The sequence below is a fragment of the Nocardia amikacinitolerans NBRC 108937 genome (genome assembly GCF_001612615.1).
Classification (GTDB): Bacteria; Actinomycetota; Actinomycetes; order Mycobacteriales; family Mycobacteriaceae; genus Nocardia; species Nocardia amikacinitolerans.
Genome location: NZ_BDAU01000030.1, coordinates 1 through 57671, shown reverse-complemented (window position 1 = coordinate 57671; position 57671 = coordinate 1). Strand labels below are relative to the sequence as shown.

Sequence of the window (57671 nt, the reverse complement as noted above, 5' to 3'; positions counted from 1 at the left end):
CGGGAAATGGCCTCTCGCAAAACCACGGCGATTCCGGCGCTGCTGGGGCCGGCGCTCGGCAACGTCTGCAATCTGTACATCGCGCCGCTGATCGTCGCCACGATGGTCGGCCGGGTCGCGGTGACCGGGGATACGAGTTTCGAGGCTCTCGCTCCGTACGTCCTCGCCTTCGGCGGCGCCCTGCTGCTCGCGGAAGTGCTGTGGCGCATCGGGATTCACTGCTTGAACCGAGTCGACGCCTACGGTATCGAGCACCTGTACGTGTTCGCCATGGACGAGCTGCTGGCCAAGGACGCGGCGTTCTTCCACAACAACTTCGCCGGTTCGCTGACGAAACGTTCGCTCAGCTTCGCGAGCCGGTTCGAACAGTTCGTGGACACCCTCGCCTTCGAGATTCTGGCCGCACTGGTCCCGCTGGTGTTCGCCTCGGTGGTGTTGTGGCGCTACAACCCCGTGTTGGTCGTCGTGCTGATCGGGATGATCGTGGTGACCGCGCTGATCATCATGCCCTTGATTCAGCGCCGCCAGAAGCTGGTCGACGACCGCGAGGCCGCCGTCGCGCGGGTTTCCGGACATGTCGCCGACAGCCTGGCCAATATGCAGGTGGTGCGCGCCTTCGCCGCCGAACCGCAAGAGGCGGCCGAGCATCGGCGGCGGGTCGCCTCGTCGCGGCGAAAGACGTTGCGCTCCTGGGACTACGCGAACCTGCGGATCGATACGCTGGTGGCGCCGCTCGTGGTGCTCACCAACGTGATCGGCTTGTTGATCGCGTTGGGACTCAGTGGCGGGAACAAGGGGGTGGAGGCCATCGTGGTGGCATTCACCTACTACTTCAACGCCACCGGGATCATGTTCCGGTTCAACCAGATCTATCGGCGGCTGGAGACCGTGCTCACCGAGGCGGCGCAGTTCACCGAACTGCTGCTTGACGAACCGAAGGTGCTCGACACAGAACACCCGGAACCATTGCGGCCCAAGGGCTTCGACGTGCGGTTCGAGCGAGTGAACTTCACGCACGCTGGTGCGCGGCAGCTGTTCCACGACTTGGATCTGCACGTGCCGAGCGGCGCCAAAGTGGGCCTGGTCGGACGATCCGGCGGCGGCAAGACCACCATCACCCAACTGCTGCTGCGGTTGATGGACATCCAATCCGGAACGATCCGCATCGGCGGGCAGGACATCGCGCGGCTGCGGCAGGCGGACCTGCGCAGTCTGATCGCCTACGTCCCCCAGGATCCGGCCATGTTCCACCGGACCCTGCGCGAGAACATCCGGTTCGCGCGCCCGGACGCCACGGACCGGGAGATCCTGCGGGCCGCCGAGGCCGCCCACGTCACCGAGTTCGCGGACGCGCTGCCGCAGGGTATGGAGACGCTGATCGGCGAACGCGGCGTGAAACTGTCCGGCGGCCAGCGTCAGCGGGTCGCGCTGGCTCGGGCCATCCTGCGGGACGCGCCCATCCTGCTCCTGGACGAGGCCACCAGCGCCCTCGACTCGGAAAGCGAAGTGCTTGTGCAACAAGCGCTCTGGGACTTGATGGAAGGGCGCACGGCGCTGGTCGTCGCGCACCGGCTGAGCACCGTGGCCGGAATGGACCGGCTGGTGGTGCTCGATCACGGGCGAATCGTCGAAGAGGGGACCCACAAGGAGTTGCTCTCTTCGGAAGGGACCTACGCGCAGCTGTGGCGGCATCAGTCGGGTGGATTCCTCGGCGAGGACGTGGTCGCTCGTTGATCTCGCGCGGCGGCTCGACCCCTGGTGGCACCGGCGCACCCGCGCGTACCCTTGAGATCTAGGTATGCCACCGGTTTGCCGGGAGGTGGAGATGCTGTGCACCACCGAGCCGTTCCTGGGGGAACGGGCCCCGTGCGGGAAACTGAGAGGCGGGACTCGTCACCGCGAGGACGACGAAGAGGGCCTCGTCATCGACAATCTGCACTACGACTGCGGCTGCCGCCGGATCCGGCGCGAATTCCACGACGGCAGCGTTCGGATCCGAGTCATCCGCCATGACGGCAAGGTCCTGGCGGACGAGCACAGCGGAGACCACGAGGCCTGACCGACGACGCCAGGGTGGTGCCACCATGACCGCTTTTCACGACGTTGTGATCGTTGGCGGGGGCGGCGCCGGCCTGCGCGCGGCCATCGCGATCGCGCAGCACAACCCGCAGCTGAGCATCGCGATCGTCTCCAAGGTCTATCCGATGCGCAGCCACACCGTCTCGGCCGAGGGCGGCGCCGCCGGGGTGGCCGGTAGCGGCGACAGCCTGGACGAGCACGCCTACGACACGGTCTCCGGCAGCGATTGGCTCTGTGACCAGGACGCCGTCGAGGCCTTCGTCGAGGAAGCGCCGCGGGAGCTGCTCCAGCTGGAACATTGGGGCTGCCCGTGGAGTCGCAAGCCGGACGGGCACATCGCGGTGCGGGCGTTCGGCGGCATGAAGAACAACCGCACCTGGTTCGCGGCCGACAAGACCGGCTTCCACATGCTGCACACCCTGTTCCAGACGGCGCTGTCGTATCGGGACATCGTCCGGTACGACGAGTGGTTCGCCACGACGTTGCTCGTCGACGAAGACAAGGTGGGCGGCATCGTGGCCATCGAACTGGCCACCGGGCGCGTCGACACCATCCTCGCGAGCTCGGTCATCGTGTGCACCGGTGGTTGCGGCCGGGTGTACCCGTTCACCACCAACGCCAATATCAACACCGGCGACGGCATGGCGCTGGCGTACCGGGCGGGCGCGCCGCTCAAGGACATGGAGTTCGTCCAGTACCACCCGACCGGCCTCCCGTTCACGGGCATCTTGATCACCGAGGCCGCCCGCGCCGAGGGCGGCTGGTTGCTCAACAAGGACGGATACCGCTACCTGCAGGATTACGACCTCGGCACACCCGCCCCGACACCGGTCATGCGCAGCATGGAACTCGGGCCGCGCGACCGGCTCTCGCAGGCCTTCGTGCACGAACTCGACAAGGGCCGGACCATCGACACACCGTACGGCCACGTCGTTCACCTCGACCTGCGTCACCTCGGTGCGGATCTCATCGACACGAAACTGCCGTTCGTGCGCGAGCTGTGCTCGAAGTACCAGAACATCGACCCGGTCCGGGAGCTGATCCCGGTACGTCCCGTCGTCCACTACATGATGGGCGGCATCCACACCGATATCCATGGGGCGACACCCGTGCGAGGTCTGTACGCCGTCGGCGAGACCGCCTGCGTCAGCATCAACGGCGCCAACCGGCTCGGGTCGAACTCCCTGCCCGAGTTGCTGGTCTTCGGCGCGCGCGCAGGCCGTGCCGCCGCCGAATACGCGAGCTCGGCCACCGACGGCCGGTCCTCGGCGGTCCTCGCGCTCAGCCGCGACGAACAGGATCGGCTGGAACGCGAGCTCATGCGCCACGCCGAGGGATCCGAACGCATCGCGGACATCCGCACCGAGATGCACAAGACGATGGAGACCGGCGCCGGGATCTACCGCGACGGCGACTCGCTCGCGAAGGCGGCCGACACGCTGCGCGAGCTCCGCGACCGATTCGGCAACGTCGGCCTGGACGACCACAGCCGGGCGTTCAACACCGAACTGGTGGCGGTGCTCGAGCTGTCGTGCATGCTCGATGTCGCGGAATGCATCATCGCTTGCGCGCACGCGCGGGAGGAATCCCGGGGCGCGCACCAACGGACCGATTTCCCCGCACGGAACGACCAGCGATATCTGGCCCATTCGATGATCCATCGGGAGCCGGACGGCTCGGGCCGCGTCTCGTACCTCCCGGTCACGATTACGCGCTGGCCGCCCGGCGAACGTGTTTACGGGAGGTGATGGCGATGGTGGACCGGATCACCCTGCAGGTCGCGCGCTATCGACCGGATCGAGAGAACGAACCGGTGCCGCAGTCGTACGAGGTCCCGTTGCGCAAGGAATGGACCGTGCTCGACGGCCTCAACTACATCAAGGACTATCTCGACGGAACGGTGTCCTACCGGTGGTCGTGCCGGATGGGCATCTGCGGTAGCTGCGGCATGACCGTCAACGGCGATCCGCAACTCAGCTGCGCCACCTTCCTGACCGATTACGCGCCGGGGCCGATACGGGTCGAGCCATTGCGCAACTTCCCGGTGATCCGGGATCTCGTCGTCGAGATCAGCGACTTCATGAACAAGCTGACCGCGGTCGAGCCGTGGCTGATCAGGTCGGAACAGCGGCCCGTCGAAGACGGCGAATACCTGCAGACACCACAGGAAATGGACGAGTACCAGAAGTACAGCATGTGTATCAACTGCATGCTCTGCTACTCGGCCTGCCCCGTCTACGCGCTCGACCCCGGGTTCCTCGGTCCCGCGGCGATCGCGCTTGCCCAGCGCTACAACCTCGACTCGCGCGACGAGGGCGCCGAGGATCGGCGGGACGTGCTCGCCTCCGCCGACGGAGTCTGGTCCTGCACCTTCGTCGGCGAGTGCACCACCGCCTGCCCCAAGGGCGTCGACCCGGCCGGTGCGATCCAACGCTACAAACTGACCGCGGCCACGCAATCGCTGCGCGATCTCCTCATGCCTTGGCGGGCACGATGACCACGGCACCACGGTTGTATCGCAAGCCGGTCTCCCTGATCTGGTGGGCGCAACGCCGCTCGTACCTGCTCTTCGTCCTGCGCGAACTCAGCAGCGTCTTCGTCGCCTGGTTCGTGGTGTACCTCCTGCTTCTGATCCGCGCGGTGAGTTCCGGAAACGACGAGTACCAACGGTTTCTGAACTGGAGCGCAAGCCCGTGGGTGGTCGCGCTGAACACGATCGCCCTGTTGTTCGTGCTTCTGCACGCGATCACCTGGTTCGACCTCGCGCCCAAGGCGATGGTGGTGCGGGTGCGGGGACGGCGCGTCGCACCGGTCGTCGTCCTCGGGCTGCATTACCTGCTGTGGGCGGTGCTGACGGCTCTCGTGTTGTGGGTGGTGCTGCGATGACGAACAGGAAATCTCCGGAACCGTTTGCGTGGCTGCTGTTCAGCGTCGGCGGGATGGCCGCGGCGCTGCTGATACCGGTGCTGCTGTTGCTGTTCGGACTCGCCTTTCCGCTGGGCTGGCTGACCGCGCCGGACCACGGCGATCTGCTCTCGGTGTTGCGTCATCCGATCACCCGGCTGGTCCTCTTCGGGCTCTGCGCGCTGGCTCTGTTCCATTGGGCGCACCGCTTCCGGTACACGCTCTACGACGGCTTGCGGCTGAAGCGGTTCAGCACGTTGATCACCGTGGTCTGCTACGGCGCCGCCATCGTCGGCTCGGGAATCGCCGCCTACCTCCTGCTGCGTGTCTAGCGCGCCGCCCAGATCGCTGGTAGTCGACGATTCCGGTCAGTGCGCGTGGATCGCAGGCCGGTGCTCGCGCCAGGGAAACTCTCGTTCGAGGTCGGCGGCGAGGGTCAGCAGGGTGGCCTCGTCGCCGTAGGGTGCGACGAATTGCACACCGATCGGCCAGCCTTCGGCCGAGCGAGCAAGGGGCAGCGAGATCGCCGGATTACCAGTGGCATTGAACAGCGCGGTGAAGGGCGCGAAGGCGAAGATCTTGCGGTACCACTCGTGCGCGGTCAAGGCCGGGTCGTCGGCGTCGAGGTGACCCAGCGGCAGATTCGGGCTGGCAGTGGTCGGGGTGAGGTAGAGGTCGTAGTCGGTGAGGAACCGGGCGACCTCCCGGCGCGCGATATTGAAGGTTTCCTCGACGGCGTAGACGTCGCCCGCCGTCAGGGTGGCGCCGTAGGCGACGCACACGCGAGTGGTGGCCTCCAGATGGTCGGCTCCGGGAGCGATGCCAAGCGCTTTCGCGACAGTGTCGACGGTGTGGGCGAGGAAGCTGCACCAGGCGTCGAGATTGGCCTTGTGGAAGGCCTCGGCGTCTATGCGGGGAGCGGCTTCCTCGACGTGATGGCCCCTCGAAGCCAACTGTTCGGCGACGCGGTGGACCGCGTCGGCACAGGCGCGGTCGGCCTGGTCGGCTGTGAAAGCGATGCGCAGTGTGCGTGCCGGTCGCGAGATCAGGGTGCGGTAGCTCGCCTGCTCGGCGGGAAACAGGTACTTGTCGCCGGGTTCGCTGCCGTGCACGGCGTCGAGCAACGTCGCACAGTCGCGGACGGTGCGGGTGAGGGCGAACTCCGCGCCCATGCCGAGCAGCGGATCGGCGTAGTCGGGTCCTGCGGAGACGCGGCCACGGCTCGGTTTGAGCCCGACCAGCCCGCACGCCGCGGCCGGGATGCGGATGGAGCCGCCGCCGTCGTTGGCATGGGCCATGGGCAGCGCTCCTGCGGCGACCAATGCCGCGGCGCCGCCGCTGGATCCGCCCGCGCTTCGGGTCGGATCCCAGGGGTTGCGCGTCGGTGCGCCATAGGCGACGGCTTCGGTGGTGGCGTTGAAGCCGAGCTCGGGGGAGGTGGTCACCGCCATCGTCGCCAGACCTGCTCGCCGGAAGCGGGTCATCAACGCCGTGTCGTCGGCGTGCACCACCCCGGGGCCGAACAACCGGCTGCCGTTGCGCTGCGGCACGCCTGCCGCGTGAATGATCAGATCCTTGATCGCGAAGGGCACCCCCGCGAACGGGCCGGACGCGTCGTAGTCCAGTGGTCGCTCGAACACCTCGCCCACGACCGCGCCGAGTTCCGGGTCGACGTGCGCGATCGCGGCGGCGGCCGCGCTGTGCACCTCGGCCGCGGCGACCTGGCCCTGGCGAATCAGCTCGGCGAGCTCTGTGGCGTCCCGCCCTGCGTAATCGGCGACATCCATCGGACACCTCCCGGTTCGTTGTGCTGGTGCGGGAGAACCTAGGACGGCGCAGGTGACGCGGCATCCGTCGATCGACGGACGCGGCTGGACGACGAATGTGCGTCCGTCGTCAGCGACCCGCGGATCGGGCTGTAGTGACCTGGGTCATACTGACCGAGTGGTTGCCGCATCCGATCCAGATCTGGACCCCGCTGTCGCGGTCCGAGTGCGCGACGCGATCAGGGCGGCCACACCGGACCGGTCGGGACTGGGACGGGTGCTGTTCGAGCTGTCGCGGATCGTCGCCTATCAGCACGCCGCGTTGTCGCGGTGGGACTCGGTCGCCGGGGTGCACGTCACCGCGGCCAGCGTCGGCTATCCGCAGGCCGCGCTCGAGGTCACCAACACCTGCCTGCACACCCATCCCCTGTTCACCCGGCTCCAGCACGATCATGTGCCGATGCGGCTGCGCGAGGTACCGGCCGAGGTGCGGTCCGGTCCGATCTTCGATCGGGTCATCGTTCCGCTCGGCTATCGGGAGGGCCTGACCCAACCCCTGTTCGCCGTCGACGGCCGCTATCTCGGCATGCTGAACATGAGCACCACCTCGAACACACCGTTCCCCACGGTGTCCGTGACCGCGCTCGCGCTGCTGGCCGACGTGGTCGGTGCCGCTATCGATCCTTGTCGCGGCGTCGCGGCGTCGGTCGACCGAGAGGAATCGGTGGTGATCGTCACCGCGAGCGGAACCGTGCACCCGATCATGGTGCGGGCGACGGCGCGCCCGTTCGTATCCGGCAGCGCCGGTGTCGAACTCGCGCGGGCGGTCGCCGCGTCCGGGCGACTCGGTGACCACTTGTTACTCGACGGCGATGTCGTATACCGAGCACGCATGCGGCCGGTGCGCTCCGGCGGAACCCTGGTCGCCTACCGACGCGTCGATCCGCCCCACGGCCTCACCCCTCGTGAGCTGGACGTGCTCGCGCTGCTCCCACAAGGCAGCTCCAACGCCCGCATCGCCGCCTGTCTGCGGGTCGAACCGTCCACCATCGCCACCCACATCGAGCGCATACTGCGAAAACTCCGCGTCCCGAATCGAACCGTCGCCGCCGCCACCGCCGTGCGCTGGGGACTGACCGTGAACTCCCGTCCAGCCGAAGCTACCGACGGCGTCCGGGCCTGGCCGACGATGTAGCGCGCTCGTTTCGATTCCGGAGCCGGGGCTTCCCGCGGCCGGATGGGGTGGCGATGCAACGATCGACATCTCAGGCCGGGGCCGGAGCCGCGCCGCTGACCGCGTGGGCGTCGACGCTTGTTGTAGGCGTCGAAGGCCAGGTAGGCGCGGTAGTACACGAACATCTGCAGGCCCCAGGTGGACAGCGCGAAGATGTAGAAGATCGTGACGCCTTCGCCTGGCTCCACGAGTCGGCGACCGGCCTCGAGATCGATCCCGGCACGATCGCCGTCGGCGGCGACTCCGCGGCGGAAACCTCGCGGCCGCACTGTGTCTCGTGCAGCGGGACGGCGGCGGGCCGATGCCCGTAGCGCAGGTCCTCGCCTATCCTTGGAGATGAACGTGGACAACATCCTTCGACCGGTCGCAGGGAGATGGGTCGGTGGTCACTGACCAGCTCAGCGGAGGCGGGCGGCGATGATGGTAGCGACGTCGATGGTTTTCGCGCAGACGTCCCAGTCCACGCCGGTGGAGATTCCCGAGACGGCGACGCCCAGGTAGAAGGATCCGCCGGAAGGCACGGACGCGTACAGCGAGCAGCTGCCGTTGCGTCCGTCGGGCCGCAGGGTCGGTGTCAGCGCGGCTCGGCGGCCCGCGATGGTGATGGTCCGTTCGAGCGGATCGCGAACTCTGCGCTGGTCGAGATCGCTGAGATCGCTTGTCGCCGGGGCGAATCGGAGGGTGAAGCCGCCGGACTGCCCGGTCTGGATGGACGACCAGGAGCAGCTCGGCAGCTCCCTCGGCGGCGTGGCCTGCTTGCCGCTCGGCTCGAGCACGAAGCGGGCGATCTCGTCAGGGCCGAGCACGCTGCACGGATGGTAGGTGAGATCGGTCAGGGTCCACGGCGGCGGCGCGACCGGCGACGTGGTGGGAGCGCTCGCCGACGGGCTCGGATTACCGCTGGTGTCGCATGCGGCCGCCGTCGTGGCGACTACGGCGGCACCGACCACGCCGAGAATCCACCGGCGGCCACACACAGAACTCGGCATCACGAACTCCTCCCTGACACCGATCACACCAGATCCGCGGGCGCGCTGCCATTCTCACTCCCGCCGACTGTTGCCGGGCAGGGACCATCCGGTCAGGCGGAGGTGGCGACCTTCCACAAGTAGCCGTCGGGGTCGCTGAAGTACCCCGAATACCCGCCCCACTCCGCGGCGCTCGCCTCCTGGACGACGGCGCCGCCCGCCGCCACCGCCGCGCGCATGACCTCGTCCACCGCGTCGCGGGAGTCGGTGATGAAGTGGAACGAGGAACCGCGGAATCCGGAGCCCTCCGGGGAGACGCCGGCGTCCTGGGCCGCCGCATCCCATTCGTAGAGGGTGAGCGACGAGGATCCCTCGCCCAGACTGCACTGGACGAAGCCGGGGTAGTCCTGGGTGACCGCGCAGCCCAAGCCTTCGCTGTAGAAGCGCTTGGCGCGATCCACGTCCTCGACGCCAAGCATGATGGTGCTCACCTTCAGCTCGATGTTCATGGAGGTCACCCTAGGCGGGATCGCGGTGCGAATTGCCGAGGCGTGCGGTAGTTTTCGGCGAATGTCGAAGATCGCTCTCGTCACCGGCGCCGCGTCGGTGCGTTCGACGGCGGAACGAATCGCCGCGCGGCACGGCGGCATCGATATCGTCATCTCCAATGCGGCGCGCATTTCCCCCGATCTCGACACGCCGCCGATCGGTGGGGGACGGGTCGTTGTAGCGGTTTGGCGGATATCTGCGCTGCGGCCGGTCTTTCGAGTCAGGTCCGCTTCATGCTGCCGACACTCAGTGAGCCGGTCGCGGCGGTCCGGAGCTTTTTCTCCGCCGCGCGGACGTAGCCGACGGGATCCTTGTCGACGGGCTGGACGCCGGCATAGTTTCGCGCCTCGTAGGCGGCGAAGGCGACGGCCAGCTGATGGCGGCGCGACAGCCCGGCCAGGCGACGGAAGTCGGTGAGGCCCTCGCGTTCTTCCTCGGCCATGTGATCGCTGTTGGCCAGATTGGCCGCCGCGACAGCCGCGTACCAGTCATCGGTGCCGACTCGATGACGCGCCACTTCGGCGATCGCGTCCCTGATCTCGTTGTGATCGTGGATGGCGTCGAGCGTCTCGTCCTCCACCCCGCTCGCGCGCCGGGCCGCGATACCCGCCTGGAGCAGCGCGGGGTAGAAGATCTCCTCCTCCGCCTGCGCGTGCAGTTCGAGAAAGGCCGCCAGTCTGCCCCAGATCGCGGAGAGCACCCCGGTCTCCGTGCGATCGATCTGCTCCACAATCGCGAACAGACGCCGCTGCTCACGGTGGTCGTCGAGGATCAGCTCGGTAATGTCCACAATTCCTCCCTGATGCCGAATTCAGGTCAGTACTGGACGCCAGGGCAGACCGCCTTTCGAGGCAGCTGGCATGTCCCTTCGGGGTCGACAATAACTCACCGGCACCGCCGACGACTTGGGGCCGATCCCAGAACCACCCACAAGTGCCGCCTGTGCGCGATGGCGCTGCCGGGGAGGTGCTAGAGGGCGTATTCGAAGACCTCCAGCGAGGACGCTCGGTTGTCCCAGCCCGGTGGCATCACGAGGGTGTCCCCGTAGAGGTCGATGGTGGCCCCTTGGTATTCGGGGAGTTCCCAGAGTCGTACCGCGAGACCCGCGGGGATGAGCAGTACCGACAGTGCGGACACGCCGAGGGTGGTCGTCGACAGGTCGGGATACTTTCCGACCTTCAGCTGGAGAACCGGGCGGGACCACTGGTAATCGAGTGCCACCACATAATCGATCCGGGGCGCGCCGTCCTCGGCGTGGTAGACGATGAGCGAGGAGATCCTGTCGTTCCACTCCATCGGGACCGCGGGAGTGTCGGAGGTGAAATCGATGAACGCGCCCTGGAACCACGCGTGTTCGTAGCCGCGCATCACCACCCCCTCGGGAACCCTCACGGCGCTGATCTGGTCGTTGCCGATCATGATCTGGCTCTTCGCATCGTCGTATGAGCCGATCTCGAGTTTCTGGGATCGACCGGGGATACCCTGCCAGTCCGCCGCGTAATCGGCGTGGGTGAAGATCTCGACCTTATCCGTCGAATGCTGGGTACGAACCGGCTTGGGAGTGGGAAGTGGGTCGGGGACAACGGTTTTCGGATATTGCTGCTGGGTTTCCTCGGCGAAGACCTCGGGGAAGCACGCGGATGCTGGGCTGTTCATGGCTCGGCTCGCGCATGATCTGATGAGGGCCATGTCGGACTGGACGTTCTCGACGGCGGCACGGATCTGCCCGATGTCCGCACTATTGGAGAAGTCGAACCGGCTGGGATTGTCGACGATGTACTGGAAGGTGTTGAGCTGGTCGATCAGCTTGCTACGGCGTTGCGCGCAGAAGATGATGACGTCTTGGGCGTGCTCGATGTCGACCTGGTTCGGCGGGTTCGGGCCGTCGGCGATGGACAGTGGCGCGAGGGTCACCGAATACGGCACCGCCACCTCGTTCGGTCGCTCGGCGAAGCTCTTCAGGAATTCGTTGACGTTGCGCAGAAGTTCCATCGGATTCTCGACTTCCGCGATGTGCAGATCGACCGGACCGCCTTCGTGGTACATGTCGATGGTCAGTTCGCTACGGTACTTTCGCTGAACCGCAGCGAATTTCGACTTGGCCTCCGCGGAGAACAAGCCGTAGGAGCCGGACAGTTCCGCTGAGATCGATTGGCTGAGTTCCGATGATCCGGTGTCGATACGCAGGTAGCCGGCGAACAGGCCGCCCCGGCTGATACCGCGAACGAACATGTTCCCGTAGCGTTCGCCGAACAGGGAAGGGTTGTCGGCGTGCGAGGCCGCGGTCGGTGTCAGGGCAGGCGCGTCGATCTGCTCGAAACCGAGTTTGACGCTGGCGGTGATCAACATCGTCAGGGAGGACGACTGCACTTTCGCGCTCTGGGCGAATGCGAACCGCCCCGAGACACCCGCCCCGAATGCGGCGCATCCATAATTCGCTTCGGCGGAGATGGCAAGCGACTCCTCCATCTCGCCGGTGGTGTTGACGCGCTTGACGTGAAACCGAACTGTCGCGCCCGGCGCGGGCCCGACCGGAGTCGCCTGCCCCGCCACCGCCTGATTCTTCGGTCCGCCGGAAGCGAGATTCACGCCGATTCCGAAGTCGTACCCTTCGAGATAAGGCACTTTCACCTGGTCGGGAAGTCCCACGGCATTCTCCTGTTCACCGGTTACCGCGCAGCCCAGACGAGTCCGCACGTGTTGTCGGTCAGACTGCAGCGAGCCACCAGCGCTTCGGAGTGCTCATGTGCGACAGCCTCTTTCAGCGCGGCGCCGAAGTCGTTGTACGCCGACCCCGCCCAATACCCTTCGGGAGTCGTGCCGATGGCCGGAATCGGATGATCCTCTCTGGCGCAGGTGGCGATGTAGACGACATTGGAATCGGCTTCCTGACCCGTATACAGCTCCTCGAAGTCGTCGTCGAGGGGCCGCAATGGAGTGTCGCCGGGTATTCCGAGCACCGTGATGACGACACCGGCCAGTCCGAATGCCGCGCGACGAAACAGGTGCGCGAGCCCTTCGGCGACCCCCTCGACGAACAGGTGGTGGAGCCATTCGTGGTCGTCCTGTTCCTGGAGTTCCGACCAGTGCGTCCAGGATGTCGCTGCGGGGCCGTCGGGTGGACGCCCCCAGTCGTCCTTACCCGCGTCGACCCCCTCTAAGTAGACCTCGAGGAGGTCCGGTGCGTAGGGCGGCGGATTGTCGTCCGCGGCGGGGTTGGTGAATCCCCAAAGGTAGCCCATTTCGAAGGCGGCCCCCTTGTGCGGGTCGTCTGCGTAGGGATTGTGTGTGGTCATTGGTCAACCCATCCGCGTTTTCGGCTGTGCCGTACTCGAATATTTCTGTGTTCCAACGGTTTACGATGGCCGTGTTCGGCCTACGTCCTCCGCTGCGATGGCCGACGATTCAGCCTATGGGCCGGATACCGCGATCGGAACGAGTAGCCGACTACTCGACTTCCGACAAACCGCCGGGCATGGGATCTCCTCCTCACGCGAGCACATACGGTTGTCACCATGTCGGTGTCTTCCGAGGACGTCTATCGTCGAGCGGGGCGCGTGATCGCGCAGGGACGGCGGCTCGAGGTGAATCTGTTGACCGAGGAGCTGCACGTCTCGCGTGCCACGTTGTTTCGTAAGGCGGGCAACCGCGAGCGGATCATGAGCGAAGCCATCTGGTGGTTGGCGAGTCACAGCTTGGCTGCCGCGGGCGCTCGCTGGCGGCGCGCCTACGGTCACGCGGTGCGCGACGGCACCGGAACTTTGCGTTGCGTGCGGATCCTGGCCGATCACGGTGCGGCCATCGCCGCGGATGCCGGGATTCGTCGACTGCTCGACGAGGAGCCGAAGCTGGGGATGCGGGTACTGACAGATCCGTTCGGCGCCGTACAGCCGCGGATGATCGCGGCCGTACGGCAGTTGATCGAGAACGATGTGGCGGATGCCGCGTTGGCGCCCTTGGTCGATGTCGACAATCTGTCGTATGCCGTTGTGCGACTGGGAGAATCGCTCTTGTACGCGGACCTGATCGCGGCCCGGCGGCCCGATGTCGACAATGCGAACACGTTGGTCGGTGCGTTGATCGCGGGTGTCCTGCGGCCGAAGTGAGCTGCTCACACCATGGTGGCGCGGCCCAGCACGGTTCAGGTGTATAGCTGTTCGCCGGGAATGGCGTCAGGGTCGGCTCGCACCTCGGCGGGATTGGTCTCCTTCAGTACCCAGGCGCTGAAGAGGGTGAGTATGCCCATCAGGGACAGGTACAGCGCGACGAACGCGGTGGTGTCGGTATTGGCGATCAGCGCGGTCATGATGAACGGGGTGCCGCCGCTGATGGTGATCGCGCACAGCTGATAGGCGAGCGAAGCTCCCGAATACCGCAGCCGCGGTTCGAAAAGCTCGCCCAAGAAGGCGGCGACCGGTCCGTAGGTCATCGACTGGAAGATCGAGGCGACGGTGACGGCGAGGAAGAACATCGGCAGCTTGCCGGTATCGATCAGCCAGAAGTACGGGAACGCCCAGATCGCGAGGCCGCCTCCGCCGAGGAGAATCAGCGGCCTACGTCCGACTCGGTCGGACTTGGCCCCCGCCCATGCGGTCGCCGCGGCGCCGATCAGCGAGGCGCCAAGCGATATGGCCAGGATGTCGTTTCGCTTCATGCCGAGCTCCGAGGTCCCGTAGCTGAGCACGCCGGCGATGCTGATGTAGAAGGCGGTGTTGGTAGCGGCGAGCAGGCCACAGCCGAGCAGGATCTTGCGCCAGTGCAGTCGGATCGCCTCCGACAACGGCGCCTGGGCGATCTTGGCGGTGTCCTTCTCGGCCACTTCCCGCTGCAAGTCCCGAAATTCGGGCGTGTCCTCGACCTTGGTCTGGATGTAGAGCACCACCGGGAACAGCAGCGCGCTGGCCAAGAACGGCACACGCCAGCCCCAGCTGAGAAACGCCTCCTGCGACAGGATCGCGGTCGCGACGAGAAAGATCAGATTGCCGAGGATCACGCCGAACGCGACGCCCATCTGCCCGAAGGAGCCGGCGAATCCGCGCCGTTTCGGGCTCGCGGATTCGGTGAGCAACAGCACGATGCCGCCCCACTGCCCTCCGCAGGCCATGCCTTGGATGAAACGCAGCGTGACCAGCAAGATCGGCGCGATGATGCCGATGGTGTTCGCGCTCGGCAGGCAGCCGATGAGGAAGGTGGCCAGCCCCATGCCGAGCAGACAGACGACCACGGCAGGCTTGCGACCATATTTGTCGCCGAAATGTCCTGCCACCACGCCGCCGAGCGGACGTGCCACGAAGCCCGCCCAGAACGTGCTGAAGGAAAGCAGTGTGCCCATCAGCGGGGAGCTGTCGGGGAAGAACACCGTGGGGAAGACCAACGCGGCTGCTGTCCCGTAGAGGAAGAAGTCGTACCACTCGATCGAGCTGCCGAGTAGGCCCGCCGCCAGGAGTTTTCGGTGTGCCCGTTGGCGCTCCCGTCCTGCGGGGCCCGTCTCGGCGGAGTCGGCTGGTTCCAATGGTGGTGCGGTCAATGTGGGTACTCCTCGAGCTGGATCGCTCAGTGTTTCGGGAGCGACGAGGGACAGTCGCAGCCGACGTGGGCGCCGGACGTGGCGGGCGGAAAAGGATGTCGGCGCAGCCGATGACGGTGAGCCCCAGGTCATTTCCTGGGTGCGGAGATGGATCCGAAGCCGAGTTCGATCAAGTGGGTCGAGTCAGCAGCGGTACCTGCCAGACGGTTGGGTCAGGTCGGCGACGAGTCGGTCGACGGTCTCGACGGCACATCGCCGGTTGTCGCCGACACCGCCGCGGGCGCCACGTTTCGCCCAGCCGACTACGTACAGACCCTCGATCGGCGCACCGGTATCGGGTGCGACGACCCTGCCCCGCCGGTTCGCGATGACGCCGCTCTCGCCGAGGGAGACACCCGCCAACGGGGTGACGGTGAAGCCGGTGGCGCACACGACCGAATCGGCGGTGAAGGTCCTGCCCGTCCCAGTTGCCACCTGAATGCGGTGACCGATGGAGCGCACGGAGGTGACCTCGTGGCCGAACGACAGCGCGATCGAGAGTGCGCGTCGCCCCTGCGTTGCCCCAGCCTGCCGCTCCGCCAGCTCGGCCAGCAGGCGCTGCACCGGGTCGGCGGAGCCGCCGGTCGGCGCCGAGCCGCCGTCGACGGTCACCGTGGCGTCCAGTCCGGCCAGCTCGTTGAGCGCGGACAGAGTGAACGACGGGCGTCGAACCGAGGACCGCGCGACGACTGTCACCTCGGTGACCGGCCCGCCGGAATGGGTGCGCACGCGTCCCTCGCCGATGGCCGCCACGACATCCAACGCGACGTTGCCACCACCCACGACAACCGTTTTCGGACCGCGCAGCGGCCGCACCGGTATGCCGGGCCGAGCACTGTTGACCGCCTCCAGCAGGGGCAGCGCTTGGTGCACCTCTGGGATCGGCCCGGCTCCGAGCTCTCGCGGCCGGGACGCTCCGACGGCCAAGACCACCGCGTCGAACTGGCGTCGAAGCGCGGCGATCGACACGTCGACTCCCACGCGGACCTTCGATCGTACGGTCACCCTGTCGTCGCCGAACGGAAGGTCGAAGAGCCGAACCATCTTTCGGATCCCGTCGTGCTGTCGCGACACCGCGGTGCGCAACAACCCGCCGACCTCCGCACGTTGTTCGAAGACGGTGATTCGCACCGTGCTCGATCGTCGCAGCAGCTCGCGCACGGTGTACATGGCGGCGGCACCGGCACCGACGACGGCGATCCGCAACGGCGTTGCGGTCCGCGGGAAAGCTTGCGGAAGTGCGAGACCGGTGCGCTGTCCCCGCGGTGTGGGCGCGTTCGCGGTGAAGTACTCGCGTGTGCGCTGGGCGTAGTGGCGTTCCGATTCGCTCAGCGCTGCTTCGGGTTTGATAGCTCCCGCCGGACAGGCCGAGACGCACGCCGAGCAGTCGATGCAGGTGTTCGGGTCGATATAGAGGTGTTCGACCGATTCGAACCGCGGGTCACCGGGGATGGGCAGGATGCAGTCGCGGGGGCATGCCGCGACACACGACGCGTCCTTGCAACAGTGTCCGAGAATGACGTGGCTCATCCGCGCCCGCCGGTCAGAGGAGATTGGATTTGCGATAGATCCATCGCGCGGGTCCGTTCAGTAACTTCTCTTGGTCGAGGAACGCCACCAGCGGCGATGCCGCGCGGCGGAACATCATCCGATGGTGCTCGTTTCGGCTGATCTCCACGCGCACGGTCGACCAGTCCAAGCCGGCCTCGCGGTAGATCCTTTTGTTGACCATGCCTTTGGCGATGACGTGGGCGCCGATCGCGATGAATATCGTGCTGAGAAAGCGTCTGGCAGGCGATACTCGCACCAGATGATCGCGAATCTTGTGGCGCGCGAACGACATATGCCGTGACTCTTCGACGACGTGCACATACGACGTCCGGCGCACCGCATCGGAGACTCGGTCGTCGCGCATCCAATCGCGTTGCATGACATCGAAGATCTCCTCACCGGCCAGCACGATCGCGTAGGCGATCTCGTCCCACGCGAAGGTGCGAAACAACCAGCCGGTGACGATCGTCGAGCGATCCAGGCGATGGTGGCCGGTCCCAAGCCGGTCGATGGCCTCGGCGAACATGAGCGAGTGCAGGTTCTCGTCGGCGCATTCGTTGAACAGGAATTTCACATCGGGTCTGGTCGGATCCACCCCGTGGGTGCGCCGCAGCAGCACGATCTGCAACGCGACCTCGAGCCAGATCGCGACTCCGAGGAAATGGGAGGCCTCACATCTGGTCAGGTGCTTTCTGGCCGATTCGGGCAGTTGCTCCCACGACGGCGTACCGAAGAGCGGAGACCACTCCGGGCTCATCCCGTAGCGATCCTGATCGGCGGCATCGACCTCGATCTCCCGGAGATCGAAAGACAGGCGTCGCGCCGAGTCGAGAAGACCGTCGTAGACGGCGCAGGCATGATCGGAGCCGGTCACTCCGATCACCCTCCGCAGTTTCCGTGCGCGGGCTGACCGGCGAGCCTGCGGCCGAGCCAATCCAGTGCCGCGTTGCCACCGACCGCGGGTGCGGCGAGGTGATCGGCCAGCGGAATCGCGTGCCATTCGACCGCGACGCCCAGCGCACACCAGTCGGAGCGCAGTTGTGCGCCGAACTTGTAGCCCACGGTGTCGTCGTTCATCCCGTGGAACAGATAGATCGGATAACCCGGCGCACGGGTGCCAAGCCGGTCTTCCGCCAACCGCTGTCGCCACTCGGGAGTGTCGAGGGGTTCGCCGGTCACCAGTTGCTGCAACGACTGTCCGTTACTCGCCAAAAGATTGTCGAGGACGCAACCGGTGCGAATCCTGTGTGCGAACGCGCGTCCCGCGTCGGTCAGGTAGGAGTCGAGGCGCAGTTCGGGATAGGCCGCGTCGTGTCCGATCGCGATCATGAAGTACGCGGCGAGGTTGGGGGGTTTGCCACGGTGGTCCTCAGCGTCTGCCAGGGTGTCGGCCGGGACACCGCCGGCGGCCACACCCTTGATCTGGAGCTCGGGCGCGTAGTCGCTGGACAGTTCGGCTGCCCAGGAGGCGGCGTGGCCACCTTGGGAGTAGCCGACGATCCCGACCGGGGATGCCGAGCTGATCCCTCGCGCGTTGGCTTCGGGCAGTCGTTGGGCGGCGCGAGCCGCGTCAAGGACGGCGGTTCCCTCCGCGCGGCCGACCAGATAGGTGTGGTCGCCGGGGGTTCCGAGACCCTCGTAATCGGTGACGGCCACCGCCCATCCCTTTTCCAGCAACCCGGTGATCTCGCGGGGCCCGCCGGTGGCGGACGGCGCGCACTGGTCACCCATTCCGACGGTGCCCACGGCATAGGTCACCAACGGGCGCGTACCAGTGCGGCCGTCTCTGGGCACGAGGATCCGGCCGGAGACCACGTTCGGCTGCCCGAGCGCATTGGTCGAACGGTAGCGAATCTTCCACGCGTCGACCGGCGCCGGAATCCCGGGAAGCAGGTCGACTCTCGATGGCTCGACATGGACGATATCGCCGGGTTCACCATCGGCGAGAGGGTCGTCGGCGTGCGCGACGCCTGCACCAAGTGGCCCGGCCACCAATGCCATGGCACACGCGGTCGGCGCCAAGCGCCGCAGCGACTTCTGCGCCTTGGAGAGGATGGACTTCATTGTTCTCCTCGAAAGATGTTGCTTGTCAGAAGAATTGCGCGGCACGTGGAGCCCTATCGGATCGCTCGAGCTCTCGTTTGCCGGGAGCGCTATCGCAATGAAACACTTGCTTGACGTGTTTCACAATACTTGATATAAACGAAAAGTCGTGTTAATGGACTGATCTGCTCGACATTCGAGACGGAGACGGTCCCCGCGCAGCCCGGTCGCCCCACGGCTGCGACGAGTCGAAGGAAAATCCATGGACGTCCAAAAACGTGCGCTGACGGCTGCCCTCACCGTGGCCGCCATCGGCACCGCGAGCGGGACCTGCCTCGCCGAACCGGCGGTATCCGACCGCCCCGCGCAGGTCCACTACACCGCATCGGTAGACGGCGATACCGCGGTCGTCACCGTCGACCCGGCAGCCAGGCTCGTACTGGACGGTGGCAGATTCGAGATTCGCGCGGGCTCCGACCAAGTCCTGGCCGCGGTGCCGCTGCAGCTGCGGGTGGGTGACGTGGAGTTCCCCATCGAGGCCGAGATCAACGGCGCCACAGCCCGTTTGACGCCGAACCTCGACCCGGCGCGTGCGCAGTACCGCCCCATCGCCGAGCCCTCGGCGGCGAACGACTCCGCCGAACGTCAACAGGACGCCCTCGCGCGCGCCACATCGAACATCGCCAGAGGTCTCGGCATCGGCGCCGGAGTCGGCGCCATCGGAGCGGGCGTTCTCGGCTGCCTGCTCGGCGGCCTCACCGGAGCCGTCGTCACCGCGCCACTGGCCATGATGCTGGGTGCGGGACCCTTGCTCGGATGCGCGATCGGCGCGGCCACAGCCGTGCCCGGCGGGGCCGTATCAGGCGTTCTCCACCTCGCGGCCCCGGTGATGGTCCCCGCATTCCTCGAGTACCTCATCACTACCAACACCTAGGCGGGCCGGTCCGGGGACATTCCTCTCGACGCCCACCGGCGGCATGAGATAGCCCGGCGAATTCGGGAAGTGCTGTGATCGCGGCTTGCCGCCGATCACAGTGTCTTCGCCGCGTGTGCTGGATGTTGGAGCACGGCTCGAGCCTGGTCGCGCGGGTCGACAGGCAAGCCGCGTCTCACTTCAGCGACGCTCGAGTTCGACCCGCTCGGCCTCGCGCGCAACGACTTCGGGACGTTGCGCAGCGAACCAGGTTCGGTAGAACACGATGGACAGTGCGGTGAGAACGCCGAGTATCGCGATCCCGAAGGGGATCGGGTAGGTCGCCATCGGCATCGCGAAGTAGCGGACGCACACCAGCACTCCCACGAACGTGGCGATCCCCAGCGCCACTACCCGCACGCGCGGACGGTCCCAGCCTCGGTCGGGGTCGCGCAGGGCGGACTCGATCGTCAGGCACAGCGCGGCGCCCGCCACGAGGTCGACGCCGTAGTGTGCCCCGAGGCCGAGCGTCGCGATGAGGGTGCACACCAGCCAGAAAGTGCCGCCCCAACGCAACCAGACCGGCCCGCGTCGTGAGTGGATGAACAGCGCGAGTGCCCACGCCGTATGCAGCGACGGCATACAGTTGCGCGGCGTGATGCCGTCGAAGGGCATCGATTCGACCGAGGCGGGAAGCGCCGGAACGAGATTCGGCCAGACGTCGGCGAGTTCCATGCCGTGCCCCTGCGGTCCGAACGCGAGCACAGGTCCCACCACCGGGAAGATCACGTAGAAGACCGGGCCGATGAGGCCGAGTACCAAGAACGTGCGCACCAAGTGGTGCCGCGGCCACGAACCCGTGGTCACCCCGCGCAACTGCCAGATGGCGACGACGATCGCCGCCACCGGAAGCTCGAAGTACACCCAGCGCACCACACCCAGCGGTACCGGCCCGGCCAGATCGAGCGCGTGCCCGACGACCCACGCCGGACTGCCGAGCGCTCGATCGGCCAGCTCCACATACGGGTCGAGGACCTGCGGACAGGACCATGCCGTGATGTCCAACCAGATTTCGCCGACCTTCGTCGCGAGGATGAGCAGCGCTCCGAGCGCGATCGTGTGCAGTGCCGTCCGCCGTCGCACACCGCTCCACCGTAGGGCGGCGATCACCGCCACCGCCGTCAGCACAATGGTCGGTCCGTTGCCGACGGTGAACGGCCGACCGTCGAATGCCCGAATCGCCACGAAGACCAAATCGATGGCGACCGCGGCGGCGAGGGCGTTCACCCGCACCCGAACGGTGACACCGATCAGGGCCAGCAGGAAGCCCGCCCACGGTGTCGTCGCCGACTTGGGCGTACCGGCGTAGTCGCGAAAGAGGCTGGTCAATGGACCGAGAGCGTGGATGTGAACGGCGATTAGCTGACCAGCGACAAGTACAAGCACCGCGGCGGCAATGCCGCCCCACACCACGAACGGCCGAAATCGACGCTCCCGGAGTCGCTCATCTCCCGCTGGCTCCGGGGGTGAGGTCGAACTGCCGTGCGCGTCGTGAATAAGCATTCGGACATCGTAAACACGCCGTGAACACGGCTTGACGGGGCACTTAACGCCGACCGACGCCGGGTGATTGCGAAAACGCATGCGCGCCATGCGGGGATGTCGCCGGGGTCTCCGCGGACTCCTTCGCAGCGAGCAGGACCCGGGAATCCCGGCGTGCTCAGGATCGTTTCGGCGTGGCGGTGGCAGCGAAATCGCTGCTCGGCGATCTCGGCGAATCGATGTCGAGGTCCATCACCTCCTTCGCCAGGCGGGCAACCATCGCCGCGCCGCGCTGTTGGCCGGTGACGGTGGCTGGGACGCGGCGGCCACGACCGGCTGCCCACCGGCGGCGCGGCGAGATCGCCGCGCGCCTGATTACTGTGGGCTGAGGGTGCCGAACTTCGCAGCGGCCGCGCCGCGTTGGGATGCCTCGAGCGCGCGGTAGCCGTGGTAGTAGGTCACGAGCATGAGCCCCCAGACCGACATCGCCAGGATGTAGAACAGTGTGTGATCGGCATCGTCACCCGGAATGGGGAAGTAATCGTAGATCACGGCGACGAACGCGCCGAGGGCAGTCGCCACGGACACCCAGGCCGCGTTTCGCCGGTCACCGATCCGCCACAGGCGCGCGGCCACCGAGAACATGAACAGGGCCACAGCGAGATTGACCACGAGATAGAAGATCGCCCATCCCGACTCGACGGGCCGCGGATCCAGCGCGCGGTTGAGTCCCACGGCGACGCCCGCCGCGATGGCAGCGGCCTCGACCAGCCACGATGGACGGTACCGATGGGTCACCGCCAGCATCCCGATCACGATGAGCAGCGTCATGCCGAACGACCGCGAGAACGCGTCGAAGAACACCATCAGGTGATAGCTGAGGCTCGAATGCGAGACGCCGGTGGCGGCCAGCACCACGACGTTCGCACCGGACACCCCGATCACCAGCCACTCCAGTGCGAGCAGGAAATTGGGCCTGCCGCGCAGGAACTTGATTCCGTAGTAGAAGCCGGCGGTCAACATGAAGAGATCGGCCAGCACGGCCAGTAACAGAGCGAAATCACTCATCGGGTGTCCTTCGGGACTGGGCATCGTTGTTCGGGGGTCGCGGGCGGAACGCTCGCGATGGTGGGGACCGCCGCTGTCGTGTCGGCGGCCGTCCGGCGGTGGATCGCCGACACGACAGCGATCCGAGCCGGCGCGGCGAGGTCAGGAATCGAGACCGAGGTGTTCGGCGAGGTCCGCGTAGTCGACCTGCCACAGGCCGGGGGAGCCGGTCGGGTACTGGGAGCGGAAGCCGAGCACCCGCTGCACGCGCGGCGGGAGCGTCTCGGCGACCTCTCGGTCGACCAGGAACGGGTACGCCTCCTCCGGGGTGAGGAAGCCCGGGTTGAAGGCGAAGGCGACGCCGCGCCGATATTCGTCGGTCGTCTTGTTGGCGCCGCCACCATGCACCACCTTGCCGCTGATGACGAGCGCGTCACCCGCGTTCATCACCGCCGGGATCGTAGCCTCCGGGGTGCCGTTGTCCTCGAAGTTCTCCCAGTGGTTGCTCCCCGGGATCACCCGGGTCGCACCGTTCTCCTCGGTGAAGTCGGTGAACGCGATCAGGAAGTTGATGGTCACCTCGGGGCCCTGCGGACCCATGCCGATGAACGGGTACCAGTTCCCGAGGTCACGGTGCAATATCTGCGCGGCATTGCCCGGCCCGATCTCGATGACCTGGGCGGTGGTCATCCAGTAGGTGCCCGACTCCTCGAGGTACACCGCGTCGCACAGCTCGTGGACGAGGTCTTTCCCGATGATCTCGTTACGGAAGGTCGGGCTGTGGGTGACGAGGTTGGTGAGCCGCTTGGTGTTGCTTCCGTGGAACGCGGCGACGATCTCGTTGTCATGAGTCGATCCGGGCCGCAGGGCCTGCAGCGGGGCCTCGACGTCGGCGTTGAACCGGTCGATCTGGTCCTTGGTCAGGAAACCCTTGATGATCACGCCGCCGTCGCGTCGGATGATCGCGAGGATGTCGGCCACCGGCGTATCGGCAGGCACGGATTCCAGGGCTTTGGTGGGCTGTACTGCGGTCATGGGTTCGACTCCATTCGGGAAGGTTGGTTGACTTGTATGCGAAAGCCGAGCGGCGAGGTTCGCCGTCGCGGCGGACCTGGTGTCAGCCGAGGCTGAACGGCCGGCCCCACAGCGTCACCCAGCTGGTGACGCGCTCGGTGACGATCTCGACGCTGACGAAGGCGCGGGCCTGCGCGTACCCGCCGCAGCCGGACAGACCGATGGTCTGGTCGGACCAGGTCACCGATCCGCTGCCACCGGAGAACACGTTGTAGACCTTGTGGTCCTCGTTGCCGAAGTCGTCGGCCTTCTCCCGGTCGAGGAGGTAGAACGACTGCGCCTGACCGGGACCGAGGGACAGCTCACCACCGGTGTTGGCACCGGCACTGGCGTTGCCCTCCCAATCCGAGGCCCCTTCCACACCCCCGCCGACACCACCGCCTGCGATGTTCACCTGGCAGCCGACGACGTAGCCGGGCATGACGAGGCCCCCGGCCTCGGCGCCGGTGCCGGCGAGTTCGACGTGGGCCGAACCCGATACCCACGCGTTGCGGTGCACCGGAGTCGAGCCGAGCGAGGGGCTGATATTCGCCGACTCCGTGAGCCGGACGGTCACGACGGTGCCGTCGGACAGGGTTTCGACGAGCTCGCCGCCGGGCAGCGGGACGAAGGTGTCGGCGGTCGCGGTGGGTGTCGCGGCCAGGCCGAGCGCGAGGGCAGCGACCGCGCCGGCACCCAGGTGGGCGAGATACTGACGGTTGAACATCGAATTCACCTTGGTGGTTTGAGGTTTCGCGATGCGAAGCGATGGACGCGAGGGGATGGGCCGGTTCAGCCGATGCTGAACGGAGCGCCGTAGAGCGAGGTCTTGGAGTAGTGGTCGCCGATGATCTCGACCACGGTGTAGGCACGGGCCTGGGCGTAACCGGCACAGCCCTGGATCTCGATCTCGGCGTCGCGGTATTCCACCGAGTAGACCCCCGGCTCGAGAATGTCCTTGTAGTCGATCTGGACGAACTTCACCTCGCCGGGCCCGACGTTGACCCCGATCGATCCGCCCGCACTCACCCCACCGGTCGAGATCCCGCCGGAGACCCCCGCACCGATCGCGTCGTCGGCGATGCTCACCTGGCAGCCGACGAGGTAGCCGGTGTTGAGCTGCGAGGCACCGTGGGTGGAGGAATTGTTGCTGCCGGGCAGGCCGGCCGGGCCATTGGTCGGGCCGACCTCGCCTTCGGGCGTGACGGCGACATCGGCACTGGCCCGCCCGGAGACCCACACCACCCGGCCTGCACCGTTGGCCGCCATCGATGGCGACACCAGGGCGCGTTCGCCGGTGCGGGTGAGCGTGACACCAGGCCCCGACTTGGACCCGTCCGGAAGGGGAACGAGAACATCGGCACCAGCGTGCACTGCGGTCGCGATGGCGAACGACATCGCGGCGACACCGGACGCGCCGAACAGGGCGGCCGAGCGCGTCCTCGCCCAACGAGAACTCATAATGATCAGAATCTCCTTTGATTCCGGGACGCCGAATTCGGCTCGCTCGAATTCGGATGTAGAACCGAGCAATTCCCGGCGAAATGGGGTGGTGTGAAAGATGAATGAGCGGAGACGCTCGACATGAATCGTGGCGAATGGACAGCCGAGAAATCAGAACGAAAGCGAAAAGCGTTGTCTACCAGCTGCTTACGCGCTACGCAGGACCTACAGGGACCCGCTGGAGGACTCGCCCGAGGAGCGCGGCCGTTTCCTGGATGTCGTCGAGAGTGTGTGCGGTACTGAGGAAGATCTTTCCGGACGGCATGAAGACGACGCCCGATTCGACCATGCCGACGGTGATCTCGCTCCAGAGCCCATCCGTGCCGTGCAGGCTTGTCTGCTGACCGTGTGGCACGAACTGCAACAGCGACCCGACGCGCCGGAGACCGGCCGGTGCGTCGGCCGAGGTCAGCACGTCGGTGATCGCCGTCTCGAAGGCGGCGCCCAGATCGTCCAACCTCTCGAACACGCCGGGCTCGGCGGACAGCTCCATCGCGGCCTTCACCGCGGCGAGCGCCACCGGATTGCCGTTGAAGGTTCCCGCGTGGGTGAGGCCGTCCTCCACCAGATCGATGATGTCGGCGCGTCCGACGACCGCACTCTGGGTGAAACCGCCCGCGATCGCCTTGCCGAACACCGAGAGATCCGGGCGTACGCCGAACTTCTCGGCGGCGCCGCCGCGTGCGATGCGGAATCCGGTGATGACCTCGTCGAAGATCAACACGACGCCGTGCTTGTCGCACAGGCCGCGGATCGTCTCGAGGAAGCCGGGCGCCGGATTCGTCACGCCCGCGTTGCTCATGATCGGATCGATGAGCACGGCGGCGATCTGCCGTTCCTCGGCACTGGCGAGCAGTTTCGCTATGGCGGCGGTGTCGTTGAACTGGCTGATGATCAGGTCGGCATGGGCATGGGGACTCTGCCCGCGGCTGGCGGGGACTGCGGTCTCACCCGTGTCGTCCGCCGTCATGCTCGCGTACACGCTGTCGTGCCAACCGTGGTAGGCCTTCGTGAACTTCACGATGCGGTGGCGGCCGGTGGCCGCTCGGGCGAACCTCAAGGCGACCTGCACGGCCTCGGTCCCGGTGTTCGTCCACACGAGGCGCTGAGCGCCGGGCACAGATCCGAGTACTGCCTCCGCGGCCTCGTATTCGAGGCGATGGCCCATCCCCACAACCTGCATCGATGTCATGACCCGCATGACCGAGTCGATGACATGAGGGTGGCTGTGGCCATGGACCAGTGGCCCCCAGGCCATCACGTAGTCCAGGTAGCGGTCGCCGTCGAGGTCCCACACGTGAGCTCCGCGGCCCTTCTCGACGAAGAGCGGAACCGGCCGCATCGTGGCACGAAGCCCCGAGCTGACGCCGCCGCCGAGGCTCAGGCGGGTGCGCTCGAAAGCGGTTCTGGAGGAGTCGATTCCCATACATTTCCTTGATTGCTGCGAGCCGACGTGCCGAAGCGGAACTCATCGCGAGCACGGCGGGGGCGACAGAGTGTGCTGGCCGGTGTGTCAGAGCTGGAGGTAGTCGCCGAGCTCGTTGTAGTCCACCTGCCAGAGGCCGGGCGAACCAGTGGGGTACTGGGAACGGAAGCCGAGAAGGCGCTGCACGCGCGGCGAGAGCTGCCTCGCGATCTCGATGTCGACGAGGAAGGGGTACGCCTCCTCGCCGGTGAGGAAGCCCGGGTTCAGCGCGAACGCGAGCCCGCGGCGGTACTGGTCGGCGGAGACGTTCGCGCCGCCGCCGTGCACGGTCTTGCCGCTGAAGAAGAGCGCGTCCCCCGCCTTCATGGTCGCGGGAATGGTGGCCTCAGGGGTGCCGCGATCCTCGAAGCTCGCCCAGTGGTTGCTCCCCGGGATGACCCGCGTCGCGCCGTTCTCCTCGGTGAAGTCGGTGAACGCGATCATGAAGTTCACGGCGACCTCAGGACCCGCCGGGCCCATGCCGACGAACGGGAACCAGTTCTCCAGGTCACGATGCAGGACCTGCGCCTTGTTTCCGGGGCCGATCTCGATGACCTGGGCCGTGGTCATCCAGTAGGTGCCGGACTCTTCGAGAAACGTGGCGTCGCAGAGGGAATGGAGCAAGTCCTTGTCCAAGATCTCCTCGCGGAAGGTCTTGCTGTGGGTCACGAGGTTCGTCAATCGCTTGGTGTTGCTGCCATGGAAGTCGGCGATGGCCTCGTTTTCGTGAGTCGAGCCCGGTGCCAGCGCTTTCAGGGGCTCCTCGATCTCGGCGTTGAACCGCGCGATCTGGTCCGGCGACAAGAAGTTCTCGATGATCACGCCTCCGTCCTCCGCCACGATGGCGAGGATCTCGGCGAGCGGGGTCGTCTCCGTCACCGAGCGCAGAGTGGCCTTGACTTCGGTGTTCATTGCTTCTCCATTCTCTGACCAATTGTTTGAATCAATTGATCTGATCAATTGATTTGATTGTGTGACGGAAGCCACGTTGTGTCAAGAGCCGACCGGGAATCGCCAGTGGTCACCGGACGGCCGCGCGGGTCCGGCTGCGGCCCTTGGCGGCGAGAGATCGAACAGGGAGGTCGAGCATCGTGCGCAAGCCGGGCGCGAGGGTCGCGGCCTCGTTCACGACGTTGCAGGCGACGGCGACCGTCGCGGGGGCACTGGCGAAGCCGGCAGGTGCGCTGGCGGAGATGTCACCGTCGGGCGTCCGCAGAGTCCACCTGTCGCCGAGCTCGACGGCATCCAGATCGGGACGAAAACCGAAGTGGATGCTCAGCTCGATGACGACGTTGTCGCGGTGCGAACCGCGAGCGCTGTGCGTGATCCCGGCGACCGTGCCTGCCTCGATGCGCGCGTGCGCGCCGATACGCTCCCGCTCGGCGACCACAGCGATCTCCGGGAGTCCGACGTCTATCGAGTCCAGCTCGAGCTCGAGCGCGTAGGACAGCGAGCCGATCGTTTCGGCGAAGCCGAAATGGCCGGGCAGGTTTCCCGCGGCCACCGCGGAAACGAATTCGTCGGGAGTCAGCCCGAATCCGAACTTGTGCAGGATTCCCCCGTAGTCGGCCATCTCGGCAGTGCGTTGCACGACCACCCCCTCGACGGTCGGCGCGAGAGACGACAAGACGGTGGGAATCACCTCCATGAGCATGCCCGGATTCGCGCCGGTTCCGAGCACAACGGTGCCGTGCTCACGTGCGACCTGGTCGATACGGCGGCTGAGTTCAGGGTGAGCGCCCCAGGGGAAGCTGAGCTCCTCGCAGATGGAAACGACATGGACCCCGCTCGCCGCCAGCGCTGTCACGATCGGCGCGAGTTCGGCGAGCGCTGAGGTCGTGGCCACCAGCGCTGTACGAGAGCCGGCCGCGGCGGCGAGGTCGCCGGAAATCGGGACGCCCAGGTGGCCCGCGCCCAGCAGATCTCCCAAATCTCGACCGGCCAACGCGGGGTCACGATCGACAGCGGCGGTCACGCTCCGGCGGTCACGCTCGAGCAATGTGCGCGCCGCTTCCCGGCCAACGGCGCCGAGTCCGATGATGGCAACTCCGGTACGACTCATAGTGATCACTCCTTACTGAGATGCGCTCGAGGGCGCGGGATATGGCGCTGCAATCGGGATGTGCGCGATCGCCGCGACGACTGCCTGTGCCCGGTTGGCCACGCCGAGCTCGGAAACCCGAATGGCCGCACCTCGCCGGACACCATGAACGTGGGCCCCGCCGATCAGTGGCCGAAGTGGGTCCGAAGATGCTGCGCCGCGTCAGTCGCGGCGCGCCTCGCCTTTTCGATGGTGGCCACCTCGGTAAAAAATCCGTGGAGGACACCGTCGTATTGGCGAACCTCTATCTCGGCGCCGGCGCGCAGCACCACGGCGGCGAATTCCTCGTAATCCGAACGCAAGATGTCCACTTCGGCGGCCACGAGGAAGGTCGGCGGCAGAGCGTGCAGCGTATTGGACAGGATGGGAACCGCACGCGGGTCCCGGTCCGCTCCGTTGTTCGCGGTGTAGTTCGACCAGAACCACAGGGCATCGGCCTTGCAGAGGACTGGCGCGTGCTCGAAGGCGTCCCAGGACGGCCCCGCGTGGGCGTTCGACGTCGAGGGATAGGCGAGCACGAGCGATCTCGGCATGGGGCGGTCCGCTTCGGCCAAAGCGGTGCAGATCGACAGTGCGAGGTTTCCGCCCGCACTGTCACCGGCCAGTGCGATGCGGGACGGGTCGACACCGAGTGACACCGCCTCGCGCTGGGCCCACTCGTAGATCCAGAGGCAATCGTCCGCGGCCGCGGGAAATGCGTGCTCGGGCGCGCGCCGGTACTCGACGGAGACGACGACGCACTCCGCCTCGATGCAGAGGGATCTGCAGAGATCGTCGACGCCGTTCAACGTGCCCACCACGAACCCGCCGCCGTGCATGTAGAGCACCACGGGCAAATCGAGCGCGGCGGAAGGGCGGTAACAGCGCACGCGGAGCGGACCGGCGGGACTGTCGACGGTCCGCTCTTCGACATCGTGCACGGGTCGCATCGGCGCGGCGGCGGTGACCGTATCGAACAGCGACCGCATGCCTTCCACGCCGTACTGGGAGTACGGGGGTGCGGGCGCTTGGCGGAGCAACGCTTGTGCAAACGATTTCTGGTCGTCATCGAGCATGTCGAGCATGGCGGTTACGGACAGGCCCATCGAGCCCCCTTTCGGGTCGCCTACCTCCTCGCTTCGTGCGGAAGCCCATCGGCAGGCCTTGACAGATCAGTTGATTAGATCACATGATTATGTCACACGATCTGATGGAGAGAGGCGGATATGCCTGAATCAACAAGCCACTCAGCAACCGGAAATGTGGCGGTGACAAGCGGTGCGACACCGATGGTCCTGTCGGTGTCGCGGCGTCTGCGTGAGGCGATTGCCCACGGTGCGACGTTCACTGCCACCGACGAACCCCAGATCGTCTGCCTGTCTTCGACGAGCGACGCGCAAAAGGCTTTCCTCACCTTCGTCGGCGCCGAGATCACCGTCTCTGCCGACAGCGGCGGCGCCGAACCGGACCTCACCTGGGATGTGCGCTGGCCCGATCCGGTGCCGGCCGAGATCGACGGCGAGGCGCTCGACGGCTTCGCGAAAGAGGTCCAGGTACTGCTGGCGGGCCGCGACATCGACTGGCGTACCGCGGCGGAGGAATTCTGGAATCGCGTGCATGCGGTGCCGGGCGTGCCGGGTGGCCTCGGCGTCTACTGCTTCGACGAGGGCACTTTCGCCGAGTTCGGCGACCCCGCGAACAACGGCTACCGACTCCTCGGCACGTCGGCGGCGCTCGCGCGCCTGTTCGGGGGCCGTTCGCTGATCACCGAGGAACTCGCTGGTGGCGAGCTCGCGGTCGACGGCTCTGTATCTGGATTCTCGGCGCTCTTCGGCGCCAACCTGAAGGTGGTGTTCGGTGAAATCTGATGTGTTCGGTGAAATGGCCCCCGTTTCGAGTGTGCGTCTCGAGGCGACCAATCACGACGGCGTTCTGATCGGCAAGACACTGTCCCGTGCGACGTACACATCGTGTCGGAACAAGGGTGTCGCTGTGCCGGATCTGGTCCTCGGCTTGGACCTCAACAACAATTCCTCGCTCGGTTACGACCATCCGGCGTGGCGGCGTAATGGCCTGATCACCGACATCGAGCTCCGGCCGGACGAGAGCACGTTGATCGAATGGAAGCCGGGCATGGCTTCGGTGATCGGTGACCTCTGGACCCTGCAGGGAGAGCCGGTAGCGGCGGACCCCCGTCAGGCGCTCAAGCGGATCGCGGCCGCGTACGCGGAGCGCGGTCTGAGCGTGCTTGCGTGTGTGGAGATCGAAGCGACGGTCTTCCAGGAGTCCATCGATCAGGCGCGCGCGCAGCAGTATCAGAACCTCACGCCGCTGGGCGGCAGTAGCGGAGCCGCGCTGGTGCACGCGAAGTCGCCGGACTATGTGGAGTACATGGAGGCGGTTGTCGCGCGCTTCGACGAGATCGGGCTTCCCTGGGAGGCGTGGTCGGACGAGGCCGCGACCGGACAGATCGAATTCAACATCGCCCCCGCCGATCCGGTCACGGCCGCGGACCGGTGGGCGCGCGCCCGCCAGGTCATGCGCGAGGTCGCCTATTCCCTCGGGCGGTCGGTGACCTTCATGTCGAAGTGGTCCGCGGAGTACGGACAGGGCGCTCATCTCAACGTCTCGGTCAGCGACGCGAACGGCAACATCTTCTTCGACGCGAACGAGCCGAACGAGCCGAGCGAGCGAATGCTGCACTTCCTCGGCGGCGTGATGGCCACGCTGGAGGCATCGACCAGCTTCGCGTTGCCGACCATCACCTCCTACCGGCGGCTGATGGAACTCGAAGGTCCGCCGACCACGCAGACGTGGGGCATCGCGAACAAATCGTGCGCAGTTCGCGCGGTGCTGGCAGGCCCGTCCGCCACGCGCCTGGAGTACCGGCTGCCTGGCTCCGACTCCAACATGTACTCCACGCTTGCCGCGTTCCTGGCCGGTGGCCTGTTCGGGCTCGACGAGAAGTCGACACCGCCACCGCGCTTCGAGCGCATGGCGTGGGCACTGGCGCCGGGCACCGTTCCCGTGGTCCCGAAGAACCTCTACGACGCCATCTCGGCGCTGGACGCCGACGACCAGCTGCGCCGGTATCTCGGGGACGAATTCGTCGACTACTGGGTCGGCCTTCGTCGATGGGAGTGGTTCTCCTACCACACCGGAGCCGAACGCACCGACGACCAGATCTCGGTCTGGGAGTCCGTGCGCTACTTCGAACTCGCATGACGGCGAAACCGGCATTCATCATTCACGGAAGGCAGTGGGAACCATGACGAACACGATCTCGCGCGGCGATGAACTTCGTGCGCTGGGTGCCGCGATCCCGCCGAACTTCCGGATGTGGGAGGGCGGCACCTGGACCGACGCGGCCGACTCCGAGACGCTCCCGCTGCGCGATCCGTGGTCGGGCGACTACTTCACCACCGTGCCTGCGGCCACGGCCGCTGACGTCGATCGGATGGTGAACAAGGCCAGGGCCACCTTCGATGGTGGTGTGTGGTCCCGGATGTCGCCCAGGGAACGTGGCCGGATCCTGATCGCTTGGGCGGAGCTCATCGAGCGCGACGCCGAGCAGCTGGCCGTGATGGTCTCCCGCGAGATGGGCAAGCCGGTCCACGAAGCCCGGGATCTCGAGCTCGTCTCCGCGGTGCGCAATCTGCGCTGGTACGGCGAGCTGTCCGACAAGTTGATGGACGACTCCCCGCGCGGCTTGACCGACACCGTGGCGCTGGTGACCCGGGAGCCGCTGGGTGTGGTCGCGGCGATCACGCCGTGGAACTTCCCGATCAGCCTCGCCATGCTCAAACTCGCGCCCGCCCTGATGGCCGGCAACAGCGTGATCCTCAAGCCTGCCCTGCAGACGTCGGCGTCCTCGCTGCGCTTGGCGGAGTTGAGCAGTATCGCGGGCCTTCCCGACGGGGTGCTCCAGGTGGTGACCGGACGTGGCTCGGTCGTCGGGACGGCGCTGGGCAGGCACAATTCCGTGGCCTGTGTGAGTTTCACCGGTTCGACCGAGGTCGGTCTGAAGCTGCTCGGTGACTCCGCGGTGTCGAACGGGAAGACGGTGTCGCTCGAGCTCGGTGGAAAGTCGCCGAACATCGTCTTCGCCGACGCACCCGATCTCGACCAGGCGATTCGCACCGCCGTGTGGGCGTTCACCTACAACACCGGACAGATGTGCACCGCCGGGTCGCGGCTGTTCGTGGAGCAGTCGGTGTACGACGAGGTGGTCGCGGGTGTGTGCGAGCAGGTCGCGGCGCTCACGATCGGTGATCCGCTCGACCCGGCGACGGTGCTCGGACCGCTGAGCAGCCGCAGCCAATACGACACCGTGCTCGAATTCGTCGCCTCGGGTGTGGCCGACGGCGCCACTCTGCTGACGGGTGCGGAGCAGGGACTCGACGACCAGCGTTCGCTGGTCGCGCCCGCGGTCTTCGTCGACACGACCGCGGCGATGCAGATCGCTCGCGCGGAGATCTTCGGTCCGGTCGTCTGCATTCAGCCGTTCCGCGACGAGGACGAAGTACTCCGGCTCGCCAATGACACCGACTACGGCTTGGCCGCGTCGGTGTGGACCCGCGACGTATCGCGGATTCACCGGATGGCGCGTGGGCTCGACGCGGGCAACGTGTGGGTCAACTCCTACGAGGGCGGTGTGCCGTCGACTCCTTTCGCCGGTCGGAAGCTGTCCGGCAACGGCGCCGACAAGGGCATCTACGCCGTCGACAAGTACAGCCAGTTGAAGACGACCTGGATCGCCCTCTAGCTTCGCCCACCGCCTGACCCATCGTGCCGCCCGCAGTGCGGCCGACGCCATCGAGCCTCGGCCGCGCCAAAGGCCAGACCGAGGAAGCTACATTGCCACTCACCATCACCGCCGCCGTGCTCAATACGGCGCCAGGAAAGCTCGAGTTGGAGGAGCTCGTCCTGGACGATCCAGGCCCGGACGAGGTGCTCATCGACGTGCACTACTCGGGATTGTGCCGTTCGGACCTCCACGAAATCGAGGGCGCGTGGCCGGCCACGTGCCCGACCCTGCTCGGCCATGAGGCCTCCGGCGTGGTTCGACGCGTGGGGGATCGGGTCCGTACGCTCCGACCCGGCGATCACGTCGTGACCTGCTTGAGCATCTATTGCGGGGAATGCCGGTTCTGCCTGTCCGGCCGGATGACCCTGTGTCCCCGTCGTGGGTCACTGGGGAGCCGGACCCAGCCCGTTCTGGTCAACGCACGAGGACAGTCCGTCCACCCGACAGCGCGGCTCGGCGCGTTCGCCGAGGCGATGGTGGTGCACGAACACTCAGCGGTGCGCATCCCGGACAACATGCCACTCGCCGCCGCTTCGGTTCTCGGATGCGCGGTCGTGACGGGGTTGAGCTCGGTGTTCCGCAGTGCCCGGGTGCGGCCCGGCTCGACGGTCGCTGTGCTCGGCTGCGGCGGAATCGGCATCGCGGCGATCCAGGGCGCTCGCCTCGCCGGCGCCCGCGAGATCATCGCCATCGACGCGGTCGAGGCCAGGTTGATCGACGCCGTGAAGTTCGGAGCGACGGCGACCGTGCATGCCGGGCAGGTCGACACCGTGGCGGCGGTACGTGAGCTGACCGAGGGCGGCGTCGACTACTCGTTCGAGGCCGTCGGGCTCGCCGCCACCGTGGAGCAGGCATTCGCGATGCTGGGTCCGGGCGGTACCGCCACCGTGGTCGGCCTGGTGCCGGACAGCCAGCCGATATCGATCCGCGCCTCGGAGCTGTTCCTGCTCGAGAAGCGGCTCCAGGGAGCGCTGATGGGCTCCAACCAGTTCCCGACCGACATCCCCGGATACGTCCGGTACTACGAGCAGGGCCGCCTGAACCTCGACGACATGCTGTCCACGACCGTGAGCTTGGACCGAATCAACGAAGGATTCGAGCTCATGAAGAGCGGCGGCGGCACACGGGTGGTCGCGAGCATCAGGAGTGAATCGTGAAACCTGTCATCGCCATCACCGGCAGGCGGATCTCCGCCGAATCCCTCAGAGACGTCGACAGCCGTTGGGCGGCATGCCAAGCCGACATGTTCTGGGCCGAGGTCAGTATGAAGGTCGCCGAGGCCGGGGGTATTCCCGTCGAGCTTCCCTACGAGGCTGCCGGACCGGAGATCATCGCACGCGTCGACGCGCTCGTGGTGACCGGCGGCCAGGACGTCGACCCCGAACTCTGGGGTGGGCCACCTCCCGAACCCAGCCCGACCGGTGGACAGATGCTGACCATCGACCGGCGCCGTGACGACTACGAGATCACCCTGGTACATCACGCGGTAGCGCGGGGGATTCCGGTGCTCGGCATCTGCCGTGGCCACCAGGTTCTCAACGTCGCGCTCGGCGGCACGCTGATACCGCATCTGAGCGACCGGGGAATCCGGCACTATTCCCTCGCCGGCGTCCCGGACCGGCGTCCGGATCGCGAGCACCAGGTCGACTTGGACGCGGGCACTCTCGCCGCGGAGCTGTATGGATCACGGTGCCGAGTGAATTCCTGGCACCACCAAGCGGTCGATCGCCCCGGCGAAGGGCTTGTGGTTTCGGGCCGGGCGCCCGACGGCGTGGTCGAGGCCATCGAGCTGCCCGGTCAGCCGGTGCTCGGCCTCCAGTGGCATCCCGAGGCCAGCGTCGAGCTCGAGCCGTGCTTCCCCTGGCTTGTCGAGCAAGCGCGGGTCACCGCGGCAAGCGACACCGTCGCGGCGCGGTAGCAGTCACTCAGCAGCGCCGAGTCGTCGGCGAGCTCAACGGAATAGGAGATGGAATTGAACGGCTTGGCCGAGGTCGACGTCGTCATCGTCGGCGCTGGTATTTCCGGCATCGCCGCAGCCGCGGATCTACAGCGGAACTGCCCCGACAAAAGCTTCGTGGTGCTGGAGATGCGCGAATCCGTGGGCGGCACCTGGGATCTGTTCAGATACCCGGGCATTCGCTCCGACAGCGACATGTTCACGTTGGGTTACGGCTTCAAGCCCTGGACCGCACCGGAGGCGATCGCGTCCGGCGAGGCGATCAAGAACTACCTGCGGGAGACCGCAGCAGAATTCGGGATCACCGAGAAGATCCGGTTCGGCACGCGCCTGATCGCCGCGTCGTGGAGCAGCGCCGACAACATCTGGACACTCACACTGCACGACAAGGACGGCGAGACGCAGCTGCGCTGCCGGTTCCTCCACCTCGCCACCGGCTATTACAGCTACCGCGGGGGCTTCAACCCCGAGCTCCCCGGCGAGGAGTCGTTCGAGGGGCGCGTGGTCCACCCGCAGGAATGGCCGGACGACCTCGACTACCGGAACAAGAACGTCGCGGTGATCGGGTCGGGAGCCACCGCCGTGACGCTGATTCCCAGCCTGGCGGGCGAGACGGCGAAGGTGACCATGGTCCAGCGGTCGCCCACCTACGTCTACATCGCGCCGGTGGTCGATCCCGAAGCCGAGCGGTTGCGCGAGGAGGTCGGCCCCGAAGACGCGTTTCGTCAGATCCGCCTGCGCAATCTGTATGCCCAGCAGGAGACCTACCGCCAAGCGCGGCAGTACCCGGAGGAATTCAAGAAGACGATCTTCGATGCCATCGACGAGGTCGTCGGTGTCGAGGTCCGCGAAGCCCACTTCACGCCGAACTACGAGCCCTGGGATCAGCGCGTCTGCGTGGTGCCGGGCGGCGATCTCTTCGAGGCCATCCGGGACGGATCGGCGGACGTGGTGACCGGCCACATCGAGCGTCTCACCCCGGCGGGCATAGCGATGCGGGACGGGACTCATGTCGACGCCGACATCGTCGTGAAGGCGACGGGGCTGAACCTCGTCCTGGGCGGCGAGGCGACCTTCGACGTCGACGGGGAGATCGTCGACTTCGGGCGCTGCTGGACCTACAAGGGTTTGGCATTCTCCGGCGTGCCGAACATGACCTACGCCTTCGGGTTCGTGAACTCGTCGTGGACGTTGCGGATCGAAGTGGTCGACGACTTCCTGTGCCGGGTGCTCCGGCACATGGACGAGATCGGCGCGGCGCGAGTCACGCCAACGCTGGCGCCTGGCGACGACGACATGCCGCGGCTTCCCTACAGCGCGGGTGTGACGTCGGGGTACATGCGGAGAGCCGCCCGTCGGATGCCCGCGCAGGGGGATCGCGAGCCGTGGCTCAACCCGCAGAACTATGACGAGACCGTCCGACTGCTGGAGTCGGTCGACGACGGCGTGCTCCGCTATGTCTGAGGCGACGCACGCCTGGGCGGCGATGACACCCACGGCGTTCCTCGACCGAGCCGCCGCCGCGCACGGATCACGAATCGCGGTCGTCGACGGCGAATCGCGCTGGACTTACACTGAATTCCGCGAGCGGTGCGGCCGGCTCGCGGGCGGACTACGAGAGATCGCCGCGGGCAGGCCCGTGGCGATCATGGCGCCCAACACCCATGAACTGCTCGAAGCCCACTACGGTGTGCCCTGGGCGGGGGTTCCCCTGGTTGCTCTCAATACCCGACTCGGCATCCGGGAGCTGTCCTACATTCTGGAGCATTCCGGCAGCGGCGTGATCATCTGCGACGCCCGGTACGCGTCCCTCGTCGACGAGGTGTGCGCGGGCATGGAGAAGCCCCCGGTGGTCATCGGTTCAGGACATGTCGACTCCGGCTACGAGGATCTGATCGCGAGCTCCGCACCGTTCCGGACAGAGATCACCGACGAACGATCGCTGCTGGCAATCAATTACACCTCCGGCACCACGGGAGCGCCGAAGGGGGTCATGTACCACCATCGCGGCGCCTATCTGCAGTCGCTGGCCATGGCAAGTCACTTCGGGCTGGGGCCCGACTCCGTCCATCTGTGGACATTGCCCATGTTCCATTGCAACGGCTGGTGTTTCACCTGGGCTGTCACCGCGGCCGGCGGCACGCACGTCTGCCTGCCCAAGGTCGATCCCGCGGAGATCTGGAGATTGCTCCAGCTGGAGGGGATCACCAGCCTCAACGGCGCCCCCGCCGTGCTCGACACGATCGCCTACTTCGACGCTGCCACGACGTTGTCCCGCGCCGTTTCGGTGGGCACCGGGGGTGCGCCCCCCGCACCCGCGGTGCTGCGCCGGATGGAGCGTCTCGGGTTCGATGTCACGCACCTGTATGGGCTGACCGAAAGTTTCGGGCCCGCACTCATCTGTGAGGCGGTGCCCGAGTGGCGGGATCACGACGACGAGACCGTGATCCGGCTCAAGGCGCGCCAAGGCGTCGGCAACGTCGTGTCTCTGCCGCCGCGGGTGGTCGACGGTGCCGGACACGATGTGCCCGCCGACGGCACGACGGTCGGTGAGATAGCGCTCCGTGGCAACAATGTCATGCTCGGATACCTCGACGACGAAATCGCCACCGGCGAAGCGATTCCGGACGGTTGGTTCCGCACCGGTGATCTCGCGGTGCGCCATCACGACGGATACATCGAGCTTCGCGATCGGAGCAAGGACATCATCATCAGCGGGGGAGAGAACATCGCCAGCGTGGAGGTCGAGCATGTGCTCGCGGAGCACCCTTTCGTGCTCGAGGCGGCCGTCGTCGGAACCGCGGACCCCCGCTGGGGCGAGATCCCTGTCGCGTTCGTGCATCTGGTGCCCGGCGCCGACGCGACGGAGGACGAGCTCGTAGAACACGTCAAGCAGCGATTGGCGCGCTACAAGGCTCCCCGCAGGGTTCTGTTCGGTCCGCTTCCCAAGACGTCGACGGGCAAGACCCAGAAGTATCTGCTGCGAGCCCGAGCGGCGGAAGAGCATGGCCTCGGATCTCCACCGTCCACGCCGTGATCTCATCGGCCCCGAAGCTCACGACCGAGAGCTTCGGGGCCGACGACATTGTCATCCAGCTTGTGCGACATCCTCGTTCACATCGCGGGTGTCATACAGCTTGAACAACGCGTAGAGGGACTGTTCGCTCAAGCCTGCGTCGACTCCGCGGCCCAGCAGTTCTGCCGCTGCCTCGACCATGGGTGCCGAGCCGAGGCGGTCGGTCAGCGTTTCCCGGAACGTCACGGAACCCGAGTGGTAGACGTCGATGGTGGCCTGGTCGGTCGAGAAGTCGCCGGTGGTCAGGCTTTCGACGCACTGCTGTTGGGCGGTGTGCAGAATTCCGTCCAGCTGTCGAGCCACAAGGAGCAGCTCGTCGACAGGAACGCCACAGGCCGTCACGTACCGGGCGGCTTCGATGAAGCCGAGGATGCTCACGCCGTAGAACGCGCCGACCCCGGCGAGGTCGAGGACGTTCGCTCCCTTCGCGTCGCCGGAGACGTGTCGCGATGCGCCGCCCATGGCGCGGATGAGTTCCCGGTTGGCCTCCCAGATCTCCGGCGAACCGGCCACGAGAAGCTGACAGGTCCGGGTTCCGATCTGCTCGGGAAAGGCCAGAATGGCCCCGTCGAGATACTGCACTCGCTGGGTCTCGGCCCACCGTCGCAGCCGGTCGGCGTCGCGCGGGGAGCCGGTGGTCACGTTGATCAGCGTGTGCCCGTCCGGCATGTCGACCGTTCCGAGGACCTTCTCGACGTCGTCGTAGGTGCGCAGACAGGTGATGGTTGCTCGCGCCGACCCCACCGCCTGATCCGCGGTGTGTGCTGACCGGGCCCCGAACGGCTCGAGGGCTCGTGACTTCTCGGGGGACCTGTTCCAGGCAGTAACGCTGTACCCCGCCGCGAGCAGCGCGCGCCCGAGGGCCGCTCCCATGTTTCCGCAGCCAAGGAGCGCGACGTCGAACTTCGGTTGCTGTTCCAAGATTCCTTCTCCTATATATCTTTTCGTCTTCCGAAGGAGGTGGCAGGCACCTGCTGAGCGCAGGTGCCCGCGGTGGGCGCGGCTACTGCCGCCCGATCTTGGCGTAGGTCTCCGGGCGAGTACTACGCAGCTTCCGGGCGTAGGCGGCGCCGAGAAGAACAGATCCATAGAGCAGCGCCAGCATGCCGACTACCACTCCGGTCCCCGCCGTGATCAGCACGGAGATGTTGGTTGTCGCGAGCCAGAGGACGATCGCGAGGCAGACGAGCGCAAGGGCAGGCGCGACCTGCCGGTGCCAGGCAGTCGTGTCGTCGGGCCGGTGGCGAGCCATGAACACCATGACGGAGGCGGATGTGATCAGCATCAGGGTGATCAGGCCGTAGCCGAACGCGCCGGAAAGCTGCGCGTAGAGCAGCTTCGGCTCGGCGCCCAACACGACGAACGCCAGGAAACCGACCAGAGCGAGGGCCGAGATGATGGCCGAGGCCCGGTGTGGAGACCCGTGGCGTGGGTGGGCGAATCCGATTCGTCGCGGCAGCACTTCATCCACCCCGAGGTTGAACGCGTACCGGGCAAGGATGTTGTGTGTGGCGAGAAGCGCGGCGAATCCGGCCGTAGTGAGAAGTGGCACAACGAGATCGGAGGCAAAGACGCCCACGTACGCGTTCAGGGTGTTGAGGAACGATCCAGTCGGATCGGCGGCCGTCTGAGCGGCGGCATCCGCCGGGCCGATCGCCAGGATGATGGCCCAGGTCGACACGGCGTACACGACGCCGATCAGCGCGATGAACGCGTAGGTCGCGCGCGGGATGGTCCGATCGGGGTCGCGGACCTCGTCGCGAAAGACGACGGTCACCTCGAAGCCGGCCATGCACAGCATCCCGAACAGCAGGGCGATGCCCACGTTGCCCGCGAAGACGTTCTCCGGCAGGAACGAGTCGGTACTGATGCCCGTCGCGCCGCCCTTCGCCACGACGAATACGTCGTATACCGCGACGAACACGACCTCCAGACACAAACAGACGCTGAGCGCCTTGGCGGAGAAGTCCAGGTTGAAATAACCGAATGCGCCGACGACTGCCTGCAGGACCAGCGCCCAGACCCACCAGGGGAGGCCGCCGATGACGATCTCGAGGTAGAGGCCAGCTACGGCGTATACGGCCAAGAGGAGGATGTAGTAGCAGGTGACAGCGAGGAAGGACGCGCCGAGGCCGATCTCCTTGCCGAGTCCGGCCGTCACGAACGAGTAGAAGCCGCCCGGATTGGTGATGTGGCGCGACATCTTGATGAAACCGACGGCGAACAAGCCCACGACAGCCGCCGCGGCGATGTAGGCGACGGGCGCTCCGATGCCGTTTCCATAGCCGATGACCACCGGCGCGAACGCGGCCACAACCCCGAGCGGGCCGTTGAACGCCAAGACAGTGAAGACGAGCTGGACGATCCCGAGGTTGCCCCGCAGACGCTGGGCTCCCTCCGAATCCTGCTGAACCGGTGGGGCGTTGGGGTCATCGATGGTCATGGCACTTCCGTTCGTTCATTGGATTCGAGCAGACCCCAGACCCAGCCCCTGGACGGCGTTCATCGTCTTCGTCGGATGGCACATCGGGCTGTCAGGAATGTGACCTGAGGCACATGTGAACCATAGGGGTGCCTAAGCGCTTGATCAAGTACTTCGACTAAATCGATTGATTCGATTGCCTGATTCGATCGGCGGCGTCGCGGGGCGCGGTCGCCTGTCGCGGCGGGCGGCGGACCTCCCGGGGTCGTGCGTGATCGACGGCGAAATAGGCCCTGTACACTTGATTTAGTCAAAATTGGCAACGTGCCAAGTGCGCCGATGAGCGAGAGGGGTGGACCAGTTGGCCCACGTGCCGACAGCGGATCGTTCTGTGCAGATCCTCGAAGCGGCGGTTCGTGTCATCGCCGAGCACGGAGTCGCGAACGCGACGACCCGCCGGATCACCGAAGCGGCCGACGCGCCACTGGCATCGCTGCATTACTGCTTCCGCGACAAGGACGGTCTCTTCCGGGCGGTCTTCGAGAATCTCGCCGCCGAGGCCACCAAACCGTTCGCTCTCATCGAGTTGGGCGATCTGGAGGCGACCGCCACAGACCTCGTTCGACATTCGGGGCACTGGGTCGTGGAGCATCCCGACTACGCGCTGGCTCAGCTCGATCTCTACCTGTGGATGGTCCGCAATCGGCCGACCCTGGCGGCCGAGTCGTACAACGTCTACCTGCGAGCGGTAGCCGATGTTCTTCAGCGCGCAGCAGGCCTGTCCGCGCGCCCGGAAGCCGTCGAGGCGCTCGCATCGGTGCTGATCGGCGCGACTGACGCGCTCGTCGTGCAATGGGCCTCACACCGAGATCCGGCGCGCGTCCAAGCCTATGTCGACGTCATTTGTGCCGGAATCCCGGCGATGTGCAGCGGTATCCAGGAATAGTCTCTGTCCGAGGGCTCCGCGGGCACGCCGGCTCACCGCTTGCGCAGGGCCACGATGATCGACACCGGTGAGGGGCGGTAGCGGTCGGTGGGGGCGGACCCGTGCCAGCGGTGTGCCGGATCGCCTGGGGAGGGCAACAGGATCTCCTCACCCTCGCCGACGATGCCGGCTCCCCACCGGTGTAGTAACTCTGTGGTGCGCGCACTGCGGCGCAGGTGGCTGGGAACGGGCGCGGTGAGCAGCGTCCAGGTCGTTCGCCGGCCAACTTGCCGGTTGATGATCGCCGGTACCACGAACGGCAGCCGCCGCACCAGGCCGGCGGCCAGCGCGGCCGGTGCCACGATCGCGCCGACGAGCCCCGCCGGGACGAAGATCGGACCACTGCCGGAACGAAGGAACGCGGTGATCCCGCAGCGCTGCTTGTAGTACTTCACTTGCGCCACAGCCGCTGCCGCAAGCTCCTCGCGCGGTGTCGAAGTCGCTCGCTCGTTCACCGCACCGCGCCTTTCTCAGTGCACCTGAGTGGCACTGCGCGACGGGCGCGGCGCCGACTGCCGATCAGCGACCCGATGTACGGCGCCTGGGCCAAGCCGTGTCCGTCGAAAAGGTCCTTCACCGCCAACTCCTTCGTTGGGCACGTCGTTGGTCTGTCAACTGTCTCGAACCGCGGTTTCGGGACACAACGACAGCGCGCACCTCCTTTTGTCCGTGGGGGTGCACCGTGCACCCCTCGCGGTCGGGTTCGGTGAAGCTAAGCGGCAGGGCAGACTGAGAACATGGAGGAGCTGTGGCCCCGGCCTACGCCCGAGGTCGCCGACGCGATCCGGTCGCTGTGCCAGCAGTTGTTGACCGACACCGACGCCTTGAGCGAGGCGATCGCAGGACCCTCCCTCACGGCGCAGAGCGATCCTGCCCTGCTCTCGGATGCCTCGCTGGTCGAGGAGGACCGCCACCTCAACCGCTCCGAGCTTGTCCAGTGGCTCACCTCGAACGTCCAGCAACCGGGTCGAAGGGTGGAGCCCTACATCGGCCCGAGGACAACGGCGTACATTCACGACCTCGTCTCCCGCGGCATCGCGCCTGATTTCGTCGGGGGGTGGCGGGTGGCCCTCGGTATCGGCTGGCGCCGATGGCTCGAAGAATGCGCGGCGCGGTGTGAAAACTCCGACCTCCTTGTCGAGGTCCTCGACGTGTCGGCGAAGTCGATGGTGCAGTACGCCGTCGACTCGGTCTCGGCGTTGCGCGAGGCAAGCCTTGCGGCTGCGATGGGTAATGCGGACGCCGAGGCCATTGCCTTGATCCAACTGATCGCCGGTGGGGCTCCGATCACCGAGGACCTCGCGGAGGGGCGCCTGAGGTACCGGATGTCGCGCGCACACGTGGGTCTCGTCTTGTGGACCGACGATCCGCAGCAGGCCGGAGCAGTGGACGAGGTGGTCGCGGCCGTGCGTTCGGCTTCGGCGGGGCGCAGCGCCCTGGTAGCTCGTGCCAGCGCTACTTCGCGGTGGGTCTGGCTCTCCGATTCCGCGACACCGGACCTGCGCCAGGTCGAGAAGATCGTGGCGAAGGCCGAGGACGTGCGAGCGGCCGTCGGACGGCCGGGACACGGACTCGACGGGTTCAGGTCCAGCCACCAGGACGCCCTCGCCGCCCAGGCCATGGTCATTCGACTCGGGTCGACTCGACGCTTCACGGCGTACGCGGACGTCGAGCTCATCGACGGCCTCACGAAGGACCGCGCCTGCGCCCAACGGTTCGTCACCAAGACTCTCGGACCGCTGTCCGAAGCGGACGAAGTATTGCGGCAGGCCCTCCTGACCTACGTGCAGTGCGGCTTCAACACCACTCGGGCGGCGGCCAAGCTCTACGCCCACCGGAACACCATCGAGCGCCGGGTCTCGCGCGCCAACCAACTCTCGGTGGTCAAGGTGGAAGACAACCCAACGCATGTCGCCGCAGCACTTCTGGTGGTGGATATTGCGCCGGATATCGTAAGGACCGCGCCTGCCTGAGCCCAGGAGAGTGCGGTCCTCCGGTGATCGGGTCGGCGGCGAAAGCGGCGTAGGTGTCATTTCAGGCCGCACCGCTCCGGCTGCTCTCCGAGTTCGTTGCTGAAAGGGTCGCCAGTACCGGCGGCGATGCGCTGACGGAGCCCGAAGAGCCAAGCCCAGTGTCAGCAACGCCATCGGATGATCCGCTGGGATTACCGATCGGACGATCGGACAATGTGCGCCTTGGAACACAGGGGCATCAGCGCGATATGCAGGTCACTGCAGAACAGTGGAGGATGTCTTATGGTCTTTCATGTTCAGATAATCTGAACGAATGGATAGCGAGGTGAATCTTCCGTCGGCGCGTGAGGTCGGTCGGGCCATCCGGTCTGCGAGGTCTGGCCAAGGGGTGTCCCTGCGCGAACTCGCATCCCGGATCGAAGTCAGTCCCGCCACCGTCAGTGCGATCGAGAACGGCAAAACCCGTGTCGACATCGGTCGGCTCCATGCGATAGCCGCAGCTCTCGATGTCGACGCTCGAGAGTTGCTTGACCGACTCGGTGATCCGGACTTCGAGGGGAGTGTCGAGCCGCAGGTCGTCGTGTCGCGCCCGTCTGCCGCGCGGGCCGACCAGTCCTGGCGAGTGTTCGGTCCTGTGAAGCTCGACCCGGTGCTGCGGGCCGCGATCGACGACTTCGTCGACAAGGGCTACCACGGCTCGACGATGCGGTCGATCGCGACGCGGGCGCGCATGAGCGTGCCGGGTGTGTACCACCATTACCGCAGCAAGCAGCACCTGCTGGTGGCCTGTCTGGATATGACGATGGACGAGCTGTTCGTCCGGGTGCCCGCGGCTCGCGACGAAGGTGCGGATCCGGTGGAACGGGTCGCGCTGATGGTCGAGGCGCTGGCGTTGTTCCATATGCACCGGCGAAAGCTGGCTCTGATCGGTGCCAGCGAAATGCGCAGTTTCGAACCGGCGAACCGGCGCAGGATCAGTGCGCTTCGAAACGACCTGCAGCATCTGCTGGATGCCGAGATCGCCGAGGGGGTCGACCGAGGTCTCTTCGCCACGGACAGCCGTCATGCAGGACGGGCGATCTCGACGATGTGCACGTCGTTGTCGCAGTGGTATCGCGACAACGGGCACTCGAGTCCGGAACGCATCGCCGCAGACTATGCGCGCTTCGCGCTCGGTCTGCTGGGTTCTCGTGTTCAGAATATCTGAACAAATGGCGCTGCTGTCTTTCCAATATTGACAGCTAGTTGACGTTTATGTCACGGTACCTCCGGTCTAGGCCGAGTGAACGTTCGGCAAGAACGACGAGGAGTGTCTGTGGCGATCGATTTGTCCCAGCGGGCTGAGGTCCGTGCGCTGACCGAGCTCACCCGTGACTTCATCGCATCCGAGGTGCTGCCCATCGAGGACGCCCACCGCGGCGACATCACGGCGGCGGGAGGCGATCAGCTGCGGGTGAAACTGCAGCAGGCGGCCCGCGATGCCGGAGCCTTCGCGCCGCATGCGCCGGTCGAGTACGGCGGGCACGGTCTCGGCATGACCGAGCGTGCGCCGATCTTCGAGGCCGCGGGCTATTCGCTGTTCGGCCCCCTCGCGCTGAACATCGCCGCACCCGACGAGGGCAATGTGCACCTGCTCGCCGAGGTCGCCAACCCGCAGCAGAAGTCCGAGTTCCTCGAACCGCTCGCCCGCGGTGAGATTCGCTCGGCCTTCGCCATGACCGAGCCGTCGCCAGGCGCAGGCTCGGATCCCTCGGCCCTGACGACGCGCGCGGTCCGATGCGATGGCGGTTGGCGCATCAGCGGACGGAAGTGGTTCATCACCGGCGCGGACGGTGCGGACCTGTTCATCATCATGGCCCGCACTGCCGGCGAGCCGGGACAGCGTGGTGGCGCGACGATGTTCCTGGCATCAGGCGACGCCCCAGGTATTCGGCTCGTGCGCCACATCGACACATTGGACAAGTCGATGATCGGCGGACATTGCGAACTCGTCTTCGACGATGTGTTCGTCCCCGACTCGGCAGTCCTGGGAACGGTGGACCACGGGTTCGAACACGCTCAGGTACGGCTGGGCCCTGCGCGGATGACGCATGTGATGCGCTGGCTGGGGGCCGCGCGCCGCGGCCACGACGTCGCCGTGGCTCATGTGGCCGAACGGCACGGTTTCGGCTCCCGCCTGGGTGACCTGGGCATGATCCAGAAGATGATCGCCGACAACGAGATCGACATCGCCGCCACCAGGGCACTGATGCTGCAGGCGTGCTGGGAACTCGATTCCGGTGCGGCCGCGGCGAACTCGACCTCGATCGCGAAAGCCTTCGCGGCCGAGGCGATCTTCCGGATCGTCGACCGCAGCGTGCAGATGTGCGGCGGCCTCGGAGTGTCGGAAGACCTGCCCTTGGCTCGGCTCTCACGCGAAGTGCGCCCGTTCCGCATCTACGACGGCCCCTCCGAAGTTCACCGGTGGGCGATCGCCAAACGTGTCATCAGCGCCGCCAAGCGCGCGCAGCGGAGTGGCGAATGACCGGGACCGACATGAACATCCCTGCCCTACAGCGGTTTCTGAAAGATCACGGCGTCGAGGTACGCGGTGAGCTCAATGTCGAGCCGATCGGCGGAGGGCGCTCGAACCTGACCTACCTCGCCTTCGACGACGAGTCGAAATGGGTTGTCCGCAGGCCCCCGGTGGCGGGCCTGACACCCTCTGCCCACGACATGGCGCGCGAGTTCACCGTCACGCGTGCCTTGCGGGATTCCCCGGTCCCGGTCGCCGAGACGATCGCCTTCGACGAACACGGCGTCACCCTCGGCGTCCCGATGACCGTGGTCGAATTCGTCGACGGTGCCGTGATTCGCGACCAAGACGATCTCGCGGCGTTCACCGACGATCAGCTGGCATCCGCGGTGGGGAAGCTGGTGCGCGTCCTGGCCGACCTGCATGCGGTGGACCACAAGTCGATCGGTCTGACCGAATTCGGTCGCCCCAACGGTTTCGTCACGCGCCAGGTGAATCTCTGGGCCGCACAGTGGGACCGAGTCAAAACACGAGAGCTCGCCGATGTCGATGCGCTGCGCGCAGCGCTGACCCGATCCATACCGCCGGAATCGGCGGCCACGATCGTCCACGGCGACTTCCGCATCGACAACACGATCGTCGACCCGGCCGATCCCGGGCGGGTGCGGGCTGTCGTCGACTGGGAGTTGTCGACCCTGGGCGATCCCCTCACCGATGTCGCGCTGATGTGCGTCTACCGGTCTCCGGCGTTCGACCTGGTGTTGGGTTCCCAGGCCGCATGGACCAGCGACCGCCTACCCGATGCCGAGGACTTGGCGCATTCCTATGCCGAGCTCTCCGGGCGCGACCTGGCCAATTGGCCGTTCTACTTGGCGCTGGCCAACTTCAAACTGGGCGTCATCGCCGAGGGCATCACGCACCGAGCCCTGCACGGCTCCGATTCCGGTCGAGCTGCCGCGCGTGCGGCCGAGGCGACACCGGAATTCATGGCGGCGGGCCTACGCGCACTGAACGGAGTACGGAATTGACCGACACCACACCAACCGCACTGATCACCGGCGCGTCCCGGGGAATCGGACTCGGAATCGCGTCGAGTCTCGCCCGAAAGGGGTACGGGCTGACCATCTCCGCCCGCGATCCCGACCGGCTCGCGGTCGTCGCCCACGAACTCTCCGCAGCGGGCGCCGCCGACGTCCTCACCGTGGCCGCGGACATGGCCGACGCCGACGGGGTGCAAACTCTGCTCGATGCACACGCTCAGCGGTTCGGCACTCTCTCGGCGCTGATCCTCAACGCGGGAGTCGGCACCGCGGGACCGTTGGCAGACGCCTCGCTACACCGGTTCGACAAAACCTTCGCGGTCAACCTCCGCGCCCCCGTGCAGCTGATCCAGCAAGCACTCCCGCTGCTGCGCGCTGGAGCGGATCTCGCGCCTGAACGCGGCGCGAAGGTGATCGCGTTGTCCTCGATCACCGGCGTCTACGCCGAGGCCGGTCTCGCGGCCTACGGTGCGGCCAAGGCGGCCCTGATATCGCTGTTCGCGACACTCAACGCCGAAGAATCCGGCAACGGGATCACCGCCACCACAATCGCTCCCGGCTACGTGGACACCGACATGAGCGCGTGGATCCACGACCGCATCGCACCGGAACAGATGCTCGCCGTGAGCGACGTCGTCGAGATGGTGGATTCCCTACTTCGCCTGTCCTCACGCGCGGTCGTGTCGAACATCGTCATGTCCCGCGCCGGTACCTCCGGATACAGCGCATAGCGCGACCAGGAACGATTACCCGCTCGGTTTCGAGGAAGCGCGTCGGACCGCGAGCTCGGCGACGGCTGCTTGTCGATGCCGAGCGGGGATCACCGAACTGAACAGCCCTGCAACAGCTTTCAGAGGTGCTCGTCGCGGACCGGGCCGTCGACAGGTGGATCGCCGACGGATGCGGGCAGTCGACGATCGAGAACACCCTTGCCGCACTGGGTCGCGTGCGCGATCAGGCGGTGCGGGACGACGTCATCGATCGCAACCGCGTCGACGTCCCGGGATGGCAACGGCTTTACCCGCGCCGCGAGGACGAGATAGACGACCCTCAGGCGTCGGCGCTGCCGAACTGGACAGCCCCGCAACAGCTTTCAGAGGCGCTCGTCTAGGGCATAGAAACTTCATGTCGACGGGGTTCGGCGTGATCCCGACACCCACAACCGTAGGGAAGGTCTTAGCGTTTGCCGCTCCTCGGCAACCCCCTGGGTTGCGGGCCGGACGGCGGGTGGGTCGAGCTGTAGTGCAGTTCGACGCCGAAGCGGCCCGACATCTGCCACGGTAAAAGGGTCGATTACCTCGCTGGCGAATTGTTCAGGGTCGGCATGGTGCGTACCGCCGAGTCGGAGATTTGGCGACGCGTCGTATAGACGCTGTTTGGCCGGGGTAGGACCGCTTAGATCCTCTGATGCAGTTTCAGGCGGAATCCGTTGGGCTTGAGGGTGATCTGTTCGCGGACGTCGAGGCGGTAGCCCGGTTCGGGTTCGAGGGTGAAGGTGTGGATGATGTGGGCAAGGGAGAGAAGGATTTCTTGGTAAGCGAATTGCCTTCCGATGCAAGCGCGTTCACCGGTCCCGAACGGTTTGTACACATAAGTGCCGAGCTTCCGCAGGTTTTCGGGGAGGAACCGATCGGGGTCGAATTCGTCGTGGTCGGGTCCCCAGACCGGGTCGCGATGTGCTTGGAGGGTCAGCACGAAAACCCAGTCACCCTTTTGGAAGGTGTATCGACCGTCGCCGATGGTGGTGTCGTGTCGGGCTTCTCGGAAGTATCCGGGGGCGATCGGCCATAGTCGCAGTGTCTCGTCGAGAACGCGGCGCAGGTAGCGCAGTTTGCTCACGTCGGGGTATTCGATGTCGGCTCGCCCGGGGCCAGGCCAGCGTTCATCGACCTCCGCACGGGCTTTGGCCGCGACGTCAGGGTGATTGGCGAGGAAATAGAGCGCGAACGCCAGTGCGCCTGCGGAGGTTTCGTGGCCGGCGACGAGGAAGGTGAGGATTTGGTGGCGGATGTTGATCTCGTCGAGTTTCTCGCCGGTGGCGGGGTCGGCGTGATTGAGCATCAGCCCGAGTAGGTCGCGTGTGCTGTCGGGGTCTTCGCGGCGGCGGGCGGCGATGACGTCGTCGACGAGTTGGTGTGCGTAGGCGATGTCACGTCGGTGTTGTTCGGCGCGGCGGCGGGGGAAGTTGTGCAGTGCCGGGGGGAGGTTGGCGTTGCGGTTGATGTGGCGCAGACCTCTGGTCATCGCGGCGACGAAGGGATGCTCCTCGCGGCGGGTGAACGAGTCGAACGAGTAGCTGAATCCGGCGCGGCCGATCACTTCGAGGTTGAATCTGTTGGTGGAGTCGGCGATGTCGACCCATTGGTCTTGCCGCGCCGACCAGTAGTCGAGGAGGTCGAAGACGGTGTCGGTCATGGCCTGGTGGTAGCGCCGCATCGCCTCCTGGGTGAATGCGGAGCTCAGAATGTTGTGTGCCTTCGACCAGTTCGGCTCATGGTTGTAGGCGGTGAACAGGCCGTCACGGGCGATGGGGCGCATCAGCTTGAACAAGACGCCGACGTTTTTGGTCCAGTGCTTTTCGTCATTGATCTCGCTGATCAGTTCCGGGCCGCTGACGACGACGATGGGGTACTTGACGATGAGGCGTTCGAAGATCGGCCCGTACCGGCGAGCGTCGGCCATCGACGCCTGGGTTGGTTTGGCAGGGTTGATCGTGAGGACGTCTCCGAGGAGCGGTAGCCGGAACCGTGGGTGCGGAAACTGCTGGACCGGGCGGTTCGACACGTGGGTCAACGGGCTTGCTCCTTGTTCGGTCGGTCCGGCAGCGACACTACTGTGTGCCGCTGGTGCACGCGCGCTTTGGCTGCGGGCCAGTCACGGGCCAGCTCGAGCAGGCTTCGCAGTTCGGTGTCCGGGTCACCTCCCGGAGCGCCAGACGCGATCTGCACTTGCCTCGATGTCAGTTCAAGTTGGGCGCCTGTGGTTTTGGCGTAGAACGCGCTGGCGACGCGTAGCGCGTGCGCGCTCGGACCTGTATCACGACCACTGTCACCGGGGAACGGCGTCGTATCGGTGAGGTCGTGCATATAGGGGCGCAGTTGCAGCAACGCGTCGCGGATCTCTACGTTCATCCGGTGCAGCCGAACCTGCGGGGCCAGTTGCGCGAGTTCGGCAGCTGAGTAGAGCACAACGCCGGGGAGGAGGTCGGTGAGGTCGCGCCACAACGGAAGCAGTCGGCGGCAGTCGCGGCCGTCACCGAGCCAGCCCAGCCGAGACAGCACCGCAGACGCGAGCGGTACCGCCGTGATGAGCGCGGCAGTCAGCGTCGCCGCGAAGAAGGTGGCCGCCTTTCGAACCATCTGAGGGTCGGAAGAGGGGATGCCGGTGAAGGTGTGAAATGCCGCAACCGAGGGCCCGGCGACCGCGTCGATGAGCAGTCCTCCGGCTGCAGCGAAGATCGCGTAGTAGACCAGCCGTTCCTGGACACGGAGATCGTCTCCGCGGAATTCGCGCAGACTCAGCGACAAGATGAGCACCGCGCACACCGCGAGTGGGACACCGAAGAAACCCCAGAACACGATCGACGGCCAGCCGAGCGACTGATCGATCAACAACCCCCGGCCGCGGGCCGGTGTACCCGCAGCCAGCACAGCGACGAATACACCTGCCGTAGCCGCGTCGTAGCGACGCTGCCGAAGTCGAGCGGTGTCTGGATCCGCACCACCCCACAATGCGGCGATCCCATAGATTCCAGCGAGAATGAAGAGGATGCAGCCGAGCGAGAGCTGATGCAGCCAACTCGCGACACCGGGTGCCACTCCACGCTGATGCAAAAGCAACCCCACTACCGCCCACGCAAGCGAACGGTTGACCAATCGGTCGACTACGTTCTCGCCGAACACAATCCATCGACCGAGCGTGATCGATGCGACGACGACAATGATCGGCAGCGCGATCCACGCAGGTATCGGAGAGATCATCGGCGCCGCCCCCGAAAGAACGTCCCCCGCAACGATGCCGACGGCGAGCCGGGCATCTGTGCGCGGACCATCGCCAGATCGGCAAATGCTTCCGCGTCCCGCTCACGAACATCGTCGTAGGCATCTCGACCCAGCACGTACTGGATGGCCTCCAGCGAAACCGAGGGCAACAGCGCGCCAACCACGGGGATATCCACCCCCGTGGGAAGCGTGTCCTGCCGATCGTGTTCGAGAAGCATGTGTCCGATTTCGTGTAGCACGATGTGCTGCGCGTGCCAGCCCGAGGTATCGCGGTCATAGACGATGACATCGTCATCACGACGCGCGATCCACAGACCGCTGCCCGTGCCGCACCCGGCTTTCCCCATGCCTGTCGTATCGACGGGACACAACGTGATGGGGCGCGCTCGATGCGTCGAGATTGACGCCAAGTACTGCTCGAGACTCCATGGTGAGGGCAACGGCACCGCATGAAACAGTGCGTCGAAACGATCTCCGCTCCTCAACATTTCGACATCTTCGAAAATCTCAACCAGCTAGTGCGACAAGAGAACTCGTTCGGTCATCACTGCTGCGATCCCCCCTGACTTCCTATCTGAGATGAACTCGACCGAGCATAGTCGAGCGTTCGTGTCCCGGTGGACAACGTCATTCGAGATCGCGCGAAACAGTTGCTGCGGCGTGCCTCTGACCCGCCCACCGCGGCATACCACGCAAGTCCCCGCCTGGCTGGCCTCGCTGCTCTACGCTGGCCGGAGCCGACGCCCGGACCACACACATCTGGGCCTTCATCGTGGCCACAACCAAATTGGATCGAGAGGGGAGCGTCTGATGTATGAGGGTGGCTGTTTGTGCGGGCGGATTCGGTTTCGCGCCGACGCGGAGGCCGGCTGGCCGCATCTGTGCTCGTGTCCGCACTGCCAGAAGCTGGCCGGCGGCCCGCTCACCGCGTGGGTCGACTTCCCGCTCGACACGTTCGAATGGACCGGCGAGGGCGGGGAACCGGCCTGGTACAACACCTACCCGACCACCGCACGCGGTTTCTGCCCCACCTGCGGCTCGCTCGTCGCCGCGATCGACTACGGCGGCACCGCCATGGGCATCACGATGATGGCCCTCGACGACCACAGCGCACTCACCCCAGTGCACCAGTCCTGCAAGGACAACGCCGTGCTGTGGCTGCCGGTCATCGAATCCGTCGACGCTGGCTCCTGACCGGACGATCGCCGTGCCGACCGCATTTCCCCGGCGCGGCGATGGCGGATCACATGACCGTGGTGCCGTTGAGCAGAGGCTGGTGGCGAACCGTGGCGCGCCGGATCAACGCCGCGAACGCAAGGCCCGACGCTCGGCTGCTTGTGGGTCCGCGCGGCGGCCGGATCTCGACCAGAGTCCTCCGACGTGCCACACATTGGGGCGACGTGGTGGCCAAGCTCGGGTTCGAACACCTGCGCCGCAATGGGCTGCGGCGTACCGGACTCACGTGATTCGCGGATGCCGGGGTACCGGTGCATCGGCTTCAGAAGATCGCCGGGCACACCGATCCGCGCATCACCCAGCGCTACCTACATCCGGACATCCAAGCGCTAGTCGAGGACGGAAACGTGCTCTCCAAGCACCTGCGGTCCCGTTCTGGTCCCGCTCTGCGGGTGGTTGGATGATGAGAAAAGCCCCTCCGACGCTGGTCAGAGGGGCTTTCGCCGGTGTCGACCTACTGGGACGGTACTCGAAACAGGACGACAGTCTTAGCAAGGTCATTGAACGACTGGCGTCGACCGCACCCCGTCGACCAGCCAAAACAAGCAAAATGATACAGGTTCGTCGGCTGGATCAGCGGCTGTCAGCTGCCATGATTGCTGAGTTGACTGAGGCTTACCGCAGTGGAACGTCGACGCCGAAGTTGTGCGAGCAGTACAAATTATCCAAAGGCGGCATCTTGAAGTTACTGCGTGGTGCCGGGGTGGAGCTGCGGAAGCAACCGATGACCGACGAACAGGCGAAGCTGGCAGCCAAGCTCTACGGCGAAGGTCTCTCGCCGCAAGCGATTGGCGCACAACTCGGCAAGGCCAAGAGCAGTGTGCGGGGAGCGCTCATTGAGCGTGGGGTAGTGATTCGACCGGCCGCAAACCGATACAGGAAAGTGGCACCAAGCTGACGTCGGCACTGGAATACTTCGACGTCGAAGCCAGTATCCAGCCCGCGTAAGGACAGTCACAAGTGCCTGGGAGGTGTCGAGCTACGCAGGAACAACGAGCGTTGTTACAACGTATGCCGAGATGGAGCCTTCTCGACTAGCCGGTACCACGTCTGAACTTGTGGTCACAGGTCTTGTGTCAATTACAAGCGAACGCCGAGCCCAAGGGACAATAGACCGGGCGAACCTCACGTCAACCAGTAATCGCTTGAGGAACCAAATGCCAGATCCAGAACGCCTTGCCTTCGTTGCAATGAGGTTCGCTAAGGAAGCATGGAACGATCCGACTTACCAGGCCATAAGCAACATCCTCCGCGAAGCCGGATACAAGGTGTTGCGGGGCGACGAACTGCCGTCGTCTGGCGCTGTGGTTGACGAGGTCCTCAGAATGCTCCGCGAAGCAGACCAAGTGGTCATCGACACGACAGGCGATTCCAGTAATGTTAGTTACGAACTCGGCTATTGCCATGGCATCGGCCGTGAGCAATCATCACTAATCTTGCTAAGGAAAAAGGGAGTTTTGCCACAATTCAATTATGCTCATTATCGGCATCATATTTACGCCGATATCCGCCATCTCCAGCGATTACTACGCTACCGCCTGGGCGTATCAACTCCGCTTACTGATGACCAGTATGGATATGCGTTCACGATGTCCCTTCCCGATGAGCCTATTGGTCTATACGGACTGGACGCAGCGGAGTCGCTGCTAGCCGCACTGAAGAGAATTGAGTTCACCGGTCGATGTGAATATTATGCAGTTGATTATTTCTACTTGCAGCCAAGAACATATTGCGTGGGGATCGGACTCAAACCCGGAGTGCGCATGAAGCTAAACTTGAAATATTGGCACCGACTCGAAGATCTACTTGAGGAAGAGCTGTCAAATCGCAAGAGTCGGTTGAAGTTCGAAAGGGATCTGTCGGAGATCGGAGGGATACGCGCATTTAGGAAGACGTTTATTTCCTGCGGCGTGGCCGAGTTTAAAGATGGGCAAGTTACAGCTCTCTTAAATTCAGCCGAAGCCGACTCCAATTTTGCCAGCGCTGTGCTCGAAGCGAAAGCTTTGGCCGAGAGCGAAAGTCAATTATCTTAAAGCGTTGTGCTGCACTTCAAGCTCAGATTGTCGGCTACTCGGTAATGCCAGCGTTCATGACGGTCGAGGCGATTATCAACTTTCTTGTCGCGCTCTGTATCTGCTAGAGGGCCGAGTCGGCTCCATCTGCCGATTTGCTCAGCGACTAGAGTCGGTGCCTTGTCGCCAGCCACACGACATGCTCGCGGCTAATCGCCTCCTCGGCATCATCGACTTCACGGCTCCACGAGACCTCCGTATCCACTAACATCAACTTCGTCTCTGCGTTTGAGAGGTCAAAACTCGCCGCAGAGTAGGCGCGGGCAAGCGAGTCATGCTGTTTGGTCTCAATCCAGGCCAGGGCTGCACCGGATATCATGGCTATTGCAGGACCGAGCATTACCGATGTGTTAATAACTGCAGTCGCCAGTGAGGCTAGAGCGCCGCCAGACTCAAGCGCAATCAGACCGGCACGCCACCGCTTAGATTGGCGTTTATTGTATGCAGACTTCGCTGCGTACCACGCCTGCTGATCCCGAATTCTACCCTCAAGGTAAACCTTCTTTCGCTCTTCGAATGACCCTGTTCTTTGAGTCTTCATCCACTCAGATACCTGAGGTGCCTGCACTGGCGAAAGTTCCACATCAGGAAATTGCTGCTTGAGTTTATGAAACTTATCGATGAGAGCCGTCGTTGCCTCAGGATCAGGCATATTAATCGCAAAAGGAGCACCTCCTACTGCGAACTTCCAGGCCAACGTCTTCGCTGACTCCGCGATTGCACGACCGTCGTACCACGTCTTATCCGGCCGTCGACGCCACAGCGATGCCTCAACGACGATTGCCCCAATGAATGCGCCCACGCCGACGAGCCCGAGGAGATCGACACGCCCGCTTCCGACGCGCCAGGTAACGACGCCGGTGGCGGCCGCGATCACGAGTAGCACGAGACGCTGGCGGATCCCTCCCACGTAGGAGCGTTGGCCGTCGAGTGAGGCGACATCCGCCGCCTGAAACAGCTGGGGCATAGCCGAGTCGGGAACCACCGAGGGGGGAGCAGACACCTTGCCATCATGCCTCAGAGCTGTCAGTCCCACGGTCTAACCTCGGCCGTGTTGTCCCCGTTGATCAGAAGGGAGCCCTCGTGGGCCACTACGAGCAGAGGCAGCTGCAGTTCATCGCCGACAGAGCGGCTGCACGCAAAGTCGATTCCACCCGCCACAAGTGTTTCATCTCGTACCACGGCGAAGACGTCGACGAGGTCAGCACCTTCCTCGATGACTTCGGCACCGAGTTCATCGCCAAAACCATTGGTGTCACCGACGAGGACGACTTCATCGACAGCGAAGACACCGACTACATCATGAGCCGGATCCGCCAAGATTACCTTGGCAACTCGACCGTCACGATCGTGCTAATAGGCAAGTGCACTTGGGCGAGAAAGTACGTCGATTGGGAGGTCTTTTCGTCGTTGCGTGGTAGCAAGCACAGCAAAGTGAACGGACTACTCGCCATCGAACTTCCAAGCGTAGCCGGCAATAGCAGGCTTCCAGGCAGGGTCAGCGACAACGTCGAGCGCGATGCCTATGGTCGCAATCTTGGATATGCCCGGTACTACGTTTACCCCAGCAGTAAACAGACCATCCGCGACTGGATTAGCGATGCATACGTGGGGCGAACAACTCGCGACGCCTTGATCGACAACAGTCGTGATCGCCGCCAGCGGAACGCTACCTGCTGACACCGTATGTCGGAAGGCGGTCAGCCAATTGGGCGATCATCTGATTAGTATACATCCCGAACTGTTGCACCCGATGCCATTGGGTCGCCGCCACGGCTAACGAACCATGAGCCCGGATCCGAAAACGACCTCGCCTGTCACTGTTCAATTGCAAGACCATTGCTCACAGGTCGAATCGCAACAACAATACCGTTGTCGACCTTATTAGGCACGCATGGCGCGACGTGATTTACTATTTATCGAGCTCAAGATATAAGTTTATATGACTGAACATTCAGGCATCTCTTCGAGCGAACGGCTTTGCATACTCGACTATTTCTTTTGCCGCGAAGCCAGCAGAGCATATCACCACCACCGGCCTACGCCACACGCCCAACGCGAAGAGAGCCCCCGCTTAGCGGAGGCTCTCTCACGACTCACCGAAGCGGACTTACCCCCGGCAACCGGCGTTCAACCGGTTACTGGTTCGAGTAAGGCCGCTCTGGTCGGGCTGACAGGATTTGAACCTGCGACTACTTGACCCCAGGAGGGATGACGTCGAATCTGCGCACGCCACAAGCGTTTTGCATAATGGGCGGCGGTTAGACCATGCGGGTGATGTTCGTGGACGTGAATGACGTGTGGTCCCCATCTGGTCCCGCACTGTCAGGCATGGGTCGAGCCACCGATGAGAGTGTTTCGACTCGCAAGCAGCGTGAAGCGGCGGCGCGATGGGGATCAGCTGTCGTCGGCGTTGTTGTCAGTTGTGTCGTCGTCGGCGACACCTGGTGGCTGGCGTTTCGAGTCTCGGGGTTAACTAACCCGTTCAGAAGGTGCAACGTACTGGGAGGGCTACGTGACGATACGGTTTGAGTGGCTGTGTGATCTGGATCGGCTGATGACCGTCACAGAGGATGCGCTGGGTGCAGTCTTCAAGACGTTGATAGCAGGCCACTCAGCAGAAGCCCACTTCCCTTCCGATCCAGACATGGACCGCAATCTTCAGCGGCCCCTGGGTCTCATGCTGGATCACTACTTCGACTGGGGCTCTGCGCTCGTGCTTCCACCAGATACCGACCGGACGATTATCGTTCGCAAATTCGCTCTCACAGCTGAGGTCAATTGCGAAGAGAGCCAACTGCAGGTTATCGGTGCACAATTCAGGTCTGCGATGGGAAGTTGGTGGACCACCGCCTCAACATGGCTGGAATTGGCTACCGGGCAGCAGATGACAGTAGTTGGGCATCAGCCGGAAACTTGGTCGAAGATTCCTAGGCCGATCTGGAGGGTGACTCCAGACTCCGCAGATGTAGAGGTGGTGCAAATTCCGCTTAAGCCGCAGAAATTCGTCAGACGGGAGATCCAGCCTGCTTCCGCTGCACTTCTGCGCCGCTGCTTCGATCTGGCGGCATCGGCGGAATCCCCCTCGCTTCCATGGCTGCTCGTCAGGGATGCGCGCTCATTGCACTCCGCTGGCCAGTTTCGACGCGCGGTAATTGATGCTGGTAGCGCCGCTGAGGTGGCAGTAAAGGAGTTGATCCGGCTGAGTTTACCGCCCGCGTTGCCGCCAAAGCTGGTGAAGAAGCTGACGCGAGGTGAACTTGGCACGAGTATTCACACGCTGCGAGACGCTGGTTACTCTGTGCCAGAAGACTTTCGCGAAGT

At 65.3% G+C, this 57671-nt stretch carries 55 protein-coding genes and 1 pseudogene (1 of these 56 running past the window's edge); 30 read left to right on the top strand and 26 right to left on the bottom strand.

Annotated elements, in window-relative coordinates; all coding sequences use genetic code 11:
- The 6 genes from NAM01S_RS21735 to frdD form a co-directional block, all read left to right on the top strand.
- Positions 1–1734, top strand: partial view of an ABC transporter ATP-binding protein gene (locus NAM01S_RS21735; RefSeq protein WP_157107839.1) — the 3' portion only. 48 nt of this gene lie to the left of the window's left edge; the window shows 1734 of its 1782 coding nt (coding positions 49–1782); its start codon lies off the left edge, out of view; it ends in the stop codon at positions 1732–1734.
- Between the two features lie 91 nt (positions 1735–1825).
- Positions 1826–2059, top strand: coding sequence for a fumarate reductase (locus tag NAM01S_RS21730; protein WP_067788284.1), 234 nt, complete (start codon positions 1826–1828; stop codon positions 2057–2059).
- Positions 2060–2084: 25 nt separating this feature from the next.
- Positions 2085–3827: a fumarate reductase (quinol) flavoprotein subunit gene (gene frdA, locus NAM01S_RS21725; protein ID WP_067788049.1), complete on the top strand. Its 1743-nt coding sequence runs from the start codon at positions 2085–2087 to the stop codon at positions 3825–3827.
- 5 nt (positions 3828–3832) lie between these two features.
- On the top strand, positions 3833–4576 hold the full coding sequence (locus tag NAM01S_RS21720) for a succinate dehydrogenase/fumarate reductase iron-sulfur subunit (protein WP_067788282.1): 744 nt from the start codon (positions 3833–3835) through the stop codon (positions 4574–4576).
- A complete protein-coding gene (locus NAM01S_RS21715; RefSeq protein WP_067788047.1) occupies positions 4573–4965 on the top strand; it encodes a succinate dehydrogenase/fumarate reductase transmembrane subunit in 393 nt (130 codons plus the stop codon). The genes NAM01S_RS21720 and NAM01S_RS21715 overlap by 4 nt, the downstream gene beginning before the upstream one ends.
- Complete coding sequence (gene frdD / locus NAM01S_RS21710) at positions 4962–5315, top strand: fumarate reductase subunit FrdD (RefSeq protein WP_067788045.1); 354 nt, start codon at positions 4962–4964, stop codon at positions 5313–5315. The genes NAM01S_RS21715 and frdD overlap by 4 nt, the downstream gene beginning before the upstream one ends.
- 36 nt (positions 5316–5351) lie before the next feature.
- Here the strand turns inward: frdD and NAM01S_RS21705 are convergent, their stop codons facing one another.
- Entirely contained in the window at positions 5352–6770 is a 1419-nt protein-coding gene (locus NAM01S_RS21705; protein ID WP_067788043.1) for an amidase, read from the bottom strand.
- A 157-nt stretch (positions 6771–6927) separates the two neighbouring features.
- On the opposite strand from NAM01S_RS21705, the gene NAM01S_RS21700 reads away from it, so the two are divergent.
- Positions 6928–7944, top strand: coding sequence for a helix-turn-helix transcriptional regulator (locus NAM01S_RS21700; protein ID WP_157107838.1), 1017 nt, complete (start codon positions 6928–6930; stop codon positions 7942–7944).
- A 269-nt stretch (positions 7945–8213) separates the two neighbouring features.
- Positions 8214–8314 (top strand): annotated as a pseudogene (locus NAM01S_RS37385) (alpha/beta hydrolase fold domain-containing protein); the annotation flags it as partial.
- Between the two features lie 67 nt (positions 8315–8381).
- On the opposite strand, the gene NAM01S_RS21690 reads toward NAM01S_RS37385, so the two are convergent.
- The 5 genes from NAM01S_RS21690 to NAM01S_RS21670 all read right to left on the bottom strand — a co-directional run bounded on the left by NAM01S_RS21690 (position 8382) and on the right by NAM01S_RS21670 (position 12796).
- A complete protein-coding gene (locus NAM01S_RS21690; RefSeq protein ID WP_084483158.1) occupies positions 8382–8972 on the bottom strand; it encodes a DUF3558 family protein in 591 nt (196 codons plus the stop codon).
- 92 nt (positions 8973–9064) lie between these two features.
- Positions 9065–9460 (bottom strand): VOC family protein, encoded by a 396-nt coding sequence (locus tag NAM01S_RS21685; protein ID WP_084483181.1) that lies wholly within the window; start codon positions 9458–9460, stop codon positions 9065–9067.
- A gap of 260 nt (positions 9461–9720) precedes the next feature.
- Positions 9721–10290 carry a hemerythrin domain-containing protein gene (locus tag NAM01S_RS21680; RefSeq protein WP_067788035.1) on the bottom strand — a complete coding sequence of 190 codons (570 nt, stop codon included), beginning with the start codon at positions 10288–10290 and terminating at the stop codon, positions 9721–9723.
- A gap of 179 nt (positions 10291–10469) precedes the next feature.
- Entirely contained in the window at positions 10470–12149 is a 1680-nt protein-coding gene (locus tag NAM01S_RS21675) for a beta/gamma crystallin family protein (RefSeq protein WP_067788033.1), read from the bottom strand.
- Positions 12150–12169: 20 nt separating this feature from the next.
- Positions 12170–12796 (bottom strand): hypothetical protein, encoded by a 627-nt coding sequence (locus tag NAM01S_RS21670; protein WP_067788031.1) that lies wholly within the window; start codon positions 12794–12796, stop codon positions 12170–12172.
- 219 nt (positions 12797–13015) lie between these two features.
- Between NAM01S_RS21670 and NAM01S_RS21665 the strand changes: the two genes are divergently transcribed.
- Positions 13016–13606 carry a QsdR family transcriptional regulator gene (locus tag NAM01S_RS21665; protein ID WP_067788029.1) on the top strand — a complete coding sequence of 197 codons (591 nt, stop codon included), beginning with the start codon at positions 13016–13018 and terminating at the stop codon, positions 13604–13606.
- Positions 13607–13641: 35 nt separating this feature from the next.
- On the opposite strand, the gene NAM01S_RS21660 is transcribed toward NAM01S_RS21665, so the two are convergent.
- From NAM01S_RS21660 to NAM01S_RS21645, 4 genes are all read right to left on the bottom strand, one after another.
- Complete coding sequence (locus NAM01S_RS21660; protein ID WP_169810884.1) at positions 13642–15012, bottom strand: MFS transporter; 1371 nt, start codon at positions 15010–15012, stop codon at positions 13642–13644.
- Positions 15013–15210: 198 nt separating this feature from the next.
- The gene (locus NAM01S_RS21655) at positions 15211–16596 is read right to left on the bottom strand and encodes an FAD-dependent oxidoreductase (RefSeq protein ID WP_067788026.1); all 1386 of its coding nucleotides are present in this window, start codon (positions 16594–16596) and stop codon (positions 15211–15213) included.
- 13 nt (positions 16597–16609) lie between these two features.
- Complete coding sequence (locus NAM01S_RS21650) at positions 16610–17500, bottom strand: AurF N-oxygenase family protein (RefSeq protein WP_218018439.1); 891 nt, start codon at positions 17498–17500, stop codon at positions 16610–16612.
- The gene (locus NAM01S_RS21645; RefSeq protein ID WP_084483156.1) at positions 17497–18681 is read right to left on the bottom strand and encodes a lipase family protein; all 1185 of its coding nucleotides are present in this window, start codon (positions 18679–18681) and stop codon (positions 17497–17499) included. Before NAM01S_RS21645 ends, NAM01S_RS21650 begins: the two co-directional genes overlap by 4 nt.
- 241 nt (positions 18682–18922) lie before the next feature.
- On the opposite strand from NAM01S_RS21645, the gene NAM01S_RS21640 reads away from it, so the two are divergent.
- Positions 18923–19594: a DUF8020 domain-containing protein gene (locus NAM01S_RS21640; protein ID WP_067788021.1), complete on the top strand. Its 672-nt coding sequence runs from the start codon at positions 18923–18925 to the stop codon at positions 19592–19594.
- A 180-nt stretch (positions 19595–19774) separates the two neighbouring features.
- On the opposite strand, the gene NAM01S_RS21635 is transcribed toward NAM01S_RS21640, so the two are convergent.
- On the bottom strand, positions 19775–21136 hold the full coding sequence (locus tag NAM01S_RS21635; RefSeq protein WP_067788019.1) for a phosphatase PAP2 family protein: 1362 nt from the start codon (positions 21134–21136) through the stop codon (positions 19775–19777).
- Positions 21137–21309: 173 nt separating this feature from the next.
- Here NAM01S_RS21635 and NAM01S_RS36170 point away from each other — a divergent pair, with 173 nt between their 5' ends.
- Positions 21310–21504, top strand: coding sequence for a hypothetical protein (locus NAM01S_RS36170; RefSeq protein ID WP_218018429.1), 195 nt, complete (start codon positions 21310–21312; stop codon positions 21502–21504).
- On the opposite strand, the gene NAM01S_RS21630 is transcribed toward NAM01S_RS36170, so the two are convergent.
- The 8 genes from NAM01S_RS21630 to NAM01S_RS21595 form a co-directional block, all read right to left on the bottom strand.
- Positions 21491–22183: a hypothetical protein gene (locus NAM01S_RS21630; protein WP_067788017.1), complete on the bottom strand. Its 693-nt coding sequence runs from the start codon at positions 22181–22183 to the stop codon at positions 21491–21493. The two genes, NAM01S_RS36170 and NAM01S_RS21630, sit on opposite strands and share 14 nt — an antisense overlap.
- A gap of 141 nt (positions 22184–22324) precedes the next feature.
- Positions 22325–23197 (bottom strand): phytanoyl-CoA dioxygenase family protein, encoded by an 873-nt coding sequence (locus NAM01S_RS21625; RefSeq protein ID WP_067788015.1) that lies wholly within the window; start codon positions 23195–23197, stop codon positions 22325–22327.
- Between the two features lie 82 nt (positions 23198–23279).
- Complete coding sequence (locus NAM01S_RS21620; protein ID WP_067788276.1) at positions 23280–23942, bottom strand: MspA family porin; 663 nt, start codon at positions 23940–23942, stop codon at positions 23280–23282.
- 65 nt (positions 23943–24007) lie between these two features.
- On the bottom strand, positions 24008–24613 hold the full coding sequence (locus NAM01S_RS21615; RefSeq protein WP_253799090.1) for an MspA family porin: 606 nt from the start codon (positions 24611–24613) through the stop codon (positions 24008–24010).
- Between the two features lie 259 nt (positions 24614–24872).
- Positions 24873–26144 (bottom strand): aspartate aminotransferase family protein, encoded by a 1272-nt coding sequence (locus tag NAM01S_RS21610; protein ID WP_067788014.1) that lies wholly within the window; start codon positions 26142–26144, stop codon positions 24873–24875.
- Between the two features lie 87 nt (positions 26145–26231).
- The gene (locus NAM01S_RS21605) at positions 26232–27095 is read right to left on the bottom strand and encodes a phytanoyl-CoA dioxygenase family protein (protein ID WP_067788012.1); all 864 of its coding nucleotides are present in this window, start codon (positions 27093–27095) and stop codon (positions 26232–26234) included.
- A gap of 109 nt (positions 27096–27204) precedes the next feature.
- On the bottom strand, positions 27205–28245 hold the full coding sequence (locus NAM01S_RS21600; RefSeq protein ID WP_067788010.1) for a hypothetical protein: 1041 nt from the start codon (positions 28243–28245) through the stop codon (positions 27205–27207).
- Positions 28246–28409: 164 nt separating this feature from the next.
- Entirely contained in the window at positions 28410–29348 is a 939-nt protein-coding gene (locus NAM01S_RS21595; RefSeq protein WP_169810880.1) for an alpha/beta hydrolase, read from the bottom strand.
- A gap of 204 nt (positions 29349–29552) precedes the next feature.
- On the opposite strand from NAM01S_RS21595, the gene NAM01S_RS21590 reads away from it, so the two are divergent.
- The 7 genes from NAM01S_RS21590 (at position 29553) to NAM01S_RS21560 (ending at position 38064) form a co-directional block, all read left to right on the top strand.
- A complete protein-coding gene (locus NAM01S_RS21590; RefSeq protein ID WP_067788007.1) occupies positions 29553–30131 on the top strand; it encodes a hypothetical protein in 579 nt (192 codons plus the stop codon).
- Positions 30132–30255: 124 nt separating this feature from the next.
- Positions 30256–31488 carry a glutamine synthetase family protein gene (locus NAM01S_RS21585; protein WP_253799068.1) on the top strand — a complete coding sequence of 411 codons (1233 nt, stop codon included), beginning with the start codon at positions 30256–30258 and terminating at the stop codon, positions 31486–31488.
- Between the two features lie 43 nt (positions 31489–31531).
- Positions 31532–33028, top strand: coding sequence for an aldehyde dehydrogenase family protein (locus tag NAM01S_RS21580; RefSeq protein ID WP_067788005.1), 1497 nt, complete (start codon positions 31532–31534; stop codon positions 33026–33028).
- Positions 33029–33120: 92 nt separating this feature from the next.
- The gene (locus NAM01S_RS21575) at positions 33121–34227 is read left to right on the top strand and encodes a Zn-dependent alcohol dehydrogenase (RefSeq protein WP_157107837.1); all 1107 of its coding nucleotides are present in this window, start codon (positions 33121–33123) and stop codon (positions 34225–34227) included.
- Positions 34224–34988: a gamma-glutamyl-gamma-aminobutyrate hydrolase family protein gene (locus tag NAM01S_RS21570; protein ID WP_067788003.1), complete on the top strand. Its 765-nt coding sequence runs from the start codon at positions 34224–34226 to the stop codon at positions 34986–34988. Before NAM01S_RS21575 ends, NAM01S_RS21570 begins: the two co-directional genes overlap by 4 nt.
- Before the next feature lie 48 nt (positions 34989–35036).
- Positions 35037–36491, top strand: coding sequence for a flavin-containing monooxygenase (locus tag NAM01S_RS21565; RefSeq protein ID WP_067788001.1), 1455 nt, complete (start codon positions 35037–35039; stop codon positions 36489–36491).
- A complete protein-coding gene (locus NAM01S_RS21560; RefSeq protein WP_067787999.1) occupies positions 36484–38064 on the top strand; it encodes an AMP-binding protein in 1581 nt (526 codons plus the stop codon). The genes NAM01S_RS21565 and NAM01S_RS21560 overlap by 8 nt, the downstream gene beginning before the upstream one ends.
- A 51-nt stretch (positions 38065–38115) precedes the next feature.
- Here NAM01S_RS21560 and NAM01S_RS21555 read toward each other — a convergent pair whose 3' ends face one another.
- Both NAM01S_RS21555 and NAM01S_RS21550 read right to left on the bottom strand, forming a co-directional pair.
- Positions 38116–39024 carry an NAD(P)-dependent oxidoreductase gene (locus NAM01S_RS21555; RefSeq protein WP_169810879.1) on the bottom strand — a complete coding sequence of 303 codons (909 nt, stop codon included), beginning with the start codon at positions 39022–39024 and terminating at the stop codon, positions 38116–38118.
- 82 nt (positions 39025–39106) lie between these two features.
- Positions 39107–40546: an APC family permease gene (locus NAM01S_RS21550; protein ID WP_067787995.1), complete on the bottom strand. Its 1440-nt coding sequence runs from the start codon at positions 40544–40546 to the stop codon at positions 39107–39109.
- 370 nt (positions 40547–40916) lie between these two features.
- Between NAM01S_RS21550 and NAM01S_RS21545 the strand changes: the two genes are divergently transcribed.
- Positions 40917–41471 carry a TetR/AcrR family transcriptional regulator gene (locus NAM01S_RS21545; protein ID WP_169810878.1) on the top strand — a complete coding sequence of 185 codons (555 nt, stop codon included), beginning with the start codon at positions 40917–40919 and terminating at the stop codon, positions 41469–41471.
- 32 nt (positions 41472–41503) lie between these two features.
- On the opposite strand, the gene NAM01S_RS21540 is transcribed toward NAM01S_RS21545, so the two are convergent.
- Positions 41504–41965 carry a hypothetical protein gene (locus NAM01S_RS21540; protein ID WP_157107835.1) on the bottom strand — a complete coding sequence of 154 codons (462 nt, stop codon included), beginning with the start codon at positions 41963–41965 and terminating at the stop codon, positions 41504–41506.
- A 282-nt stretch (positions 41966–42247) separates the two neighbouring features.
- Between NAM01S_RS21540 and NAM01S_RS21535 the strand changes: the two genes are divergently transcribed.
- The 6 genes from NAM01S_RS21535 (at position 42248) to NAM01S_RS21510 (ending at position 48149) form a co-directional block, all read left to right on the top strand.
- On the top strand, positions 42248–43483 hold the full coding sequence (locus NAM01S_RS21535; RefSeq protein ID WP_067787991.1) for a PucR family transcriptional regulator: 1236 nt from the start codon (positions 42248–42250) through the stop codon (positions 43481–43483).
- Positions 43484–43796: 313 nt separating this feature from the next.
- Positions 43797–44690 (top strand): TetR-type transcription factor C-terminal domain-containing protein, encoded by an 894-nt coding sequence (locus NAM01S_RS21530; protein ID WP_067787989.1) that lies wholly within the window; start codon positions 43797–43799, stop codon positions 44688–44690.
- A gap of 108 nt (positions 44691–44798) precedes the next feature.
- A complete protein-coding gene (locus NAM01S_RS21525) occupies positions 44799–46007 on the top strand; it encodes an acyl-CoA dehydrogenase family protein (protein WP_067787988.1) in 1209 nt (402 codons plus the stop codon).
- A complete protein-coding gene (locus NAM01S_RS36695) occupies positions 46004–47026 on the top strand; it encodes a phosphotransferase family protein (RefSeq protein ID WP_067787986.1) in 1023 nt (340 codons plus the stop codon). Before NAM01S_RS21525 ends, NAM01S_RS36695 begins: the two co-directional genes overlap by 4 nt.
- Positions 47023–47769, top strand: coding sequence for an SDR family NAD(P)-dependent oxidoreductase (locus tag NAM01S_RS21515; RefSeq protein ID WP_067787984.1), 747 nt, complete (start codon positions 47023–47025; stop codon positions 47767–47769). The genes NAM01S_RS36695 and NAM01S_RS21515 overlap by 4 nt, the downstream gene beginning before the upstream one ends.
- A gap of 125 nt (positions 47770–47894) precedes the next feature.
- Positions 47895–48149: a hypothetical protein gene (locus tag NAM01S_RS21510; protein WP_067787982.1), complete on the top strand. Its 255-nt coding sequence runs from the start codon at positions 47895–47897 to the stop codon at positions 48147–48149.
- Positions 48150–48433: 284 nt separating this feature from the next.
- Here the strand turns inward: NAM01S_RS21510 and NAM01S_RS21505 are convergent, their stop codons facing one another.
- From NAM01S_RS21505 to NAM01S_RS21495, 3 genes are read right to left on the bottom strand one after another with little or no spacing between them, the layout of a single operon-like run.
- Entirely contained in the window at positions 48434–49822 is a 1389-nt protein-coding gene (locus NAM01S_RS21505) for a cytochrome P450 (RefSeq protein ID WP_067787980.1), read from the bottom strand.
- Between the two features lie 5 nt (positions 49823–49827).
- A complete protein-coding gene (locus tag NAM01S_RS21500) occupies positions 49828–51018 on the bottom strand; it encodes an MAB_1171c family putative transporter (RefSeq protein ID WP_067787978.1) in 1191 nt (396 codons plus the stop codon).
- Positions 51015–51527, bottom strand: coding sequence for a hypothetical protein (locus NAM01S_RS21495; protein ID WP_067787976.1), 513 nt, complete (start codon positions 51525–51527; stop codon positions 51015–51017). The genes NAM01S_RS21500 and NAM01S_RS21495 overlap by 4 nt, the downstream gene beginning before the upstream one ends.
- 322 nt (positions 51528–51849) lie before the next feature.
- Between NAM01S_RS21495 and NAM01S_RS21490 the strand changes: the two genes are divergently transcribed.
- From NAM01S_RS21490 to NAM01S_RS35185, 3 genes are all read left to right on the top strand, one after another.
- Positions 51850–52233 carry a GFA family protein gene (locus tag NAM01S_RS21490; protein WP_067787974.1) on the top strand — a complete coding sequence of 128 codons (384 nt, stop codon included), beginning with the start codon at positions 51850–51852 and terminating at the stop codon, positions 52231–52233.
- Between the two features lie 442 nt (positions 52234–52675).
- Positions 52676–53173 (top strand): helix-turn-helix domain-containing protein, encoded by a 498-nt coding sequence (locus NAM01S_RS34215; RefSeq protein ID WP_253799076.1) that lies wholly within the window; start codon positions 52676–52678, stop codon positions 53171–53173.
- Positions 53174–53432: 259 nt separating this feature from the next.
- Complete coding sequence (locus NAM01S_RS35185; RefSeq protein WP_157107834.1) at positions 53433–54308, top strand: hypothetical protein; 876 nt, start codon at positions 53433–53435, stop codon at positions 54306–54308.
- A 145-nt stretch (positions 54309–54453) separates the two neighbouring features.
- Here NAM01S_RS35185 and NAM01S_RS21480 read toward each other — a convergent pair whose 3' ends face one another.
- Positions 54454–55383: a DUF4231 domain-containing protein gene (locus tag NAM01S_RS21480; RefSeq protein ID WP_157107833.1), complete on the bottom strand. Its 930-nt coding sequence runs from the start codon at positions 55381–55383 to the stop codon at positions 54454–54456.
- Positions 55384–55430: 47 nt separating this feature from the next.
- On the opposite strand from NAM01S_RS21480, the gene NAM01S_RS21475 reads away from it, so the two are divergent.
- Both NAM01S_RS21475 and NAM01S_RS35180 read left to right on the top strand, forming a co-directional pair.
- Positions 55431–56027, top strand: coding sequence for a TIR domain-containing protein (locus tag NAM01S_RS21475; RefSeq protein WP_253799079.1), 597 nt, complete (start codon positions 55431–55433; stop codon positions 56025–56027).
- Positions 56028–56862: 835 nt separating this feature from the next.
- On the top strand, positions 56863–57671 hold an 809-nt coding region (locus tag NAM01S_RS35180; protein WP_157107832.1), incomplete at its 3' end, for a hypothetical protein.

Excerpts from the sequence above, each read along its gene's own strand:
- NAM01S_RS21730 (WP_067788284.1), top strand. The coding sequence starts at position 1,826 with ATGCTGTGCACCACCGAGCCGTTCCTGGGGGAACGGGCCCCGTGCGGG.
- frdA (WP_067788049.1), top strand. The coding sequence starts at position 2,085 with ATGACCGCTTTTCACGACGTTGTGATCGTTGGCGGGGGCGGCGCCGGC.
- NAM01S_RS21720 (WP_067788282.1), top strand. The coding sequence starts at position 3,833 with ATGGTGGACCGGATCACCCTGCAGGTCGCGCGCTATCGACCGGATCGA.
- NAM01S_RS21715 (WP_067788047.1), top strand. The coding sequence starts at position 4,573 with ATGACCACGGCACCACGGTTGTATCGCAAGCCGGTCTCCCTGATCTGG.
- frdD (WP_067788045.1), top strand. The coding sequence starts at position 4,962 with ATGACGAACAGGAAATCTCCGGAACCGTTTGCGTGGCTGCTGTTCAGC.
- NAM01S_RS21705 (WP_067788043.1), bottom strand. The coding sequence starts at position 6,770 with ATGGATGTCGCCGATTACGCAGGGCGGGACGCCACAGAGCTCGCCGAG.
- NAM01S_RS21690 (WP_084483158.1), bottom strand. The coding sequence starts at position 8,972 with ATGCCGAGTTCTGTGTGTGGCCGCCGGTGGATTCTCGGCGTGGTCGGT.
- NAM01S_RS21685 (WP_084483181.1), bottom strand. The coding sequence starts at position 9,460 with ATGAACATCGAGCTGAAGGTGAGCACCATCATGCTTGGCGTCGAGGAC.
- NAM01S_RS21670 (WP_067788031.1), bottom strand. The coding sequence starts at position 12,796 with ATGACCACACACAATCCCTACGCAGACGACCCGCACAAGGGGGCCGCC.
- NAM01S_RS21665 (WP_067788029.1), top strand. The coding sequence starts at position 13,016 with ATGTCGGTGTCTTCCGAGGACGTCTATCGTCGAGCGGGGCGCGTGATC.
- NAM01S_RS21655 (WP_067788026.1), bottom strand. The coding sequence starts at position 16,596 with ATGAGCCACGTCATTCTCGGACACTGTTGCAAGGACGCGTCGTGTGTC.
- NAM01S_RS21645 (WP_084483156.1), bottom strand. The coding sequence starts at position 18,681 with ATGAAGTCCATCCTCTCCAAGGCGCAGAAGTCGCTGCGGCGCTTGGCG.
- NAM01S_RS21640 (WP_067788021.1), top strand. The coding sequence starts at position 18,923 with ATGGACGTCCAAAAACGTGCGCTGACGGCTGCCCTCACCGTGGCCGCC.
- NAM01S_RS21635 (WP_067788019.1), bottom strand. The coding sequence starts at position 21,136 with ATGCTTATTCACGACGCGCACGGCAGTTCGACCTCACCCCCGGAGCCA.
- NAM01S_RS21630 (WP_067788017.1), bottom strand. The coding sequence starts at position 22,183 with ATGAGTGATTTCGCTCTGTTACTGGCCGTGCTGGCCGATCTCTTCATG.
- NAM01S_RS21625 (WP_067788015.1), bottom strand. The coding sequence starts at position 23,197 with ATGACCGCAGTACAGCCCACCAAAGCCCTGGAATCCGTGCCTGCCGAT.
- NAM01S_RS21620 (WP_067788276.1), bottom strand. The coding sequence starts at position 23,942 with ATGTTCAACCGTCAGTATCTCGCCCACCTGGGTGCCGGCGCGGTCGCT.
- NAM01S_RS21615 (WP_253799090.1), bottom strand. The coding sequence starts at position 24,613 with ATGTCGTTCGCCATCGCGACCGCAGTGCACGCTGGTGCCGATGTTCTC.
- NAM01S_RS21610 (WP_067788014.1), bottom strand. The coding sequence starts at position 26,144 with ATGGGAATCGACTCCTCCAGAACCGCTTTCGAGCGCACCCGCCTGAGC.
- NAM01S_RS21605 (WP_067788012.1), bottom strand. The coding sequence starts at position 27,095 with ATGAACACCGAAGTCAAGGCCACTCTGCGCTCGGTGACGGAGACGACC.
- NAM01S_RS21600 (WP_067788010.1), bottom strand. The coding sequence starts at position 28,245 with ATGAGTCGTACCGGAGTTGCCATCATCGGACTCGGCGCCGTTGGCCGG.
- NAM01S_RS21595 (WP_169810880.1), bottom strand. The coding sequence starts at position 29,348 with ATGCTCGACATGCTCGATGACGACCAGAAATCGTTTGCACAAGCGTTG.
- NAM01S_RS21590 (WP_067788007.1), top strand. The coding sequence starts at position 29,553 with ATGGTCCTGTCGGTGTCGCGGCGTCTGCGTGAGGCGATTGCCCACGGT.
- NAM01S_RS21580 (WP_067788005.1), top strand. The coding sequence starts at position 31,532 with ATGACGAACACGATCTCGCGCGGCGATGAACTTCGTGCGCTGGGTGCC.
- NAM01S_RS21565 (WP_067788001.1), top strand. The coding sequence starts at position 35,037 with ATGGAATTGAACGGCTTGGCCGAGGTCGACGTCGTCATCGTCGGCGCT.
- NAM01S_RS21560 (WP_067787999.1), top strand. The coding sequence starts at position 36,484 with ATGTCTGAGGCGACGCACGCCTGGGCGGCGATGACACCCACGGCGTTC.
- NAM01S_RS21550 (WP_067787995.1), bottom strand. The coding sequence starts at position 40,546 with ATGACCATCGATGACCCCAACGCCCCACCGGTTCAGCAGGATTCGGAG.
- NAM01S_RS21535 (WP_067787991.1), top strand. The coding sequence starts at position 42,248 with ATGGAGGAGCTGTGGCCCCGGCCTACGCCCGAGGTCGCCGACGCGATC.
- NAM01S_RS21530 (WP_067787989.1), top strand. The coding sequence starts at position 43,797 with ATGGATAGCGAGGTGAATCTTCCGTCGGCGCGTGAGGTCGGTCGGGCC.
- NAM01S_RS36695 (WP_067787986.1), top strand. The coding sequence starts at position 46,004 with ATGACCGGGACCGACATGAACATCCCTGCCCTACAGCGGTTTCTGAAA.
- NAM01S_RS21500 (WP_067787978.1), bottom strand. The coding sequence starts at position 51,018 with ATGATCTCTCCGATACCTGCGTGGATCGCGCTGCCGATCATTGTCGTC.
- NAM01S_RS21495 (WP_067787976.1), bottom strand. The coding sequence starts at position 51,527 with ATGTTGAGGAGCGGAGATCGTTTCGACGCACTGTTTCATGCGGTGCCG.
- NAM01S_RS21490 (WP_067787974.1), top strand. The coding sequence starts at position 51,850 with ATGTATGAGGGTGGCTGTTTGTGCGGGCGGATTCGGTTTCGCGCCGAC.
- NAM01S_RS34215 (WP_253799076.1), top strand. The coding sequence starts at position 52,676 with ATGATGAGAAAAGCCCCTCCGACGCTGGTCAGAGGGGCTTTCGCCGGT.
- NAM01S_RS35185 (WP_157107834.1), top strand. The coding sequence starts at position 53,433 with ATGCCAGATCCAGAACGCCTTGCCTTCGTTGCAATGAGGTTCGCTAAG.